This window comes from Bacillus marasmi, assembly GCF_902168435.1.
Classification (GTDB): Bacteria; Bacillota; Bacilli; order Bacillales; family Cytobacillaceae; genus Bacillus_BU; species Bacillus_BU marasmi.
The window spans coordinates 1-45,148 of sequence record NZ_LR656187.1 but is presented as its reverse complement, the minus strand read 5'-3'; the positions used below and the strand labels follow the sequence as shown (position 1 = coordinate 45,148).

General features: G+C 40.1%; 38 protein-coding genes, 3 rRNA genes and 1 riboswitch. Of the genes, 6 read left to right on the top strand and 35 right to left on the bottom strand.

Annotation, left to right across the window (positions count from 1 at the left end; genetic code table 11):
- Positions 1-206 precede the first annotated feature (206 nt).
- Positions 207-743, bottom strand: coding sequence for an acyl-CoA thioesterase (locus FXW34_RS21375; RefSeq protein ID WP_147536060.1), 537 nt, complete (start codon positions 741-743; stop codon positions 207-209).
- A gap of 171 nt (positions 744-914) precedes the next feature.
- Here FXW34_RS21375 and FXW34_RS21370 point away from each other — a divergent pair, with 171 nt between their 5' ends.
- Positions 915-1,301: a YuzC family spore coat inner layer protein gene (locus FXW34_RS21370; protein WP_147536059.1), complete on the top strand. Its 387-nt coding sequence runs from the start codon at positions 915-917 to the stop codon at positions 1,299-1,301.
- Between the two features lie 71 nt (positions 1,302-1,372).
- On the opposite strand, the gene FXW34_RS21365 is transcribed toward FXW34_RS21370, so the two are convergent.
- Complete coding sequence (locus tag FXW34_RS21365; RefSeq protein ID WP_147536058.1) at positions 1,373-1,975, bottom strand: DUF1836 domain-containing protein; 603 nt, start codon at positions 1,973-1,975, stop codon at positions 1,373-1,375.
- 161 nt (positions 1,976-2,136) lie between these two features.
- On the opposite strand from FXW34_RS21365, the gene trhA reads away from it, so the two are divergent.
- Positions 2,137-2,784 (top strand): PAQR family membrane homeostasis protein TrhA, encoded by a 648-nt coding sequence (trhA, locus tag FXW34_RS21360; protein WP_147536057.1) that lies wholly within the window; start codon positions 2,137-2,139, stop codon positions 2,782-2,784.
- Positions 2,785-2,865: 81 nt separating this feature from the next.
- On the opposite strand, the gene FXW34_RS21355 is transcribed toward trhA, so the two are convergent.
- The 4 genes from FXW34_RS21355 to FXW34_RS21340 all read right to left on the bottom strand — a co-directional run bounded on the left by FXW34_RS21355 (position 2,866) and on the right by FXW34_RS21340 (position 7,083).
- Positions 2,866-3,096 (bottom strand): excisionase family DNA-binding protein, encoded by a 231-nt coding sequence (locus tag FXW34_RS21355; protein WP_147536056.1) that lies wholly within the window; start codon positions 3,094-3,096, stop codon positions 2,866-2,868.
- 2 nt (positions 3,097-3,098) lie between these two features.
- Positions 3,099-4,478 carry a 23S rRNA (uracil(1939)-C(5))-methyltransferase RlmD gene (gene rlmD, locus FXW34_RS21350; RefSeq protein WP_147536055.1) on the bottom strand — a complete coding sequence of 460 codons (1,380 nt, stop codon included), beginning with the start codon at positions 4,476-4,478 and terminating at the stop codon, positions 3,099-3,101.
- 17 nt (positions 4,479-4,495) lie between these two features.
- Positions 4,496-5,977, bottom strand: coding sequence for a nicotinate phosphoribosyltransferase (locus FXW34_RS21345; protein ID WP_147536054.1), 1,482 nt, complete (start codon positions 5,975-5,977; stop codon positions 4,496-4,498).
- Positions 5,978-6,141: 164 nt separating this feature from the next.
- Positions 6,142-7,083: a diacylglycerol kinase gene (locus tag FXW34_RS21340; RefSeq protein ID WP_147536053.1), complete on the bottom strand. Its 942-nt coding sequence runs from the start codon at positions 7,081-7,083 to the stop codon at positions 6,142-6,144.
- A gap of 418 nt (positions 7,084-7,501) precedes the next feature.
- On the opposite strand from FXW34_RS21340, the gene putP reads away from it, so the two are divergent.
- Positions 7,502-8,983, top strand: coding sequence for a sodium/proline symporter PutP (gene putP, locus FXW34_RS21335; RefSeq protein WP_147536052.1), 1,482 nt, complete (start codon positions 7,502-7,504; stop codon positions 8,981-8,983).
- A gap of 936 nt (positions 8,984-9,919) precedes the next feature.
- Here putP and gatB read toward each other — a convergent pair.
- The 13 genes from gatB to FXW34_RS21270 form a co-directional block, all read right to left on the bottom strand.
- Positions 9,920-11,347: an Asp-tRNA(Asn)/Glu-tRNA(Gln) amidotransferase subunit GatB gene (gene gatB / locus FXW34_RS21330; RefSeq protein WP_147536051.1), complete on the bottom strand. Its 1,428-nt coding sequence runs from the start codon at positions 11,345-11,347 to the stop codon at positions 9,920-9,922.
- A 13-nt stretch (positions 11,348-11,360) separates the two neighbouring features.
- Positions 11,361-12,818 (bottom strand): Asp-tRNA(Asn)/Glu-tRNA(Gln) amidotransferase subunit GatA, encoded by a 1,458-nt coding sequence (gene gatA / locus FXW34_RS21325; protein ID WP_147536050.1) that lies wholly within the window; start codon positions 12,816-12,818, stop codon positions 11,361-11,363.
- 13 nt (positions 12,819-12,831) lie between these two features.
- On the bottom strand, positions 12,832-13,122 hold the full coding sequence (gatC, locus tag FXW34_RS21320) for an Asp-tRNA(Asn)/Glu-tRNA(Gln) amidotransferase subunit GatC (protein WP_147536049.1): 291 nt from the start codon (positions 13,120-13,122) through the stop codon (positions 12,832-12,834).
- Between the two features lie 261 nt (positions 13,123-13,383).
- Positions 13,384-13,824, bottom strand: coding sequence for a YueI family protein (locus FXW34_RS21315; RefSeq protein WP_187119055.1), 441 nt, complete (start codon positions 13,822-13,824; stop codon positions 13,384-13,386).
- A 219-nt stretch (positions 13,825-14,043) separates the two neighbouring features.
- A complete protein-coding gene (aceA, locus tag FXW34_RS21310; RefSeq protein ID WP_147536048.1) occupies positions 14,044-15,327 on the bottom strand; it encodes an isocitrate lyase in 1,284 nt (427 codons plus the stop codon).
- A 471-nt stretch (positions 15,328-15,798) separates the two neighbouring features.
- Positions 15,799-17,346: an L-glutamate gamma-semialdehyde dehydrogenase gene (gene pruA / locus FXW34_RS21305; RefSeq protein ID WP_147536047.1), complete on the bottom strand. Its 1,548-nt coding sequence runs from the start codon at positions 17,344-17,346 to the stop codon at positions 15,799-15,801.
- Positions 17,347-17,944: 598 nt separating this feature from the next.
- The gene (locus tag FXW34_RS21300) at positions 17,945-19,117 is read right to left on the bottom strand and encodes a CamS family sex pheromone protein (RefSeq protein ID WP_147536046.1); all 1,173 of its coding nucleotides are present in this window, start codon (positions 19,115-19,117) and stop codon (positions 17,945-17,947) included.
- A 13-nt stretch (positions 19,118-19,130) separates the two neighbouring features.
- Positions 19,131-21,137: an NAD-dependent DNA ligase LigA gene (ligA, locus tag FXW34_RS21295; protein WP_147536045.1), complete on the bottom strand. Its 2,007-nt coding sequence runs from the start codon at positions 21,135-21,137 to the stop codon at positions 19,131-19,133.
- 15 nt (positions 21,138-21,152) lie between these two features.
- Positions 21,153-23,411 carry a DNA helicase PcrA gene (gene pcrA / locus FXW34_RS21290; protein WP_147536044.1) on the bottom strand — a complete coding sequence of 753 codons (2,259 nt, stop codon included), beginning with the start codon at positions 23,409-23,411 and terminating at the stop codon, positions 21,153-21,155.
- Positions 23,412-23,526: 115 nt separating this feature from the next.
- The gene (pcrB, locus tag FXW34_RS21285) at positions 23,527-24,213 is read right to left on the bottom strand and encodes a heptaprenylglyceryl phosphate synthase (protein ID WP_147536043.1); all 687 of its coding nucleotides are present in this window, start codon (positions 24,211-24,213) and stop codon (positions 23,527-23,529) included.
- Between the two features lie 233 nt (positions 24,214-24,446).
- Positions 24,447-24,761 carry a YerC/YecD family TrpR-related protein gene (locus tag FXW34_RS21280; protein WP_147536042.1) on the bottom strand — a complete coding sequence of 105 codons (315 nt, stop codon included), beginning with the start codon at positions 24,759-24,761 and terminating at the stop codon, positions 24,447-24,449.
- Positions 24,762-24,779: 18 nt separating this feature from the next.
- Positions 24,780-25,829, bottom strand: a complete 1,050-nt coding sequence (locus FXW34_RS21275; protein ID WP_246141244.1) for a DUF3048 domain-containing protein — start codon at positions 25,827-25,829, stop codon at positions 24,780-24,782.
- A 59-nt stretch (positions 25,830-25,888) separates the two neighbouring features.
- On the bottom strand, positions 25,889-27,628 hold the full coding sequence (locus FXW34_RS21270) for an adenine deaminase C-terminal domain-containing protein (protein ID WP_147536041.1): 1,740 nt from the start codon (positions 27,626-27,628) through the stop codon (positions 25,889-25,891).
- Between the two features lie 197 nt (positions 27,629-27,825).
- Between FXW34_RS21270 and FXW34_RS21265 the strand changes: the two genes are divergently transcribed.
- Positions 27,826-28,107, top strand: a complete 282-nt coding sequence (locus FXW34_RS21265) for a YgaP family membrane protein (protein ID WP_147536040.1) — start codon at positions 27,826-27,828, stop codon at positions 28,105-28,107.
- Positions 28,108-28,199: 92 nt separating this feature from the next.
- A complete protein-coding gene (locus tag FXW34_RS23650; protein WP_342780885.1) occupies positions 28,200-28,307 on the top strand; it encodes an EYxxD motif small membrane protein in 108 nt (35 codons plus the stop codon).
- Here the strand turns inward: FXW34_RS23650 and purD are convergent.
- From purD to FXW34_RS21200, 13 genes are all read right to left on the bottom strand, one after another.
- Positions 28,291-29,562, bottom strand: coding sequence for a phosphoribosylamine--glycine ligase (purD, locus tag FXW34_RS21260; RefSeq protein WP_147536039.1), 1,272 nt, complete (start codon positions 29,560-29,562; stop codon positions 28,291-28,293). The genes FXW34_RS23650 and purD overlap by 17 nt on opposite strands.
- Positions 29,563-29,747: 185 nt before the next feature.
- Positions 29,748-31,286, bottom strand: coding sequence for a bifunctional phosphoribosylaminoimidazolecarboxamide formyltransferase/IMP cyclohydrolase (gene purH / locus FXW34_RS21255; protein WP_147536038.1), 1,539 nt, complete (start codon positions 31,284-31,286; stop codon positions 29,748-29,750).
- Positions 31,279-31,869, bottom strand: a complete 591-nt coding sequence (purN, locus tag FXW34_RS21250) for a phosphoribosylglycinamide formyltransferase (RefSeq protein WP_147536037.1) — start codon at positions 31,867-31,869, stop codon at positions 31,279-31,281. Before purN ends, purH begins: the two co-directional genes overlap by 8 nt.
- 10 nt (positions 31,870-31,879) lie before the next feature.
- On the bottom strand, positions 31,880-32,905 hold the full coding sequence (gene purM, locus FXW34_RS21245; protein ID WP_147536036.1) for a phosphoribosylformylglycinamidine cyclo-ligase: 1,026 nt from the start codon (positions 32,903-32,905) through the stop codon (positions 31,880-31,882).
- A gap of 58 nt (positions 32,906-32,963) precedes the next feature.
- Positions 32,964-34,376, bottom strand: a complete 1,413-nt coding sequence (purF, locus tag FXW34_RS21240) for an amidophosphoribosyltransferase (RefSeq protein ID WP_147536035.1) — start codon at positions 34,374-34,376, stop codon at positions 32,964-32,966.
- A complete protein-coding gene (gene purL, locus FXW34_RS21235; protein WP_147536034.1) occupies positions 34,361-36,580 on the bottom strand; it encodes a phosphoribosylformylglycinamidine synthase subunit PurL in 2,220 nt (739 codons plus the stop codon). The genes purF and purL overlap by 16 nt, the downstream gene beginning before the upstream one ends.
- On the bottom strand, positions 36,564-37,247 hold the full coding sequence (gene purQ, locus FXW34_RS21230; RefSeq protein WP_147536033.1) for a phosphoribosylformylglycinamidine synthase subunit PurQ: 684 nt from the start codon (positions 37,245-37,247) through the stop codon (positions 36,564-36,566). The genes purL and purQ overlap by 17 nt, the downstream gene beginning before the upstream one ends.
- A complete protein-coding gene (gene purS / locus FXW34_RS21225) occupies positions 37,244-37,498 on the bottom strand; it encodes a phosphoribosylformylglycinamidine synthase subunit PurS (protein WP_147536032.1) in 255 nt (84 codons plus the stop codon). Before purS ends, purQ begins: the two co-directional genes overlap by 4 nt.
- Complete coding sequence (purC, locus tag FXW34_RS21220; RefSeq protein ID WP_147536031.1) at positions 37,491-38,204, bottom strand: phosphoribosylaminoimidazolesuccinocarboxamide synthase; 714 nt, start codon at positions 38,202-38,204, stop codon at positions 37,491-37,493. The genes purS and purC overlap by 8 nt, the downstream gene beginning before the upstream one ends.
- Positions 38,205-38,404: 200 nt before the next feature.
- Positions 38,405-39,703: an adenylosuccinate lyase gene (gene purB / locus FXW34_RS21215; RefSeq protein WP_147536030.1), complete on the bottom strand. Its 1,299-nt coding sequence runs from the start codon at positions 39,701-39,703 to the stop codon at positions 38,405-38,407.
- The gene (gene purK, locus FXW34_RS21210; RefSeq protein ID WP_147536061.1) at positions 39,696-40,853 is read right to left on the bottom strand and encodes a 5-(carboxyamino)imidazole ribonucleotide synthase; all 1,158 of its coding nucleotides are present in this window, start codon (positions 40,851-40,853) and stop codon (positions 39,696-39,698) included. The genes purB and purK overlap by 8 nt, the downstream gene beginning before the upstream one ends.
- Positions 40,846-41,352: a 5-(carboxyamino)imidazole ribonucleotide mutase gene (gene purE / locus FXW34_RS21205; protein WP_425457459.1), complete on the bottom strand. Its 507-nt coding sequence runs from the start codon at positions 41,350-41,352 to the stop codon at positions 40,846-40,848. The genes purK and purE overlap by 8 nt, the downstream gene beginning before the upstream one ends.
- 252 nt (positions 41,353-41,604) lie before the next feature.
- A riboswitch (purine riboswitch) is annotated at positions 41,605-41,706 on the bottom strand.
- A gap of 86 nt (positions 41,707-41,792) precedes the next feature.
- Positions 41,793-41,987 carry an NETI motif-containing protein gene (locus tag FXW34_RS21200; protein WP_147536028.1) on the bottom strand — a complete coding sequence of 65 codons (195 nt, stop codon included), beginning with the start codon at positions 41,985-41,987 and terminating at the stop codon, positions 41,793-41,795.
- Positions 41,988-42,193: 206 nt separating this feature from the next.
- Between FXW34_RS21200 and FXW34_RS21195 the strand changes: the two genes are divergently transcribed.
- Positions 42,194-43,204, top strand: coding sequence for a DUF1646 family protein (locus FXW34_RS21195; protein ID WP_147536027.1), 1,011 nt, complete (start codon positions 42,194-42,196; stop codon positions 43,202-43,204).
- Positions 43,205-44,246: 1,042 nt separating this feature from the next.
- Here FXW34_RS21195 and rrf (FXW34_RS21190) read toward each other — a convergent pair.
- The 3 genes from rrf (FXW34_RS21190) to FXW34_RS21180 all read right to left on the bottom strand — a co-directional run.
- Positions 44,247-44,363: ribosomal RNA gene (rrf, locus tag FXW34_RS21190) — 5S ribosomal RNA — on the bottom strand.
- A 467-nt stretch (positions 44,364-44,830) separates the two neighbouring features.
- A 5S ribosomal RNA gene (gene rrf, locus FXW34_RS21185) occupies positions 44,831-44,947 on the bottom strand.
- Positions 44,948-45,021: 74 nt separating this feature from the next.
- Positions 45,022-45,148 (bottom strand): 23S ribosomal RNA (locus FXW34_RS21180); the annotation flags it as partial.

The window sequence follows — 45,148 nt, the reverse complement described above, 5'->3', positions numbered from 1 at the left end:
TGCTCCTTTTGTAGAAGATGAGGGAACAAGTATGGTCTATCTCTTCTACAATAGGAGCCTTTTTATTTTTTAGAAATTAATTAAGTCACTTTTACATATTTTTCAAGTCGTGCAACGCTAGTGGGACTGTCCCCCACTGCTTTAGAGCAAAAAAGCACTGAGGTTTTCGCTGAATTGCGACCTCAGTGCTTTAGGGTTTATTTCATTTAATCCAATTTCATTTGATCATGTAATCGTTTAACAGTTAACTTGCTTGCAAATGCCTTACTTTGATTACGACGCTCTTTCCGCAATGCAATTCTTTGATGAGCAGTACTATGTAGCATAATTTCTTCCTCAGACTGCGGTACTACCTCTGGCACTTCCATCGGCTTACCGTTTTGATCAAGGGCAACAAAAGTTAAAAAAGAAGTTGCAGCAAGGCGACGTTCCCCAGTCTTCAAATCTTCAGCCACAACTTTTACGAATACCTCCATCGAGGATTTACCAACAGAAGTAACATACGAAGTTAGACAAACTGAATCCTGCGTACGAATTGGCATTAAAAAGTCAACTGAGTCTGTCGAAGCAGTAACCGTATCAGCCCGTGAATGACGTGCTGCAGAAATAGAAGCGACATCATCAATATAAAACATCAACTTACCACCATAAAGGGTATTGTGGTTATTCGTATCAATCGGAAATACTCTACTCGTTTTTATCACAAGTGACTCTTTACAAAACTTTTTATTTTTTTCTCCCATATTTCTCTCCCCTTCTATGTATCTAATCTATATTTAAATAATACTCTAACAATCTGCAATATCAAAATCAAACTTCAGCGATTCGGCCCCCTCGTAACCTCGGAACCAATATTTACTAATCTTCATATTGTATAAAAGCTGCGGCATTGATACGAAGGGAGATTTTTCACGATGTACGGATACTCATATTACTACTACCCCACAATCCCAGGCTATTATGGGTACTATCCACCCTATCCTCATTATCTTCGTACTTATCCACCTGTTGACACAAAAACGTTCTCAAGTTCAGTAAAAAACTTTCGAATATTAATGGGGCAAGGAAGCCGCTTATTAGATAAATTAGCGGAGGCCTCGTTTGAAACGAAAATGATGACAGCTGCACAGCAAGGAAAACAAGCCGAGGTTGACCAATTAATTAAATCAATTGGCTTATCTGTTCCAGTAAACACAGAATATACACCGACTGGTATAAAATTTATTCTCTCAACCCCTGTGCCACCCGGCGGCTTTAATAGCTGCTGTTCCCTCACCGTTTTCATGAAATGGGGCCAATAATTACCAACCAAACCCTATACCACACTAACGCATTAACGGAGTGGGGGACAGTCCCCCACTCCGTTAATGCGTTAAAGGGGCTGGTTGAGTTCGTCTACTAGTTTTTCGGCTGCACGTCGATACATATTGCTTATGTTAACTAGTGATGAGATGAGTAGAGTTTTTTCCAGCATCTCGTCTCTTTTCTCATCATCACCATCACCCTCAACATCAACTGCTTTTAGTCGACTTACTTCCTCTTTAACTTCAGTAAGCCTCGCCGGCAATGATTGTTTAAAATCCTCAACCGCATGGTTATAAAGATTAAGATAACTTTGGTAAAACGAATCAAGCTCCACATCACCGCTTTCAGCCTGTTCATTTATACCCTCGAGCGTCATCTTAATATCGTTAATTGATAGCGACCCTTTTAATTGATAGATTAAGCTGATCAGGATAATGTGTTCCTTCGAATATTTTTTATTTTTAATTGGGAAAAATAATTTTCCCTTGGCATAATTATTAATCATCGTTTTCGTTAATATTTTTTCATTACTATATCGCTTCGTATTTCCATATTTATTCTCGAAAAGCTGGATTACCTGATCCATATATAGATCAATATTTGGGATTTCGTCAATTTCAATATTTTGTCCAAGACCTAAATTTTCCACAATTTCGTTAAGGTTTTCCATAGTTCTTACCTCGAATCAATAGATTTCCTTTACATTATATCTCATTTATTGTCCAAACTAAATATTGACTACATTCCATATTAGTAATATTATATTAAGTAGTAATGAAAACCACGTGACAACACACGCATATTAAACAACCAATAAAAGGAGGAGTCGCTTTGCAAGCTTACATTCGCGAACCAATCAATGGTCTCACCCATTTAACAGGTGCGATATTATCGTTTGTGGCCTTGATTGCCTTAGTCATTAAAGCCGCAATGAAATCGGGGTCACCTCTAGCAATCACAGCAGTTACAATTTTTGGAGTTAGTATGATTCTGCTTTATGCAGCCTCTGCTACATACCATATGGTTATTGCTAAGGATAAAGTTATCGCTTTCCTCAGACGCCTAGATCACTCGATGATTTTCATTCTTATTGCCGGTACCTACACTCCCTTTTGCTTAATCACCCTTAAAGGCGTAACAGGCTGGGTATTATTTGGAATCGTTGCAGGAGTTGCCTTTTTCGGTGTGATTTTTAAAATGGTCTGGTTCCATTGCCCACGCTGGCTATCGACTGCCCTTTATTTAATCATGGGCTGGATGGTGATTTTCGTTATCTCACCACTAGCCGGAAATATAGAATCGATGGGACTTGCTTTATTAGTTATCGGCGGAATTATGTATACAATTGGTGGAATCATTTACGGAACTAAACCTAAATTCCTCCAATCAAAATATATGGGCTTTCACGAAATCTTCCACATCTTCATCATGCTCGGAAGCCTTGCCCATTTCCTTTCAATCTATCTATATGTAATTTAAAAGGAGCCACATTTGCGGCTCCTTTTTCCTCTTTTAAACTATGATAAAATCACAATATTCCTCGATTGGATCCAAGACCCATTAATCCTCATCCTTAATATCCAAATCCTCAGGAATCGGTTCATTCCAAAGTTCTTCCACCAATCGCTTATAATTTTCCAATTGTTTAAAATGAGTATGGAACTGCTCTTTATAAATTAAATACTGTTCACCATCAAACAGCGTCCGAATTTTCCGTTGCTGAATCAGCGCCTTTACTTTTTCCTCAGGCACATCTAAATATTCTGCTGTTTCTTTTACCGTTAAATACATCTCTACACTTCCTCGATAAAATCCAACTTTGCTACAGCCTCGCAGTGCATGGTCTGTGGGAACATATCTACAGGCTGCACCTCGATAGTTCGATAGCCGCCATCCTCCAAAATCCGTAAATCCCGCGCCAATGTCGCCGGATTACAGGAAACGTAAACAACCCGCTTCGGTTTCATTGCCAGAATCGTTTCCAACAGCGCTTGGTCACACCCCTTACGCGGCGGGTCGACAACCAAAACATCTGCACTTATTCCAGCTTCATACCAATCAGGAATAACCTTTTCTGCTGCACCAACAGCAAACTCCGTATTTACAATCCCATTTAACTTCGCATTTCGCCTTGCATCCTCAATCGCTTCTGGAACGATTTCAACACCGTAAACCTTACGGGCTTGTTTCGCTAAAAATAAAGAAATGGTCCCGATGCCACAATAAGCATCAATCACCGTTTCCTCTCCGCTAAGCTCGGCATACTCCAATGCTTTATCGTATAAAACCTTCGTCTGCTCCGGGTTAACCTGGTAAAAAGATCGCGGAGAAATGGCAAATTTAATATCCCCAATATAATCATGGATGACTTCCTGCCCCCAAAGCACGCGGGTCTCCTCACCCATTATCACATTCGTTTTATTAGGATTTACATTCAACACTAAAGAGGTCAATCCATCGACTTGCTTCACAATTTCTGCGACAAGCTTTTCTTGATTTGGCAATTCGCGTGTTTTGGTCACCAATACGACCATCACTTCACCAGTCACAAGGCCATATCGCACCATCACGTGGCGCAACATCCCTTTATGCGCGACCTCATTATAAGCACGAATTCCAAAACGGCCACAAATCTCCTTAACAAGCTGAACAACTTCATCATTTTTGGATTGCTGAATTAAACATGTTTCCATATTAATGATTTGGTGAGTCCGGCGCTGATAAAATCCACCAATTAATCCGCCCTCATGTTCGCCAATTGGCACTTGAGATTTATTGCGATAATGCCATGGCTCCTTCATCCCTAAAACTGGGTGAACCTTAACATTCCCTAGCTTCCCAATTCTCGTTAACACTTCGCGAACCTGTTTTTCCTTAGCAACCATTTGTCCTTCATAACTCAAATGCTGCAGCTGACAGCCCCCACATTCTTTATAAATAGCGCAAGGTGCTTCAACACGATATGGACTTTTTTCATAAAGCTCGATTAAGCGGCCAAATCCAAAGCCTTTCCCGACTTTCGTCACTTTGACCTTCGCTTTTTCCCCCGGAAGGGCATTGGCCACAAACAAAGGATAGCCATCGACCTTAGCCACCCCTGCACCTTCATGGGTTAAATCCTCAAATTCAACCTCAACAAAATCATTTTTTTGCACCGGTATTATTTTACTCATGCTTTTCTTCCTTCCATCTAAAGCGAATCCGAATCAGTCATCGCACTCACTTTTTCCCGTACCTCTTCAATATTCCGCATTTTATTATTCCAGCAATACTGACTTAAATCAACCGGATATTCCTCAGGATTCATCGTCCGTTTATATTCATCCCAAAGCATCGCTAAATTTTCCTGCAAATAGGCGCGAGCACTATCAAGACAAGGTACCTTATAAACAAGCTTACCATTAACATATATATCTTCATGTAAATCCTTCGCGGTAAAATTGGTAACGAACTTACTGATATACGTATGTGTAGGGTGAAACATTTTTAGGCGCGGTTGATCCTGTGGATTTCCCTCTGACTCTAACGTAATATAATCCCCTTCAGCATGATGATTCGTATTATTAATAATTCGATAAACCTTTTTAATTCCCGGCGTCGTAACTTTTTCCGGATTTGAGGAAACCTTAATCGTATCCTGCATTTCTCCGTGTACATCCTCGATGGCAACAATTTTATAAACAGCCCCGAGTGCTGCTTGATCAAACGCCGTAATGAGCTTTGTGCCAACCCCCCAGCTATCGATTTTTGCCCCTTGTGCCTTTAAGCTCATAATCGTGTATTCATCAAGATCGCTTGAAGCAAATATTTTGGTATCCGTGAAGCCAGCATCATCTAACTGCTTTCGTGCCTTCTTTGATAAAAACGCCAAGTCACCGCTATCGATACGAATCGCGGAAAAGTTGATAGATTCGCCCAGCTCTTTAGCCACCTTAATGGCATTCGGAACTCCAAGTCGCAACGTATCATATGTATCAACTAAGAACACACAATCCTTATGTGACTTCGCATATTTATGAAAAGCGATATACTCATCACGATAGGCTTGAACCATTGAGTGGGCATGTGTTCCAGCTACAGGGATTCCAAACAGCTTGCCCGCACGCACGTTGCTGGTAGCATCAAATCCGGCTAAATAGGCAGCTCTCGTGCCCCACAGCGCTGCATCCATTTCTTGAGCGCGCCTAGTTCCAAATTCAAGCGCGACCCCCTCGCCAATGACCTGTTTCATCCGTGATGCCTTCGTCGCAATTAACGTTTGATAATTAATGATGTTTAATAGCGCTGTTTCTAGTAGTTGCGCCTCAGCAAGCGGTGCCTCAACTCGAAGAATTGGTTCGTTTCCAAACACTAATTCTCCCTCTTGCATCGCTCGTATCGTTCCCGTAAACCGGAGCTTTTTTAAATAATCAAGAAAGTCTGACTGATAGCCACACTCCTCCTGCAAATATTCAATATCCTCATCAGAGAACCCAAAGTCTTCAATGTATGAAATGGCCCGCTCCAAGCCAGCAAAAACGGCATAACCATTGCCAAAAGGAAGCTTCCGAAAGTACAAATCAAAGACCGCCTTGCGATCATGTACACCATCTCGCCAATACGTTTCAACCATATTTATTTGATACAAATCGGTATGGAGTGTAAAGCTGTCATCCTGATATTTGCGTTTCATTACACATTTCCCCCTGAACATCTAAACTTTTCTTTTCTCAACAGTATTTCCCATTAACGGGAAAACTATCGGATTCAACGTATTTAGTCATTACTTCAATATTACATTTTTTATAAAAAAATAAAAATAAAAATAGAGCTCGCTCATAATTCGAGCGAACTCTTTTAACTATTTTGATTTGAACTTTCCCAACGATCCGGGCGATCCTCTGGACGTATTTTTTCAATTGGAACAAATACCTCTAAATGGCGGAATAAATTTTCAAATTCAGCAGGCAATAACCCACCAAATTCCCCGTCTAGATTCAATTGAACGATTTCGTCGGAATGAACCTTAATTCGATTTGCTTTCGTATAAATCACGTGTGGATCATTAATATGTTCTCCGCGAACCGCCAAAGTGGCAATTCGAATAAAATCCGCTAAGTTCGCTTTTTTCATGATGATTAACGTAAATAATCCATCATTAATCGAGGAATCTGGAGAGAGTTTTTCAAATCCTCCGACTGAATTGGTTAAACCTACAAGAAAGAGCATCACTTCTCCTTCAAAAAGCTTCCCATCATATTCAATACTTACCTTTGAAGCTTTAATAGATGGTAGCATTTCCATCCCTTTTAAGTAATAAGCGAGCTGTCCTAACATCGTTTTCAGCTTGCTTGGTACCTCGTATGTCAGCTCAGTAATTCTGCCGCCACCGGCAATGTTAATAAAATAACGATCGTTTATTCTTCCAATATCAACAGGGATGGTATCCCCTTTAACAATGATATCGGTTGCCTCTAAAATATCACGTGATATATGAAGGGCACGGGCAAAATCATTCGTCGTACCAACAGGTATAACGCCAAGCTTCGGTCGATACGGTTGCTCCGCCAAGCCATTTACCACTTCATTAATCGTCCCGTCTCCACCTGCGGCAACAACTAAATCATAGCGTCGCTCCACAGCCACACGTGCCGCGAACGTAGCATCACCAGCACCAGTTGTCGCATGGCAGGAAGTTTCATAACCGGCTTTTTCAAGTTTTTGCAATACTTCTGGTAAATGCTTTTTAAAGATTTCACGACCAGAAGTCGGATTATAAATAATCCTAGCTCGTTTCATATCCATCATCCTATTACCAATATTTCAATAAGTTATTTTCAGACTTTACCACCATTTAACATAATCTGTCTAACTGATTTCGTCAAGTGTTAACTAATCAAAGCACCACGAATCAGTTTATCATTGTTTTCAATCAATGTCCGTTTTTAGACATATTTTATTTGCTTTAATCGAAAGATTTTTTTCAGCTATTAAAAACTCCATCGAACCCTTTCCTTATCATTTTCTACTATATTAAACAGAAAAATTAGTTTTCCAATATAAAGAAAAATCATACAATTTATTACTATTCATTTAAACAACCTCATCATCCATTAAAAATTAAGCTTATTTTGCAATTGAATTGACTATTTTTCCAATGTTAAAATATTATTTAAAAATTATTTATTTTTTCAAAATGAAGAAAGGTGGGAAATTATTGTCTAATGCAGTAATTCAACTTATTTCAATCACCATCTACATGATAGGAATGCTGCTCATTGGCTGGTACGCTTATCATAGAACAAAGAATCTTACCGACTACATGCTGGGCGGGCGTTCCTTAGGTCCCGCGGTAACTGCATTAAGCGCAGGCGCCGCAGACATGAGTGGTTGGCTCTTAATGGGCTTGCCTGGAGGAATCTATGTAACCGGGTTAGCTGATGCATGGATTGCAGTTGGTCTAACCATTGGTGCTTATTTAAACTGGCTTCTTGTAGCTCCAAGACTTCGTTCCTATACCCAGGTTGCCAATGATTCCATTACGATTCCAGGCTATCTTGAAAACCGCTTCAAGGATCAATCTAGAATGCTTAGAATCGTTTCTGGTGTGGTTATCCTAATCTTTTTCACCTTCTATGTTTCATCTGGAATGGTTTCAGGTGCGGTATTTTTTGTAAACTCCTTTGATGTGAATTATCATACTGGTTTATTTATCGTCTCAGCCGTTGTTGTTCTTTATACACTCTACGGCGGATTTTTAGCGGTAAGCTGGACCGATTTTATCCAAGGTTTAATGATGGTCATTGCTCTCCTTCTAGTTCCTGGCTTAGCCATTTTACAAACAGGTGGTCCACAAGAGACAATTGAAACAATTAATAGCATTGACCCACACTTGCTCGACTGGTTTAAAGGGACTTCCGTCATCGGAATTATTTCAGCGATGGCGTGGGGACTCGGTTACTTTGGCCAACCCCATATTATCGTACGTTTCATGGCGATTACCTCGATTCGAGAAACGAAAAGTGCCCGGAGGATCGGGATGAGCTGGATGATTTTCTCTTTACTCGGCACGATTTTCATGGCGTTAATTGGGATTGCTTTTTTTGGTCAAAATCCGCAATATATATTGGAAAATCCTGAAGCAATCTTCATCGAGTTGGGGCAAATCCTCTTTCATCCGTTATTTTCAGGGTTTCTGCTCGCCGCCGTATTGGCAGCAATCATGAGCACGATTTCCTCACAATTAATCGTTACCTCAAGTGCACTAGTAGAGGACTTATACAAAGTTTTAATTCGTCAGGATGCCCCCGACCGCGCTTATATTTTCTGGGGCAGAGTCGCAGTTCTTTTTGTATCAATCATCGCTTGTATCCTAGCCTGGAATCAAAACAATTCCATTCTCAATTTGGTTGCTTACGCATGGGCCGGGTTTGGAGCAGCCTTCGGACCAGTTATCCTATTTAGCTTATATTGGAAAAAGATGACCAAATGGGGCGCCTTATTTGGAATGATTGTTGGAGCTTCATCGGTAATTATTTGGAAAAATATTGGCCTAGGTGAGGTTCTTTACGAGATTGTTCCTGGTTTTATTTTAAGCTCCATCGCGATTATTATTGTTAGTTTACTAACCTATAAGCCTAATGGAGAAATAGATAAAGATTTTGCGGCCACGACAGCTTTATTAACTAAAGAAAAATAACCTGAGGATTATGTGATACGTTAATGTTATATTCAACCTTGAGTTTGGGGACTTAGAGTCGGGCTTTATGTGCCCGGTTTTGTGTTTGTGTCTCGGATTTAGGCACGTAGACTGGCTTTACGTGACCATTTTTGTGCTTGTGCTCGGATTCGGGCACGTAGACTGGCTTTACGTGACCATTTTTGTGCTTGTGCCTCGGATTCGGGCACGTAGACTGGCTTTATGTGACCGTTTTTGTATTTCAACCTCGGATTCAGGCACATAGACTGGCTTTACGTGACCATTTTTGTGCTTGTGCCTCGGATTCGGGCACGTAGACTGGCTTTACGTGACCATTTTTGTGCTTGTGCCTCGGATTCGGGCACGTAGACTGGCTTTATGTGACCGTTTTTGTATTTCAACCTCGGATTCAGGCACGTAGACTGGCTTTACGTGACCATTTTTGTGCTTGTGCCTCGGATTCGGGCACGTAGACTGGCTTTATGTGACCGTTTTTGTATTTCAACCTCGGATTCGGGCACGTAGACTGGCTTTATGTGACCGTTTTTGTATTTCAACCTCGGATTCAGGCACATAGACTGGCTTTACGTGACCATTTTTGTGCTTGTGCCTCGGATTCGGGCACATAGACTGGCTTTACGTGACCATTTTTGTGCTTGTGCCTCGGATTCGGGCACGTAGACTGGCTTTACGTGACCGATTTGACATTTCAACCTCGGATTCAGGCACATAGACTGGCTTTACGTGACCGATTTGACATTTCAACCTCGGATTCGGACACGTAGACAAGCTTTACATGACCGTTTTGACATTTCAAACTAGGTTTTGGGCACGTAGACAAGCTTACATTAAATGTATGTTTGCGGTCATAACAACGTAAAAAGGACTATCCAAAAAGTATAAATCACTTTTCGGATAGTCCTTGCATGCAAAATCTTAACGTTTATTAATTTCTTCTACTAATAGTTTATTCACCAATTGCGGATTGGCTTGTCCTTTTGTTGCCTTCATGATTTGACCAACTAGGAAGCCAACTGCTTTTTGCTTACCATCTTTAAAATCGGCAATGGATTGCGGATTGTTATCGAGTGCTTCACCGATAATTTTTAATAAAGCACCCTCGTCAGAAATCTGCACTAAACCTTTTGCTTTAACGATTTCCTCTGCATTTCCACCGTTTTCAATCAATTCCTTAAATACGGTTTTCGCGATTTTTGAAGAAATCGTGCCATCAACAATTAGCTTGATTAAGCCTGAAAGACCTTCAGGAGTTAATGCAACCTCATCAAGCTCCTTACTTTCAGCCTTCAAGTATGCTGACACTTCACCCATCATCCAGTTAGATGCTTGCTTAGCATCGGCACCTGCTGCAACCGTTGCATCAAAGAAATCGGACATTTCCTTTGTTACAGTTAATACTGCAGCATCGTATTCCGGCAAGCCCAATTCTTCTGTATAACGCTTAATGCGTGCATCTGGAAGCTCAGGAATTTCGGCACGGATACGAGCTTTCCATGCTTCATCAATATAAATATCTGGAAGGTCTGGTTCAGGGAAATAACGATAATCGTCAGATCCTTCTTTCACACGCATCAGTAAAGTAGCCCCAGTCGCTTCATCAAAACGACGTGTTTCCTGTTCGATTACGCCACCTGCTGAAACGACTTCACGTTGACGAATTTCTTCGTATTCTAAGCCTTTGCGAACGAAGTTAAACGAGTTCAAGTTTTTCAACTCGGTTTTAGTACCGAACTCTTCTTGTCCTACTGGGCGAATCGAAATATTGGCATCGCAACGCAGTGAGCCTTCTTCCATTTTACAATCTGAAACACCAGTATATTGAATAATTGATTTTAATTTTTCAAGATATGCATACGCTTCATTTGGAGTACGGATATCCGGCTCTGATACGATTTCAATTAGCGGTGTACCTTGGCGGTTGTAGTCACATAGTGAATAGCCTTTGCCATGGTTTAATTTGCCCGCATCTTCTTCTAAATGAATCCGAGTAATTCCGATTCGTTTCTTGTAGCCATCAACTTCAATATCAATATAGCCATGTTCACCAATTGGCTTATCAAATTGTGAAATTTGGTACGCCTTTGGATTGTCAGGATAGAAATAGTTTTTACGGTCAAATTTTGTTTCAGTAGCGATTTGGCAGTTTAGCGCCATGCAAGCCTTCATTCCGTAGTCAACGACTTTACGGTTCAACACTGGCAATACTCCAGGATAACCTAAATCGATTACGCTTGTATTCATATTCGGTCCAGCACCGAAGTGGTTCGGACTAGCGGAAAAGATCTTTGAATCTGTTTTTAATTCAACGTGGACTTCGAGTCCAATCACTGTTTCAAATTCCATTCTTTCTCACCCCTTACAATTCAGGTTTTTGTTTATGAAAATCGGTCGCTTGCTCGTATGCATGAGCGACGCGGTATACGGATGCTTCATCATAATGTTTACCGATGATTTGCAAGCCCAAAGGTAGACCATTTGAGAATCCACAAGGCACAGAAATGCCTGGGACACCGGCAAGGTTCACTGGGATTGTTAAAATATCATTTGCGTACATCGTTAATGGGTCTGCCGTTTTCTCACCTAATTTAAAGGCTGGAGTTGGCGTAGTTGGTCCAACAATTACATCGTACTTTTCAAATACTTTTTCAAAATCTTGCTTAATTAGCGTTCTAACTTTTTGTGCTTTCTTATAATAAGCATCATAATAACCAGAGCTTAACGCAAATGTTCCAAGCATAATCCGGCGTTTTACTTCATCTCCAAAGCCTTCTGCGCGGGTTTTCTTGTACATATCAATTAAATTTTCAGCGTTTGGTGTACGATAACCGTAACGAACGCCATCAAAACGAGATAGGTTAGCGCTTGCTTCAGATGATGATAATAAATAATAAGTTGCTAAAGCATATTTAGAATGTGGTAGGGAAACTTCTTCCCAAGTCGCCCCAAGGCCTTCAAGCACTTTTAAAGCTGCTAAAACTGATTCGCGGACCTCTTCCTGCACGCCCTCACCAAGATACTCCTTCGGTACAGCGATTTTCAGTCCTTTAATATCACCAGTTAATGCCCCAACAAAGTTTGGCACTGGTAGGTTTGCTGAGGTTGAGTCCATTGAATCATGTCCAGAAATCGCTTGAAGTAAATAAGCATTATCTTCAACCGTTCTAGTCACAGGTCCGATTTGGTCCAATGATGATGCGAACGCAACTAAACCGAAGCGGGATACACGACCGTAAGTTGGTTTTAATCCAACAACACCGCAATACGCTGCTGGTTGACGGATTGAACCTCCTGTGTCAGATCCTAATGAGAATAACACTTCACCAGCTGCTACAGAGGCAGCCGAACCACCCGAAGATCCACCAGGTACAGTTTCAAGATTCCATGGATTTTTAGTTTGCTGATAGCCAGAGTTTTCCGTAGAGGAACCCATTGCAAATTCATCCATGTTTAATTTTCCGATTGTAACCGTTTCAGCAGCATGAAGCTTTTGCATAACAGTCGCATCGTAAATCGGGTCGAAATTCTCTAAAATTTTACTAGCACAAGTTGTGCGAAGGTTTTTTGTGACAATGTTATCCTTAATCCCGATTGGCATCCCAAATAACAAGCCCTTTGCTTCGTCCGTACCAAGCTTGCTATCTAAAGTCTTGGCGATTTCCCGTGCGTTTTCTTCATTTAATGTTAAGAATGCTTGAACCTTATCTTCCACTTCATTAATACGTTTGAAAGATTGATCCACTAAATCAGAAACAGATAATTCTTTTCTATGTAATAATTGATGTAAATCTGCAATTGATTGATCAAATAAACTCATTGTTTTCCCCTCCTTACTCGATAATAGCCGGCACCCTAATTTGTCCATCTTGGGTCTGTGGTGCGTTTTTCAGTACTTCTTCTCGTGGAAGTCCTGGTTGTGGAATATCTTCGCGTAACACATTTTTAAGCTCTAAAACGTGAGATGTTGGTTCCACATTTTCCGTATCAAGCTCGTTTAATTGTTCAGCAAACGTAATAATCGCATCAAGCTGCTTCGTAAATTTAACAGCCTCTTCTTCAGTAATCGCAAGTCTCGCTAAGTGAGCGACATGCTTCACTTGATCTTCTGAAATTCTTGTCATTTTGGTCACCTCCAAATTTATTCGAACAGTTTCACAATAATAAGATAATATCAAACTTTTTCGCATTAAAGCAACAATGTTTCCAGTCTCGCCAAATTAATCCAATGCCTATTTTACCATGAAAATCATGATTAGACTCTTCCTGATTAAGGGCTAGCCGCTGATGCTAGACAATTTAGTGAAATCAGCACTATTCTTTTACTCATTCAAAAAATAAAAACAGACACTTGCTGATTTAACAAGTGTCTTTGGTGAAGATGTTTAATTAAATAAGTTTTTAAAGGATGAGAAGAATCCTTCTTTTTCTTCTTGCTGTTGGATTTGGATTGGCGTTTTTGTTTTGATATAAATATTTTCTTTATCAATGGCAGTCTCGGCAGCAATTACTAAACCAATGTCGGAATTGTATTCTTTATTGGTTACAATCGTGAATTCCAAATCATTCTTTTTTGCAATTGAAATATATTTGCTGAGGTAGCTATAATCCAAATGTCCATTTAAAAATAGATGGGCTGCATACTTATCTTTCATTAGTTCCTCAACTTGAGGGAATACTTCATTTTTCTTTACCTGCTCCGTAGTTAACGCAACAATTACACGCTCACGAAGAGTAGTTAAAAACTTTTGCCTTTCTTCTGGTTTTGTTTCCGGTACTCCATGAACTCCTTGCAACAAATACTCATCCACTTTAGAACGCTCCAAAACAGCACCCTCCTCTCACTAAACTACTACTATTTATGTATCATTCCAAAAAACGTGAAAAAAACACTTTAGTGCAGTGGGGGACAGTCCCCCACTGCACTAAAGTGCTAAAGCAAAAAAATCCCTCTCTTCCATTACAGAAGAGAGGGCAATATAGGAGAAATATAGGAGTAAAAATCACAAGGTAAAAACTAGATTAACAATTAAGCATTAAGCGAATTACTTAGATGCTTGGAATTGCTCTTCTTCAGTTGAGCCTTTAAGAGCTGTAGTTGAAGAAGTACCACCAGATACGATCATTGAAACGCTATCGAAGTAGCCTGTTCCAACTTCACGTTGGTGACGAGTAGCTGTGTAACCGTCTTTTTCAGCCGCGAACTCAGCTTGTTGAAGCTCAGAGTATGCAGCCATACCACGATCTTTGTAACCAAGAGCAAGATTGAACATGCTGTGGTTAAGAGCATGGAAACCTGCAAGTGTAACGAATTGGAATTTGTAACCCATTTTGCCAAGTTCGATTTGGAATTTAGCAATTGTTTCATCGTCAAGCTTAGCTTTCCAGTTAAATGATGGAGAGCAGTTGTAAGCAAGCAATTTGCCAGGGAATTTCGCATGGATTGCTTCAGCAAATTGACGAGCTTCTTCAAGGTTTGGTTCAGAAGTTTCGCACCAGATCATATCAGCATATGGAGCGTAAGCTAAACCACGAGCGATTGCTTGGTCGATACCAGCTTTAGTACGGTGGAAACCTTCTGGAGTACGATCGCCTTCGATAAATGGTGCATCGTATGGATCAACGTCGCTAGTGATAAGGTCAGCAGCGTTTGCATCAGTACGAGCGATTAATACAGTTGGAGTTCCCATTACGTCAGCAGCAAGACGTGCAGCGATTAAGTTTTTAACTGCAGTTTGAGTTGGAAGTAATACTTTACCGCCTAAGTGACCACATTTTTTCTCAGAAGAAAGTTGGTCTTCGAAGTGAACGCCTGACGCACCAGCTTCGATCATGCCTTTCATTAATTCGAATACGTTTAATTGACCACCGAAACCAGCTTCAGCATCTGCAACGATTGGAGCGAACCAGTCGATTGAGTTGTCGCCTTCGCCATGAGTGATTTGGTCAGCACGTTGTAATGCTTGGTTGATACGCTTAACAACAGCAGGAACACTGTTTGCTGGGTATAAGCTTTGGTCAGGGTACATTTGACCAGCAAGGTTAGCGTCAGCAGCTACTTGCCATCCGCTTAGGTAGATTGCTTTAAGACCAGCTTTAACTTGTTGAACCGCTTGGTTACCAGTTAATGCACCTAGTGCGTTTACGAAATCTTCTTCGTTTACAAGCTTCCAAAGTTTTTCAGAACCACGGCGAGCTAGAGTGTACTCGATGTCGATTGAACCGCGTAGTTTTAGTACTTCCTCTGCAGAATAAGGACGTGTAATCCCTTTCCAACGTGCATCCATTTCCCAGCTTTCTTGAAGTTGCTTTACTCTTTCGTTTGTCATGAAATACTTCCTCCTTTGTTTTTAAATACCCCTTTGTTTGTAATACCTAGTAAGTTATTAATCTTAAGATTTCATATGCGAATAATATGAAATCTAACAAGACTTAGTTAGAGCGAGTTTGTCGAAAGCTGCAATGCCAATTTTCCTTGGCTGAGCAATCGCTCAATTCTCTCCCAAATAATACAGATCACTGATTGTCCACTAGCGAAAACACTTATTTATCAATGTTTTGTTTGATACTGTTACAAATGTTATAACACAGTGAATCTTTGATCTGTTTGTATTATATAACAGGATTTTTGAAAATGGAACCTATTTTTTTAGATTTTTCAGAATTGTTTTTCGACAAATAATCTTAATTTTTCGACAAGTAATTTTCAGTCATTTATTTTCTGCTTCACCCCATAAATTCACGCTCTTATACAAACAAAGACCTCATCTCATGTCGAGATAAGGTCTTTAAAATCTTCGTTAAAATTGTTCCGAAGTTGTTTTTGCCTGCATATGAAGCAATAAATAATCCGGTCCACCCGCTTTTGAATCCGTGCCTGACATATTAAAACCGCCAAAAGGCTGGTAGCCAACAATCGCACCTGTACATCCTCTGTTAAAGTACAGATTACCGACATGAAAATCCTCACGCGCCTTTTCCATATGATAGCGATTTTTTGTTACTACGGCTCCGGTTAAACCGTATTCCGTATTATTTGCCATTTCAATTGCTTCATCAAACGTTTTCGCTTTTGAAAAACCAACTACAGGCCCAAATATCTCCTCTTGCATGATTCTTGCCTTCGGATCTAAGTCAGCAAAAACAGTCGGTTGAATAAAGTAACCTTTTGAACTATCGCCTGTTCCTCCCGCTACTAATCTACCTTCCTGCTTACCTATTTCTATATATTCCATAATTTTCTGATAAGCATTTTCATCAATCACTGGTCCCATGAAGGTTGTTATCGATGCTGGGTCAGCAACAGTAAGCCCTTTCGTCAACTCGATAACACGCTCTAATACTTGATCATAAACATCTTCAACCACGATTACCCTTGAACAAGCAGAACATTTCTGACCGGCAAAACCAAACGAGCTTGCAACAATTGACTGCGCTGCGAGTTCTAAATCAGCTTCACTGTCGACGACCATTGTATCCTTTCCACCCATTTCCGCAATGACTCGCTTCAGCCAAATTTGTCCATCATTTACTTTCGAGGCTCGTTCATAAATGCGAATACCAACTTCACGCGACCCAGTAAAACTTATAAACCGAGTGTCTTTATGATCGACTAAATAATCGCCCACTTCAGCTCCACTACCTGGAACAAAGTTCAATACACCTGCTGGAAGTCCCGCTTCCTCCATAATCTCAACAAATTTAGCCGCGACAATTGGTGTCGCAGAGGCTGGTTTCAAAAGCACCGTGTTACCAGCAACAATCGCTGCCACCGCAGTTCCAGCCATAATAGCTAATGGAAAATTCCACGGAGAAATAATTATGCCGACCCCTAAGGGAATATAGTCATAACGATTAAACTCATTCGGTCGGCTCTGGACTGGCACACCATCCTTATGCAGTAGCATTTGCCGACCATAATATTCAAGGAAATCAATCGCTTCCGCAGCATCAGCGTCTGCTTCCCGCCATGGTTTTCCTGCTTCCTTTGTTAGAAGTGCTGAAAATTCAGCTTTACGACGACGTAAAATGGCTGCTGCTTTAAACAATACATCAGCTCGCATTTCAGGCTTTGTTTTCCGCCAAGTTTTAAATGCTTCAACTGCTGCCTGCATTGCCCGTTCTGCAAGTTCACGATTTGCCTTAGATACCCTGCCAATAACCTCCTGCTTGTTTGCAGGATTCAACGATATGATTTTTGCCTCAGTCGCAATTTTTTCGCCACCAATGACTAAATCGTAATCGCATCCTAAATAACTATTAACCGTTTGTAAACCTTTAAGATACTCTTTTTGGTTTTCCTCTTCGGTAAAATCTGTAAAAGGCTCGTGCTTGTAGGGTTGTACCATTTTATCGCCTCCTATAGCTGATTTCTCCCCTATTTTATCATTACTCAAAAAGTCGCTCAAATATTGCTATAATTTTTTATATTTTAAAATAATAATATGAGGAAACGCTAATTTGCGGACATAGGAGCCGCTATTTGGACAAAAGACAGTGCCTTTGTGGTCGAAGCGGACAATAAATCCGCTATTTGCCCAAATTGCAGACTAGATTGCATGATTTCCACTAAATAAGGTATCGGGTGTCCGCTAAATTCTTAAATCAAGGCATTTGACTACAAATAAGGTACTCTGTGTCCGCTAAATCACTGGCATCATTCCGATAGCGGACATAGGAGCCGCTATTTGGACAAAAACCAGTCCCTTTGTGGTCGAATCGGACAATGAATCCGCTATTTGCCCATAATGCAGACTAGATTGCATGATTTTCACTAAATAAGGTGCCGGGTGTCCGCTAACCTTCTAAACGAAGCCTTCTGACTGCAAATAAGGCACTCTGTGTCCGCTTAGTGCCGGCAGACATTCTTCGCAAAAGCAACCACAACCCCAACCACAAAAAAGGCAAACTCCGTAAAGTTTGCCCTAACTTATATATTTTTCAAAACTACTGATATATGTGCACAATAGGATCATTTTTATCAGCCTTGCGAATAATTAAAGCCTCCGGACCATTGACTGATGAAATCGAAACCTGAACAGACACATAATTTGGGAAATGCTCCATTACTAAGCCGGTCACATATTGCGTGAAACCAACACCTTCTGCTTTTCCGTAAAATTGAATTGGAATATTGATAGACAATTCATGAAGCTGGTTCCCAACATAAAACGCCTTGCCGATTACCCCATTAAAATTAGGGAAGTACTCCTCAACATCCTGCTTGAAGTTTTGGAAAAACGTTACATCATCACGATGATCTTTCGTTGCAGACTCAGATGGGAACAAATAATACTTTTCATCAATTGCCTCCCAACCTCCAAGCGTATTACTACCTTTAGGTACATTTGCATATGCAAAGAAATTCCCTGGAACAACTGAAGATTTGTCTGCTTGCTCAAACAACGCAATCGTTACAGGAACATCTTCCAATCCCTCAACACCACGAATTCGCTTAGCTACCTCTGATGCAATTTCCTTACCTTTACGCTCAAGTTCCTCATGTGGAATTTTACGTTCAAACACATCACCAAATTGGACGGTTCGGTAATAATACACAGAATTTAACGCTAAACCTAGGACAACTCCATCAAGATGAACATTTCCATTGTCATCTTTAGTTAAATAGTCATGCTCTAAAATATGGGCTAAATATATCGGACTCTTTTCATTGCGCGTTTTTAAGTCGCCAACCCCATCATCAAGTGGATTCAAGCCGATATTCTCAGTATCCTTAAGTCCTTCAGCAGCTAATTGCTCTGGTGTAAACTGCCGATTTAACCATAAGCTTACCGTCTTCTTTTTCAAGTATTGACCTTCCTGGAAAAAATACTTATCTGGACTAAAATTTTTCAATGCTACGCGCATTAAGCCTGTCTCAAACTCATTAATATCATAACGAGTATTTAAGTTATTAACGACTAATCCACGTGCTTCCCCTGGTTTAAATGGTAAAATGGTTCGATAATACTGGTCAGAAATTTGGTATTTTGGAATAATCGCTTTCTCTTTTGAATCATTTTTGTTATTTTGAACTACTTCGTCATCCTTTTTAAAATTAGGAGCGCAAGCAGTCAACAACAGAACCAAAGACAAAGCAATCATTACTAGTCTTTTCATGTGTTTCCCTCTCTTACTTGGTTAATTCTTCAATCATTCTCTCCTCGTTCCATATTTCAATGCCCAAATCCTGAGCCTTCTTCAGTTTTGAGCCAGCATCTTCTCCAGCAATCACAAGGTCAGTCTTTTTACTAACACTACCTGCCACATTGCCGCCGAGTGCTTCAATTCTTTCCTTCGCTTCATTTCTGTTTAACTGCTCGAGTTTACCTGTTAGCACGATCGTTTTTCCGGCAAAGAAAGAATCAGAAGCTTCCATTGCGACAAGCTTTGGACCTTTATATTCCATGTTGACGGAAACAGTCTTTAATTCCTGAAGTAGCTCCTGAACCTCTTCCTTACTAAAATAAGTTACAACTGAATCAGCCATCTTTTCGCCAATTTCATTAATTGCCGTCAATTCCTCGACAGTTGCAACCGCTAAACGGTCCATATTTTCGAAATACTGTGCCAATGTTTTTGCTGCTTTAGCACCGACATGACGGATTCCCAAACCAAACAATAGCTTTTCTAATGAGTTCTCCTTAGATGCTTCAATTGCACTGAGCAATTTTTGAATCGACTTTTCACCCATGCGCTCTAATCCAATTAATTGCTCGCGCTGCAATTTGTAAATGTCAGCAACATCAACGATCAGCTTTTCCGCAAATAATTGACTGATGACCTTTTCCCCTAAGCCTTCGATATTCATCGCTCCGCGGGATACAAAATGAATCAGTCCTTCACGAATTTGCGCCGGACATTTAGGATTTATACAACGAAGTGCAACCTCATCTTCAAATCGTACCAGTTCACTCTCACATTCGGGACAATGTGTTGGCATTTTAAATTCCTGTTCTTCACCTGTACGGCGCTCCACCAAAACATTAACTACTTCTGGAATAATGTCACCCGCTTTTTTGACAACTACTTGATCCCCTAAGCGGATGTCCTTTTCACGAATCAAATCCTCATTGTGCAAGGAGGCCCTACTAACAGTAGTCCCTGCAACCTTAACCGGTTCCAAAATTGCAGTCGGGGTGATGACGCCGGTTCTGCCCACATTTAGCTCAATATCCTTTAATGTAGTGACAACCTCTTCGGCCGGGAATTTGTATGCGATTGCCCAACGAGGACTTTTAGCTGTAGTTCCTAAACGATCCTGTTGCGTGAGTGAATCAACCTTAATAACAATACCATCTATTTCATAAGGCAAGTTTGGCCGTTTTTCGCCCCAGCTTTCTACAAAATCAATCACACTGTCAATATTAGGGCATTTAGTACGTTCTTTATTCGTTTTAAACCCTAGTGTATCCAACCAATTTAAGCCTTCGCTATGTGATGTGACGGTATCCCGTTCAACACCAGCAATACCATACAAAAATACATCCAAATTACGCGATGCGGCGATTTTCGGATCAAGCTGTCGCAATGAGCCAGCTGCTGCATTTCTAGGATTAGCAAATGCTTCCTCGCCTTTCTCAGCCTTAACCTTGTTCAGCGCTTCAAAGGAGCGTTTTGGCATAAATGCTTCACCGCGCACCTCGAGGCTAACTGGCTCCTTAAGCCTGAGCGGAATTGAGCCAATCGTTTTCAAATTTGCAGTGATATCCTCGCCAATCGAGCCGTCACCACGCGTTGCCCCTTGAACAAAGATCCCATCCTGATATCGAAGCGAAACAGCTAAACCATCTATTTTCAATTCACATACATACGAAAAATCATCACCAACAATTTGGCGAATACGACGATCGAAATCCCGCAAGTCCTGTGCATTAAAGGCATTACCAAGACTAAGCATTGGCGTACGATGTTCAACCTTTTCAAAGCCTTCTAATACTCCGCCACCTACGCGCTGGGAAGGCGAATCAGCCGTCTTTAACTCTGGGAACTGTCCTTCAATATCAATTAATTCCTTCATCAAACGGTCATACTCTGCATCTGGTACTGTTGGCGTATCCAGAACGTAATACTCGTAATTATATTGGTTTAATAATGAATGCAGCTCGCTAATTCGATTTTTTTGTGTTTGAAGGTCCATATATGCAACCCTTTCTTATGCTTTTTTAATCGGTGCAAATTTGGCAAGCAATCTTTTAATTCCTACTGGCTTCGGAAAAGCAATATCCAATTCTAACCCGTCACCTTCACCCTTGACACTCACAACAGTACCAGTTCCCCATTTACCGTGCTCTGCTTTATCACCTACACGCCAAGATAATTCATCTCCACCTGTAGCTGTCGCATTAACAGTTGGACGCATCACGATTTTTTTCTGTGGCTGCTGTTTCGTAAATGACTGGAATGAGGATGAACTACTACTACTATTACCACGACCACCACTAAAGCCTGCTGATTTTCGCGCTGGCTCCATTCCTTCAATTAAATCATCCGGAATTTCCTTAATAAATCGAGATGGTGGGTTCATATTTGTTCTACCAAACAAAGTCCGCATTTGCGCATTAGTGATAAACAATTGCTCCTCTGCCCGAGTAATCCCTACGTACGCAAGGCGACGCTCCTCCTCCATCTCCGCCTCCTCAAACAGCGAGCGGCTATGTGGAAATACCCCTTCCTCTAAGCCCATCAGAAACACCACTGGGAATTCCAATCCTTTGGCAGAATGCAAGGTCATTAACACAACAGTATCAGTCTTTTTTTGTCCTTCCTCATCAAGGCTATCAATATCTGCTACTAATGCGAGATCAGTCAAGAACGCAACTAAGCTTCTGTCCTCATTTTCTTCTTCAAAGTTTTTTGTTACAGATAGTAACTCGTCTAAGTTTTCTAGTCTGCTTTGTGCTTCCAACGATTTTTCAGCGATTAGCATTTCACGATAACCAGATTTGTCTAATATCTCCTCAACTAGTTCAGTTACTGATAAAAACTCCTGCATTTGTGAGTAGCCTTTAATTAAATCACGAAACTCCGCTGCAGCTTTTGTAACCTTTGGGCTTAATCCAATTAGTTCAACCGAATCAAGTGCCGCAAACATGGAGATATCATGCATCTGCGCAAAATTGGCTATCTTATCCAGTGAGCTTGAACCAATTCCCCGCTTCGGAACATTGATTACCCGCGCAAAAGAAATTTCGTCATCCGGATTAGCCACTAATTTTAAATAAGAAATAATATCTTTAATTTCTTTCCGCTCATAGAACTTAATCCCGCCGACGATTGAGTAATCAATATTCGATTTTAATAAAACTTCCTCAATTACACGAGACTGTGCATTGGTACGATATAAAATCGCTATTTCAGAGCGTTTATACTTGCCGCTATCGACGAGTTCCTTAATTTTCCCTGCAACGAATTGGCCTTCACCTTGCTCGCTATCGGCACGGAAATACGAAATTTTATTTCCTTCTGCATTTTGCGTCCAAAGATTCTTCGGCTTTCGATTCAAGTTATTTTTAATTACTTCATTCGCTGCCAGTAGAATTCGTTGAGTCGAACGGTAATTTTGCTCTAAAAGAATAACCTGTGCATTCGGATAATCTTTTTCAAACGATAAAATATTGGCAATATCCGCCCCGCGCCAGCGATAAATGGATTGGTCTGAATCGCCGACAACACATAGATTCTTAAAACGTGCAGCAAGTAACTTTACAAGCATATATTGCGCTCTGTTCGTATCTTGGTACTCATCAACATGAATATATTGAAATTTACGTTGATAAAACTCAAGCACTTCCGGTACGCGCTGAAATAGTTGAATCGTCTGCATAATTAAATCATCGAAATCTAATGAACTATTTTTCCGTAATCGCTTTTGATATTCCTTATAAACATCGCTTACAACCTGTTCAAAATAGCCTCCAGCATTTTTCTCATAGGTTTCAGGGTCTATCAGTTCATTCTTTGCTGAGCTGATTGAGCCTAATAAAGCCCGCGGATCGTATTTTTTCGGATCAAGATTTTTTTCCTTTAAGATCGCCTTAATTACCGACTGCTGGTCGCTTGTATCTAGAATCGTAAAATTGCGGCTAAAACCAATTCTATCAATATCTCGTCGCAGAATTCTCACGCACATCGAGTGGAAGGTTGAAATCCAAACCTCTTCAGCAGCCCCACCCATTAAGTTTCCAATCCGCTCTTTCATTTCCTTAGCCGCTTTATTAGTAAAGGTAATCGCTAATATATTATAAGGATTTACCCTTTTCTCCACGATTAAATAGGCGATTCGATGCGTTAGCACCCTCGTCTTTCCACTACCTGCCCCAGCCATGATTAGCAGCGGGCCATCTGTTGCTTTGACAGCTTTTTTCTGTTCTGGGTTCATCCCGTTTAACAGTCGATCAGTCAAATATTGCATCTATTTCACCACTCATATTGTTATTTAGTATCTAAACAGCATTAATCAATCGTTTGATTAATATTGTTCTTACCCAAGATTGAAACTAGTTTGTTAAAATCAATCAAACGTTTGATTAACCTTTAACTGCTGTCACTGTTGCCAGTGCTTGTTTAATATCCTTATAAACTATATTGCCAACAACAATAACGTCCGCGTGCTGGGACATTTCCTTAGCCTGCTCTGCTGACGTAATTCCGCCACCATAAAAAAAGGTCGCCCGCTCTAAATGCGGCTTCACTTCCTTCAGCCATTCCGGATTTCCATAAGCCCCACTATATTCCATATAAAAAATCGGCAAATTAAACATCTTATCAGCTAGCATCGCATAAGCAATAACATCATCTAAATCAAGCGCAGTATTTGCATTTGTTAACTTAGCAGCTTTACACTCTTCGTTTAAAATACAATACCCTTCCACCATTATTTCATCCCAATTTAGCAATTCACCAAATTCCTTTAATGCATGGTGGTGAAGACCTGTGACCCATTCTGTGTCACCGCTATTTAATACTGTTGGGATAAAATATAAATCAAATCCTGGCGAAATTGCATCAATGTTAGATACCTCTAACCCGCAAGGTACAGGATAACGACGGACGCGAACTAGCAAATCTAGAACTTTATCGAGCGTCACGCCATCAGTGCCCCCTACTATTACCGCATCGGTTCCCGATTCACAGATTTTTTCCAGCGCCTCATCAGAAATCTCTTTATCAGGATCGAGTTTAAACACATGACGCCACTCGCGTACATCGTACATTCCTTCTAGCCTCCATTCTCATTTCCATTTCACCATTATATCATTTTGTTCATTTGATTTAAAAAATAATTCAAAAGCAGAAGCGGCTTGCCCAGGAGCGACAGGCACAAGACGAGCCCTGCAGGAAATCCTGATTTCCGGAAGGGATTGGCTTGTGACCCCGAGCTCCTAGCCGCTGGCGCTAGACGACAAAAAAATACCAAAGTATTTTCACTTTGGCATCCTTCTATTTATTATTCTTGGCTTTTTTCTACTTCAGGCTCTTTAACCCGGTCTAAGGCCATTTCATATGCTTCATTTCCATAATTCAAACAACGTTTTACACGTGAAATTGTTGCCGTACTTGCACCTGTTTCAGTTTCAATCTTATGGTAAGTATTACCCTCACGTAGCATTCTTGCAACTTCTAGACGTTGTGCCAAAGATTGAATTTCATTTACAGTACATAAATCATCAAAGAAACGATAGCACTCTTCAATATTTTCAAGGGCCAAGATCGCTTTAAATAATTGATCAAGTTCTCTTCCTCTTAATTTATCAATTTGCATCTTCTAATACTCCTTTTATCATTCTGATTCATTTGCTTCAAACTTCACAGAACCTGAAAGTCCAGGACTTGAAGGGATTACATTAATCCACGTTTTACCAGGAACTAAACCAATAACAGTACCGTTAAGTGCTGGGACAATTTTGCCATCCTGACTTTTCCATTCAACTTCCCTAATAATACCTTTTTGCAACAGATAAGCTTTACCACCTGAGCTTAAATCGATTTTACGACGACCTGCATCATCAATCGTTTGGTGTGCAGTTTCTACAACTAAGATATTATCCAATAGCACTGGATCATCCGTATCGTGATTAACGGTTTGAGCTCCCGCTGAAGATCGTTTATATTTTCCAATTTGTTGATCGTACTCATAAGTTGCTGTAAAAGTAGCATTATTATAATAAGCAACCGTGACTTTATCTGCTTTTTGACCCTCAAGTTTCTCCACTTCATCCCTTGTTAGGAATGTCAATGGTTCAGGAGCCTTCTCCATTGAATAGCCTTCTTTATTTGCTCCTTCAATAATTTTTTCATAAGTTATATACGAATTATGTGGAGCAACTCGATCAGATGACCTTTTAAAAAGCGAGCCATCATACTGCATGCCATTTAAATGATCGATATAACCGCTTTCAAGCATTTTTCTTGCCTCTTCACTGTAACCGTGGGCAATATATATGCTGTCATAGGCCTTAGCCAATTTAATATAATATTCTCGGGCACTTCGGACAGGTCCAATTCGCTCCGGCTTTTCACTTTGGAATATCGCCAGAAACCTTGTGACGCTTCCTTCTGCCAGCAGCTCATATACAATATCGGCTTGATCTAAACCTGATTGCTGCCTTGCATCAGGATGATTATTAACCATCACCGCCACTGCTCGTCCACCGATATCTTCCTTCGTTGCCACTCCAGTTAACGGATAATGATTCGCTATGGTTACTGTTTCCTTATGATTGTTTTGGACTTCCTTACCTTTATGCTCTGTTACGGTATCTTTGGTTTGGCTACATCCTGATAATAAAAGGAGAAAAGCCATTGCCAAAGTGAGATATCTCTTTAGCAACTTACTCACCTCAATCCGGTTATGGTCCCATCCTCTTAGTACTTTATTACTTTTATATTTTAACGCATTATAGTCGGAAAGAGTATCATTTTATTCATTACATCATACATGCCTTGCTGGGTTACTCTAATATACGGCAAATGAGTCGCAGATAAAAACAACATTGAGTAAATTGGATCCTCAAACTGATAACCGCATCCCTTTAAATAAGTAAACAGCTTATTTTCTTCAACAATCAACTCTTCAACCTTTTTCTCAGACATGATACCCTTTAACTGCAAAGGAATCTCTTGAGTAATTACACCCTTTTCACAGCAGACTATACCACCACCGATTTCCTTCATGCGATTAAAGGCTGTAAACATATCTTGCTTATTTTTCCCAATTAATATAATATCACCAGTATTTGAAAATGAGCTGACCAAACCTGATAAGCGATTAGCGAACCCTTTTATCAAAGTGTTGATTCTCCACTTTCCTTTCCGGTCAATAAGCATAAAAAAGCATTCATCATGATCCGGTGACAGTTCATCCAATGAGCAATCAATATAAATTGAATAAGGCTTTGTAATGACTGAATTCTCCATTTTAATTCCAAATGGCATTGAGAACTGCATATCATCTGAGGTTAGCTCCCATTCAATGTTGAGAGGTTTTAATCCATGATTTTCCCAGTGAACTTGATAAGAAGGGCTTACAGCTTTCCCATCTCGTTTAATCCATTGACCCTTTGCCAAAACAGATACTGGGGTTGGATTTTTCTCATCTGTTAAAAAGTTTAGATTGGCAATTCGCCCTGTTGCAATATTTCCAAGCACATGGTCAATACCGTAATAACGGGCCACATTAACCGTAGCCATATTATAGGCATCAATAACCGGAACTTCGTGAGCAATAGCAATTCGAATCATTTCATCAATAATTCCTTTTTCATAAAAACTTGCAGAGGCGCCATCCGTTGTTAAAATAAAGCGGTCATAAAAATCAATTCCCCGCTCATGAATCTCCGTAAATAATTTAGGCAGGTCAGGTCGAATCGATGAATGACGTAGCGAGACCATATAGCCTTGCATCAATCTTCGATACACATCTTCCCCCGTCATTGCTTCATGATCGCAATCCGTCCCTAATAACATCATCTTAGCTAAAGTTTTCTCAGAAGCACCAGGGAAATGGCCTTCTATTTTTTTACGTCCACGTTTCGTTTCCTGTATCCAATGCAAAAGTAGATCATCGCCATCCAACAGCTTTGGCCACCCGGTAAGTTCTCCACCCTGCAGGACACTATCTTGCTCTAGCCAATTCTTGATATTTGCTTGAGAAAAGACGCGATTTTCATTTAAAATCTCGGTTTGAGCATCAAATCGACACCACCAATACATCGATGCGGGAATTTCCTTCATTTCTTTTATAAAAGAAATAGCATCCTTTGTGGCTAAATTAACAGCTAGCATTAAATTATCGTTGATTAAGGTCGTTGTTCCAAACTGGCAGGCATATTCCGCTAATGCGTGGGGATTATATAATAAGAAAGGATGAGCATGAGGTTCTATATAACCTGGAACGATTAAATAACCATTACAATCAACAATTTCACAGTTAGATTGCATTTCAGGTAATTGATCACCAACATATACAATTCGATCCTCATATATCCAAATATTTGCCTTCATCCATTTCTTGAAAACCTGATTAAGGTAAGTAGCGTTTTTTAGCAATATAGTGGGTGCGCATTTTCCATCCAATACGGAAACATGCTCACGTAATTGTTTATTTTTCCATCGATAACGTTGTTCCATAGTACCGTTCCCTCCCTAAAACGTGGGATATCCAAAAACAATGAAAGTGCAAGCGGCTTGTGAAGTGAGCCCCCGACGCTTGCGCTAGAGTTTGTGAAAACCCTTTCATTGTTATTATACTAACATATTTCGCAATTTAACGCACTAAAGAATGTGGAAATAAATTGTTAAATTTCAACTAAGGATGTGACAAACACATGACGATAAAACCTAATATTGGAATACTGAACGCATTAATTAGAATTAGCCTCGGCTTTACACTTCTAGCTTGGACCACCGCTAAGCTGGTAAAACGACCATGGCGCGACTCGTATTTAATTGTAGCATTTGTCGCTGCAATGAAGATTGGTGAGGGAATTGTTCGTTATTGCCCACTTACAGCCCTGTTCGAAAACTGGGGAGACACCCAAGAAAATCAAAATTCACAACAAAGCAATGAAATCGATACAGAGACAATTCTTCCATACAATCCGACTTAATAACTTGTACGCAATTCACAATCACAGCAAAAATAAAAAAGGCTGCTACAACCAAATTGGTTATGGCAGCCTTTAAATGAAGGAGAGATATCATGTTTTATGAATACATCACAGATATGTCTTTTGTTATTATTACCCTTATTGGAAGCATTATCGCCTTATACTACGTATATGGACGAAAGGCTAATAAAGGGCGCTAGCAATTGCTCTCGCACCAATATCCTTGCGGTAAAATACACCTTCACGAGTAAGCTTTTCTAATTCCTTATAAACATTTTGTTGGGCGAGTTTTAAATCTTTTCCCTTAGCACCTGCTAGGAGGACTCGTCCACCATTTGTAACAAAACGTCCTTCTTCATCTAACTTCGTTCCTGCATGGAACAAATAAACTTCATCACTCATATCAGTAAGCCCGTTAAGAACTGCACCCTTCTTGTAATCACCAGGATAACCTTCTGATGCTACAACGACACCAATACAATAGTTATCATCCCACTCAAGTTCAGGTGTTTTACCATCTAGTAATGTTAATAGCACTTCAACTAGGTCTGATTTTAATCTTGGTAAAATGACCTGTGTTTCAGGATCACCAAATCGTGCATTAAATTCAATAACCTTTGGACCTTTATCTGTTAAAATCAAGCCTGCATACAGAATTCCAGTAAAGCTTCTGCCTTCTTCTATCATTGCTTGAGCAGTTGGGTGAAGAATGGTTTCAATTGCTGTCTGTACAGCATCAGCACCAATTTGCGGTACCGGCGAATAAGCACCCATACCACCTGTATTAGGACCTTGGTCACCATCATAAGCGCGTTTGTGGTCCTGAGCAATTTCAAGCGGGACGACAATATCGCCGTTCACTAATGCCATAAGCGAGAATTCCTCACCAGCTAAAAACTCCTCCACTACAACCGTTGCTGAAGCGTCACCGAATTTTTCATCCAATAGCATGTCTTTTAACGCTGCAAGTGCTTCATCCATTGTCATTGCAACGACTACACCTTTACCAGCAGCAAGACCGTCAGCTTTAATAACGATTGGAGCTCCAAGCTTTTCCACATATTGCTTTGCAGCCTCATATTCGCTGAAAACAGCATATTCTGCAGTAGGAATATTGTATTTATGCATTAAATCCTTTGCAAAGGATTTACTACCTTCAATTAATGCAGCAACCTGTCGAGGTCCGAACACCTTTAAGCCTGCTTCTTCAAATTTATCAACTACGCCTTCAAGTAGCGGATTTTCAGGTCCAACAAAAGTTAAGCCAACTCCGTTTTCCTGAGCGAATTTAACTAATGCATCTTGATTGCTTTCTTCAATCGCAACAAGCTCTGCAACGTCCGTCATTCCAGCATTACCAGGAGCAACAAACACTTTTTCCACCAATGAGCTTTCTTTCATTTTTCTGCAAATCGCATGTTCTCTGCCACCACGGCCGATGACTAAAACGTTCATGTTTTCTGCCTCCTCTTAATGTTTGGCTACCGTTGATTTCCGTTCCGGGCACGAACGGTTCGCGGGCGGTGCGGCAAGCCTCCTCGGCGCTAAAGCGCCTGTGGGGTCTCCCCATTGCCCTTTAATCCCGCAGGAGTCTCCGTGCCCTCCTCTCCAATCAACTAAATGGAAAAATCACATTCATTTTAATGTTTAAAGTGACGTACGCCAGTGAATACCATTGCAATTCCGTATTCATCTGCTTTATTAATAGAATCCTGGTCACGAATGGATCCACCAGTTTGAATAATCGCTGTAATTCCTGCTTTAGCTGCTGCTTCAACGGTATCATCCATTGGGAAGAATGCATCAGAAGCTAGTCCTGCACCTTTTGCTGCTTCGCCTGCTTGCTCAAGCGCAATTTTAGCGGAGCCAACACGATTCATTTGTCCTGCACCAATTCCAAGCGTTTTTTCACTATTTGCAACAACAATTGCATTTGATTTAACATGCTTTACTACTTTCCAACCTAGCTTTAAAGCTTCCCATTCTTCTTCAGTTGGTTGGCGTTTAGTTGGAACTGTAATGTTTGCATCATCTAATGTATAACGATCTTGGTCTTGAACTAATAATCCACCCTCAACTGATGTTAACACGCGTTCTGGTTTTTGTTTTTCACCAAACGGAATAGTTAATAAGCGAAGATTTTTCTTGCCAATTAAGACTTGAATTGCTTCTTCAGAGAACGAAGGAGCGATAATTATTTCTAAGAAGATTTCATAAAGCTTTTCAGCAGTCGCTTTATCAACTTCACGATTCAAAGCAACAATTCCACCAAAAATTGATACTGGATCTGCTTCATACGCTTTTGTATAAGCATCAAAAATATTAGCTCCTGTACCAACTCCACATGGATTCATGTGCTTCACAGCTACTGCTGCTGGCTCAGAGAATTCCTTAACAATTTGTAGAGCTGCATTCGCATCATTAATATTGTTGTAAGACAATTCTTTACCATGTAACTGCTCAGCATTTGCGATTGAGAAATTAGATCCAAGTGGCTTACGGTAGAAGGCAGCTTCTTGGTGAGGATTTTCTCCGTAACGAAGCGATTGCTTTAATTCATAAGTAACCGTTAGTTTTTCAGGATTTTCTTCCCCAGACAATCCAGTCATATATTCAGCAATCATTGCATCATAGCTAGCTGTATGACGGAATACTTTCGCGGCTAATTTACGACGAGTAGCCGGTTGAACAACACCTGTCATATTTAACTCAGTTAATACTCGTGGATAATCCTCTGGATCAACAATAACTGTTACATACTGATGGTTTTTTGCAGATGCTCGTAGCATTGTTGGACCACCGATATCAATGTTTTCAATCGCATCATCAACCGTTACATCCGGCTTGGCAATTGTTTGTTGGAACGGATATAAGTTTACGATAACAAGCTCAATTGGGTTAATGCCGTGAGCTTCCATTTGTTGTTGATGATCTTCGTTATCGAATTTAGCTAATAAACCACCATGAATCAATGGGTTTAATGTTTTTACACGACCTTCTAAAATTTCCGGAAAGCCTGTTACATCGTTAACACCGATTACAGGAACTCCCGCTTCTTGAAGTGCTTTTTTAGTTCCACCTGTTGAAATAAGCTCATAGCCTAAATCACTTAAACCTTTTGCAAATTCCGTAATCCCCTGCTTATCAGATACGCTAATAAGCGCGCGCTTTTTAGCCATTTTTTACTTCCTCCCTCGATTTGGACACTAGCATCTGTATCACCGCTGGATACAACTGGTGCTCCACTCTATGTATCTTTTCTTGTAATGTTTCAATTGTTTCATTCTCAGTAAGATCGACTGTTTCTTGTGCAATAATCGGACCGGAATCCATTCCTGCATCAACATAATGTACCGTTACACCGCTTACCTTCACCTTTGCACGAAGTGCCTGACCCATTGCATCCTTCCCAGGAAAAGCTGGCAATAGCGACGGATGAATATTGATAATTCGCCCTTCATACGCCGACAGTAGAGTTGGACCAATTAGTCTCATATAGCCTGCCAATACGACTAAATCAATCTTGTACTCTGCTAACTTTGCTAAAATTTCCGTTTCATATGCCTGCTTATCAGAAAAATCCTTAGCAGTAAACGCAAAGTACTCAATTCCTGCCGCTTTTGCCCGTTCAACTGCGTAAGCATTTGGTTTATCACACACGAGAAGATTAATTGATGCAGTTAAGGACCCGTCTTGAACTGCATCGATAATAGCTTGAAAATTGCTTCCATTCCCGGATGCAAAGACAGCAATGTTTTTCATCCGTATCCCCCTAAATAATCGAAATGCCTTCAGTTTCGGTCATTTCACCAATGATAGTGGCAGTTTCCCCACATGAATTAAAATGCGCAACCACTTCATCAACTTGATCTTTATCAACAATGACTACCATACCGATGCCCATATTAAAAATGTTGAACATTTCTTCATGTTTAATTTCACCGTGCTTTTCTAGTAATGAGAATATAGGAGGAATTTTCCAGCTGCCTTCTTTAATTTCTGCACCTAAACCGCTCGGGAAGGTTCTTGGAATATTCTCAAGGAATCCGCCACCAGTAATATGAGCCATCCCTTTAATTTCAAATTTTTTCAAAGCTGATAGAATCGATTTTACATAGATTCTTGTCGGCTTCAGCAGCTCTTCCCCCAAAGTGCATCCAAGCTCTTCAATGTTTTCATCCAAGCTTAATTTTGCTTTTTCTAAGAACACTTTACGTACAAGCGAATAACCGTTACTATGAATACCGTTTGACGCTAATCCAATTAATACGTCCCCCGCTTTAATATCCTTACCTGTAATCAGGTTTGATTTTTCACAAGCACCAACAGCAAATCCGGCAATATCATATTCCTCAACATCGTACATGCCTGGCATTTCCGCTGTTTCTCCACCGATCAACGCACAACCTGCTTGTTCACAGCCATCAGCTACACCTTTGACAATCATTTCAATTTTTGCAGGTTCCGCTTGGCCACAACCGATATAATCAAGGAAATAAAGAGGCTCTGCTCCCTGAACAACAATGTCATTCACACACATTGCCACTGCATCGATTCCGATTGTATCGTGACGGTCTGCCATAAACGCTAGCATAAGCTTTGTGCCAACTCCATCAGTACCAGATACTAATACTGGCTCCTTCAGGTTTAACGCTGATAAATCAAACATCGCACCAAAGCCGCCAAGACCGCCCATGACTCCTAATCTAGCTGTCTTTGCAACATGCTGCTTCATTCTTTCAACCGCTTCATATCCTGCTTCGATATTGACTCCGGCTTCTTTATAAGCATTTGCCATTTTCATAATTCCCCTTTTTAGTCTTATTAAAGGAAAAGCGACATACTAAATATGCCGCTTATTTTTGATAGTAATATTGCAGTGTATCTGGATAAAGCTCGGTTGGATATTCTCCAGTAAAGCATGCTAAACAATGGCCACAGTTCTTATCCTTATCAACTCGGCCAATCGCCTCGAGCATTCCTTCAATACTAATAAATGTTAATGAATCCGCCCCGATTAGTTCCCGGATTTCTTCAACAGTGTTAGAAGAAGCAATTAATTCCTCTTTCGTTGAAGTATCAATACCGTAGAAGCATGGATTCTGAATAGGTGGTGAACTGATAACAACATGTACTTCAGTCGCACCAGCGTCCTTAAGCATTGTTACGATTCTTCGGCTCGTTGTACCGCGCACAATCGAGTCGTCCACCATAATTACCCGTTTCCCTTCAACTACGCCACGAACAGCGGAAAGCTTCATTTTGACGCCTTGCTCCCGCAATGATTGTGATGGCTGAATAAAGGTCCGGCCAACATAGCGATTTTTTACTAAGCCCATTTCATAAGGAATGCCTGCTGCCTCAGCATAGCCAATTGCTGCTGATATACTTGAATCTGGAACACCAGTTACAACATCCGCTTCAATTTTTGCTTCAACAGCCAATTTTTTCCCCATATTCTTACGAGCAGTATGAACATTAATGCCATGAATATCACTATCTGGTCTTGAAAAATAAATATATTCCATCGCACAGATAGCACTTGGTTTGTTATCAGAGAAGAACTCGCTCGAAATACCCTCATCATTAATAATTAATAATTCGCCAGGTAATACATCACGAACAAACTCAGCTCCAACTACGTCAAATGCACATGTTTCAGAAGCAACAATATATGCATCACCTAGTTTCCCAAGTGAAAGTGGACGTAAACCATGTGGATCAAGTGCCACCATCATTTCTGATTCGGTTAAAATCAAGTAAGCAAATGCCCCCTCGATTTGCTTTAACGCATTTCTAACTTGATCCTTCATATGCCGTTCGCCACTGCGACGAATTAAATGGGCTAATACCTCAGTATCAGAGCTTGTTTGAAAAATACTCCCTTGCTGCTCAAGGATCGATTTAATCAATCTGGCATTAACCAAGTTACCATTATGTGCAAGAGCAATGCTTCCAGATTGTGAATGGAAAAGCAGTGGCTGCACGTTTTCGTAGCCGCTGCCGCCAGCAGTCGCATAACGAACGTGACCAATAGCGGCTTTTCCTTTTAATTCTGACATCACTTCAGAAGTGAACACTTCTGTGACAAGACCTTCACCTTTGACGATTTCTAGTTTTTCACCGTCAGTGGTTACAATTCCCGTTCCCTCTTGTCCGCGGTGCTGAAGTGCATGAAGGCCGTAATAAGTAATGCTTGCAGCGTCACTATGTCCCCAAACGCCGAAAACTCCGCACTCTTCATTTAAGCCTCTTAACTCAGCAAGCATGGAATAGCTCCTTTCCAAGCCTTCTCTAAATTCTCAACTTGTTCGTTAATTAGTTTATTTCCGTCAACAGCAATCGATAAAACTGGCTGTGCTGTTACTTCACCAATAAGAGTTGCACCCACTAATTTTTCGAATTCTTGTTGATTTTCCTTTTTGACAGTTAATAAGAAGCGTGATTGTGATTCTGCGAATAATGCTGACACAGGGTTACCTGATAAATTAATTTCAGCACCAAGTCCATTTGAGCCAATCGCACTCTCAGCTACTGCTACAGCCAAACCACCTTCAGCCAAGTCATGAGCTGACTCAACTAAACCAGCACGAATCGCTGCTAAAACTTTTTGTTGATAGTCTTTTTCCACTGCTAAATCAATGCTAGGAGATTGACCATAGATTTTTCCGTTAAGCATTTTTTGTAGTTCACTACCGCCAAATTCATCTTTAGTTTCCCCTAAAAGATAAACTAAATCACCAGCAGCCTTGAAGTTTTGAGTAGTAATATGTTTTACGTCAGAAATAAGACCAACCATACCAATTACAGGCGTTGGATAAATCGCATTTCCGTTCGTTTCATTATACATAGATACATTTCCACCAATTACCGGTGTAGATAACACACGGCAAGCTTCTGAAATACCGTCAGCAGATTTCTCGATTTGCCAGAAAATCTCAGGCTTTTCTGGATTACCAAAGTTTAAGTTATCGGTTACTGCTAGTGGTTCTGCCCCTGAGCAGACAATATTGCGGGCAGCTTCAGCCACAGCAATTTTCCCACCAGTTTCTGGATCCAAATATAGATAACGTGAGTTACAGTCAGTAGTCATCGCTAAAGCTTTTTCTGTTCCTCTGATTCGAAGAACAGCAGCATCAGAACCAGGTGCTACAACTGTATTTGTTCGAACCATATAATCATATTGATCATAAACCCACTCTTTTGAAGCAATCGTAGGCTGTTGTAATAATTGAGTTAAAGTTTCAGTATAGTTTTCAACTGTAGGTACTTCATTTTCCATTGCTTGGAAATCACGGAAATACTGTGGCTCTGCAGATGGCATTTGATAAACCGGAGCATCCTCAGCCAATGCATCAACTGGAACGTTGGCAACCACTTCACCTTTATGAATTAAACGATACATTTTGTCATCCGTTACGACACCAACAGCAACTGCTTCAAGATCATATTTAGAGAAGATATCAACGATCTCCTGCTCACGGCCTTTTTGGACAACAATTAGCATTCTCTCCTGTGATTCAGAAAGCATCATTTCATATGGAGTCATACCCGTTTCACGCTGTGGTACAAAATCAAGATTCAATTCCATACCTGATCCAGCTTTACTTGCCATCTCAGAACTTGAGCTAGTCAATCCTGCTGCACCCATATCTTGAATCCCAACAAGCGCGTCACATTGGATCAATTCTAAACAAGCTTCTAAAAGAAGTTTTTCCATAAATGGGTCACCGACTTGAACTGCTGGACGATCCTCACTAGAAGCATCATGTAACTCCTCAGATGCAAACGTTGCACCATGGATTCCGTCACGGCCTGTTTTCGCACCAACATACATAACGGTGTTTCCAACTCCGTGTGCTTGACCTTTCTTAATATCTTTATGATCAATTAAACCGACACACATAGCGTTTACTAATGGATTTCCATCATAAGAAGGGTCAAATTGCACTTCTCCACCAACCGTTGGTATTCCCATACAGTTCCCGTAGCCAGCAATACCTGCGACAACTTCTTTAAACAAATAACGTACGCGTGCAGAATCAGAAAGCTCTCCGAATCGTAAAGAATTCAGCATCGCAATTGGTCTTGCACCCATCGAGAACACATCACGGATGATACCACCTACACCGGTAGCAGCACCTTGATACGGTTCAATTGCAGATGGATGGTTATGGCTTTCAATTTTAAAAACAACTGCTTGATTGTCGCCAATATCAACAATCCCAGCACCTTCACCAGGTCCTTGAAGCACTTTTTCACCAGTGATTGGAAATCTTTTCAAGATTGGCTTAGAAGTTTTATAGCTACAATGCTCTGACCACATAACCGAAAATAACCCGGTTTCGGTATAGTTAGGCGTGCGGCCGAGGATTTTTTCCACATTAGCAAATTCCGCATCAGACATACCCATTTCCGCATAAATTCTCTCAGACTTAATTTGCTCGGGAGTTGGTTCAAGCTTTAACGACATATGATTCCCTCCATTGTTTTACGATCGATTTGAAAAGTTTAAGACCGTCCGCGCCTCCAAGAAGCTCATCGACCGCTCTTTCCGGGTGTGGCATCAATCCTAATACATTTCCGCGCTCATTGATGACACCAGCGATATTTTCAAGACTACCATTTGGATTGTCTACATAAGTAAATACAATTTGGTTATTATCCTTCATTTGCTTTAATGTAACTTCATCCACATAGTAATTTCCTTCACCATGTGCAATCGGAACCGAAATAACTTCACCAGCTTCATACTCATTTGTAAATAATGTGTTATTATTTTCAACCTTCAAATCAACTGGACGGCAAATGAACTTTAAGCTCTCATTTCGACGTAATGCTCCAGGTAAAAGACCAGCTTCTAATAGAATTTGGAATCCGTTACAAACACCTAATACTGGCTTCCCAGCCTCAGCTGCCTTTTTAATCTCATTCATGATATTACTGAAACGAGCAATGGCTCCACAACGCAAGTAGTCTCCATATGAAAAGCCACCAGGAAGTAAGATCGCATCAAATCGATCTAAACTCTTCTCTGCATGCCAAACATACTCTACATCGGAACCTAGTTCATCCTTAATTGCAGCATACATGTCAACATCACAGTTCGAACCAGGAAATACGATTACCGCAAACTTCATTGGTTGACACTCTCCTCTATTTCATAGCGGAAATCCTCAATTACTGGATTAGCTAACAGCTTTTCACAGGCTTCTTTCACAACCTCTTCAACATCACGGCCAGTTGGATCAACATATAACTCCATAAATTTACCAATACGAACATCTTTAATTTCGCTATAGCCTAAAGAATGTAGCGCGTGATTCACTGCTTTCCCTTGTGGATCTAATACACTTTCTCTTAATGTTACATAAACCTTTACCTTAACCATGCTGAGGGCCTCCTAATCTAGCCAAAATATTTTCATAAGCATCTGTAAGACTTCCTAAATCGCGACGGAATACATCTTTATCAAATTTTTCATTTGTTTTAGCATCCCATAACCGACATGTATCAGGCGAAATTTCATCCGCTAACATAATATGACCTGAAGTATCTTTTCCAAATTCAAGCTTAAAATCAATTAAACGAATTCCCAATCCGTCAAATAAGCTCACTAAAACATCATTAATCTTTAATGCTTTTTCCTTTAATAGGTTTAGCTCTTCCACTGTGGCAATTTTTAATTCAAGAATGTGATCAACCGTTACAAGCGGATCCCCTAAGTCATCATCTTTATAATAGAACTCCACTAATGGCTGGTTTAATGCTTGACCTTCTTCATAACCCAATCTCTTCGCAAGACTACCTGCTGCCACGTTACGCGTTACAACCTCAAGTGGTACAATACTTACTTTTTTGACAAGCTGCTCTGTTTCTGAAAGCTGTTTAATAAAATGAGTTTCAATTCCATGTTCATGAAGCTTTTGAAAAAGCAAACTAGTAATTGCGTTATTCAAACGGCCTTTACCGCTGATTTCCGCCTTTTTTTCACCATTAAAAGCAGTGGCAGAATTCTTGTACTCAACCAACACAACATTTTCATCTTCAGTTGAATAAATTTTCTTTGCTTTTCCTTCATATAGAAGCTCTTTCATCTATTTCGGGCAGACTTGCAACATTAAAGATTAAGCAAGTACCTACCCTTCTCTCCTTTCGGCTCACCAAAAAATGGTTTCATTACGAATATTGGGATTTTTTGAATGTTCAGTCACGCTTAGCTGTAAAAAGGCAAAGGTTGTGCCTTTACCTCTTTATTTAGATTTATTACAACCTTGCCAAAAGGCGAGATTCATACTTATTGTGATAATCCTACACGCTCAAAAATTGTATCTACATGCTGCAAGTGGTAGCTGTAATCAAAGCAATCTGCAATTTCTTCCGGTGACAAATGTGCAGTGATTTTCTCATCTGCTTCAATTAAGCTGCGGAATGGAACCTGTAATTCCCAAGCCTTCATCGCATTAGGCTGAACTGTATCGTATGCCTCTTCACGAACCAAGCCCTTATCTATTAAAGCAAGTAATACACGTTGTGAATAAATTAAACCAAGTGTACGCTCCATATTGCGTTTCATATTTTCTGGGAATACAGTTAAATTCTTAACGATATTCGCAAAACGATTAAGCATATAATTTAAGGCAATCGTTGCATCAGGGATAATGACTCGTTCTGCTGAAGAATGAGAAATATCGCGCTCATGCCATAATGCTACGTTTTCGTAAGCAGTCATCATATATCCGCGAATAACGCGAGCCATACCAGTCATATTTTCTGAGCCAATTGGGTTACGCTTATGTGGCATAGCCGAAGACCCTTTTTGACCTTTTGCAAAAAATTCTTCAACCTCACGAGTTTCACTTTTTTGAAGTCCGCGAACCTCTGTTGCGAATTTTTCAACTGAAGTAGCGATCAACGCTAATGTTGACATATAGTGTGCATGACGATCACGTTGTAGCGTTTGAGTTGAATTAGGTGCAGCTTTCAAGCCTAATTTTTCACAAACATATTTTTCTACAAATGGGTCGATATTGGCATATGTACCTACTGCTCCAGAAATCTTCCCATATTCAATTCCTGCGGCAGCTGCTTTAAAGCGCTCTAAATTCCGTTTCATTTCTTCATACCATAGTGCAAGCTTCAATCCAAACGTCGTTGGCTCTGCATGAACTCCATGAGTACGTCCCATCATAACTGTATACTTATGCTCAATCGCTTTATTCTTAATAACCTCAATAAAGTTTTCAATGTCTTTTAACAAAATCTCATTTGCTTGTCTAATCAAATAAGAAAGTGCAGTGTCAACAACATCTGTTGAAGTCAAACCGTAGTGAACCCATTTACGCTCTTCACCTAAAGTTTCTGAAACTGCCCGCGTAAACGCAACAACATCATGACGAGTATCCTGTTCAATTTCATTAATACGATTAATATCGAACGACGCATTTTCGCGAAGTTTTTTTACATCTTCCTTTGGAATGTCACCAAGCTCAGACCATGCTTCACACGCTAAAATCTCTACTTCTAGCCAAGCTTTAAACTTATTTTCCTCTGTCCAAATCGCACCCATTTCAGGTCTTGTATAACGATCAATCATGTTTTATCCTCCGATCAAAAATGACACTATCCCAAATTTGACTATCATCTGCTTCTAAAATTGCCTCTTCAACGGTATCACGCAATAATGTGACATGGCCCATTTTTCGACCAATTTTAGCCACTTTCTTTCCATAAAGATGTATTTTCCAATTGGACAGTGTTGAAATGTTTTCTAATAATCCCGCTTGATGTTCTCCTAAAACATTAATCATCACCGCTGGTTTTAACAGCTGTGTGCTCCCTAAGCGCCAGTTGCAAATCGCACGAATGTGCTGTTCGAACTGTGACGTCTCACAGGCATCAATAGTATAATGCCCTGAGTTATGTGGCCTTGGTGCCAATTCGTTAATAAAAATCGTGTCATCAGCCATCACAAACATTTCGACAGCGAGAGTTCCCACCATTCCCAACGATTCGACAAGTTGAAGCGCTGCTTTTAAAGCATTGTCACGTGCAAGCTCACTTATCCTTGCAGGAACAATGGTTTGATGTAATATATTTTGAATATGGATATTCTCGGCTACTGGGAAAATCGCTGTCTCTCCGCGAACATTACGCGAAACAATCACCGATACTTCCTTCGTAAACGGCATCCATTTTTCAAGGACACATGGGCCATGCTCAAGCAATGAATCGGCCTCATCGATATCCGTCGCACTCTTAATCACTAGCTGTCCTTTGCCATCATAACCGCCTCGCGACGTTTTAAGCACAGCAGGATAGCCAAGCACCTCTATGTTATCATAAATTTCTGCTTTAGTCTGAATCACCGAGTACGGTGCAACCTCAATACCAGCTGCCTGAATTGCTGCCTTTTCTGCAATTCGGTCCTTTGTAATCTCTAAAAGCTCTGTTCCCTGAGGCACATACGCCCGATTACTTACCGACTTGAGTGCTTCCGCATCAATGTTCTCAAACTCATACGTAATCACATCACTAATATCGGCTAACTTCTCAATAGCTTTTACATCCTCATAGGCTCCAACAACCTTATAATCAGCAACCTGACCACAAGGTGAATCCTCATCAGGATCTAATACCGCAATCCGATACCCCTGAGCTTTGGCAGCTATAGCCATCATTCTTCCTAGCTGTCCGCCACCAATAATTCCAATCGTCTGTCCCGGTAAAATCACCATATTAGACAAGCTCCTCACTGCTTTCAATCGCCGCAAGCTTTGCTTCCTGCCTTACTTTCTCAAGTTTATCTGCTAATTCAGCATCATTTATCGCCAAAATTTGCGCTGCCATCAAGCCTGCATTCGTTGCACCACTCGTGCCAATCGCCACCGTTGCAACCGGGACGCCCCCTGGCATTTGCACAATAGATAACAACGAATCAAGTCCTTTTAATGCTCTGGATTGAACTGGTACTCCAATGACCGGCAACGTCGTCTTCGCCGCCACCATTCCTGGTAAATGCGCCGCACCACCAGCACCAGCAATAATCACTTGAATTCCTCTTTCTCTTGCAGTTTCCGCATATTCAAACATCAAATCAGGAGTGCGGTGAGCCGATACAACTTGCTTCTCATAAGGAACCCTCAAGCGTTCCAAACTCTGACAAGCATGCTTCATCGTCTCCCAGTCAGACTTACTCCCCATAATCACGCCAACCTTCGCTTCCACTAAATCCCTCCTCCACATTCTTGAAAGAATTTCCCCTTATTACTTTTAGAAAAATAAAGCAAATATCAAAATCATGAAGTCTTATCATGCTTCAGTCAAACAGCAAACCCCTTGGTCTAATCCTACTTAGCCGGGTTTTGCCTATTAAACAAAAAAAACCCTGAACAGAATCGTTTCCCTTGATAAAAATTAAGAGAAAGCAGTCTGTCCGGGCTTAAGATGCATAGTTAAATATCACCCCAAAAAGAAGTGACAATCATCCACTTCTTTACGGCTACCACTTTCCCTCATAGTCCAATTATTTACGGTAATCGGGTAGAAACTTATGGGCCATATTCCCATTATTATACGAGGGGATGTCAACACATATAATGTTACAATTATCATACCAACAATGGTGTTTTTCGTCAATAAATATATCGAACGTTTACTGTTGGCAAGTTGTTAATGTTCGTGTTTTACTCCGTCTGCTTCGCCTCAAAGACAATATATCGTCCGACAGGCTCATAAGAGACGGAATCCCCTTGTTTTACCTCTTTAAATATTGGTTTTTCGATACGTCTAGTTGGTGTATAACCTTCAGCTTTTATCCGGTTTAAACACGCTTCAATAGACTCATTCTCTTGAACCTCGAACTGTTTCTTCTTACCCATATGTAATATTTTCCTCTCAAAAATTGAAATCACAATTCAATTCTAACCCATTTCATTTGTACATATAGAATAGATACAAACAAGTTTATTCTAAATCACAATTGTTTAAATCGACAATATTTTTTCAAAATAATGATTTTTCGATTTAATGAAAACAGATATAATATTGTTTATGATAAAAAACTATTAGAAAAAGGATTTGAAAAATGATTGGATTAGTGATTATTTTATTATTAGTATTATTATTACCCTTCTCCGTAAAAAAGGTAGAAGAAAATTTGGAGATTTTTTTATTTATCATGGGAATTGCGGCAGCATCGTTTAGTGGGATGTTGCATGGTCCATTAATTCACAAAGCTCTTATTGATCCCATAAACATTACTCTTGCGGTATTAATAGCCGGATTAGTAACTAAATGGGCTCAGACTCCATTAGAGAAATCAATATTAGCATTAAGCAATGTGTTATCTCCTAGAATTTTTCTTGCTGTAACCGTAATCATTCTTGGACTTGCCTCCAGCATCATTACGGCCATTATTGCCGCGATTGTACTAGTTATTGTTATCAATGTACTTCCCCTTGACCGGAAGTCTGAAATTCGCTTTACTGTGCTAGCCTGTTTTTCGATTGGACTTGGCGCCGCCCTTACTCCGATTGGCGAACCGCTCTCAACGATTACCGTAAGCAAGCTGGACGAAGACTTCTTTTATTTAATGAATTTAATTGGCTGGGAAGTTGTCCCTGCCGTTGTACTTTTTGGTCTACTGACAATTCTATTTGTAAAGCCTCATAAAAGTTCGCACGGTTTAGAATCAGCAACGAAAACGGAAAGCTATAAAGAAATTTTGATACGTTCTGCAAAAATTTATTTGTTTGTTATGGGATTAACCTTTCTTGGACATGGTTTCGAACCTTTAATTAATGAATACATTCTCGGACTTCATCCGATGCTACTATATTGGATTAATATGATTTCTGCGGTTTTAGATAATGCAACTCTAGCTGCAGCTGAAATTAGTCCGGCAATGGATTCTAAAACGATTCAGGCAATTTTACTCGGCCTTCTAATCAGCGGAGGTATGCTTATTCCAGGTAATATCCCAAATATCATTGCCGCTAGTAAATTAAATATTACCAGTAAGGAATGGGCTCAATTCGGAGTTCCAATTGGTCTAATCACCATGGCAGTCTATTTTGTTGTTTTGTTTTTATTTTGATTCTGTTTTAATATGTGGATGTAACTTGTAACTTTCTTATACTATTTGAGTGAATGTGAACCGAGGAGAAGAGATTTCCTTGGTTCTTTTTTATATAGCTGGTTTGGATGTGATTTTTAGTGGGGAAAGAGGGGGAGTTGGGGCGGAATCAAGGGTGCTTAGTGTTAAGTTGCTGGATCGCTTCGGATTTGTGCATAAGTGGGGTTCTCTGTGTATATTCAAAACAAATCGATCATATACACATATTTTTGTGCATATTATTTTTCCACCTCATCAAAGTCGTGCATATATTTGAAAAGTTGTATCATATATTTCAAAAGTCGTGCATATATTTTTTGAATTGTATCATATCAACAATTTGGCGTGCATATCACCCTATTTCTGTGCAAATAACTCAAGTTAAAATTACCGATTTCATAAAATTACATACATAAATCGATCCAAATTGAATAAATCTATCAAATTCCTGATGCATTAAATATAATTGCTTACAAATTGATTCAAAAACCCAAATTTATTAGTTAATTTTAATTAAAAAGCTTACCAGTCTTTCGAAAACACAAAAAAGCTGGGACAGAACTAAATCATCCGCTTTTAAAACTGAATGATTTTTATTGAAGAATATATTAAAGTTCAATGTTGATTTTTATGAGGTATGAAAATTTAATAAGAGGAGAATTTCCCGTTATTGTATGTCAGGGGGGCTAATTGAGCTGAAATAAGAGGAAAATTTCCGCTTAACTACTTCAAAAAAGACAAAATCCAGTGATTTTTATGAAATAAGCGGAAAAACTCCTTTTATTCTTAGCAAAAAACCCTTATTTCTCAAAATAAGCGGAATTCTTCCTCTTATTTTCAAACACAGGGAAATCAACATTCGGGATAACACACATCAATGTAAATGTTATCAACAGTAATTTCAGGGTAATGCCGATTGTAAAAGGAATGAAAAAAACGAACTATTACGAAATTCTAAGTTAGAATTTTTCACGATAGTTCGTTTTTTGGTTTAGTTGAAATACTTATGTCCCAGCCTCTATTTGCCCGGCAACGTCCTACTTTCACAGGGGGAGAGCCCCCAACTACCATCGGCGCTGAGAAGCTTAACTTCCGTGTTCGGTATGGGAACGGGTGTGACCTTCTTGCTATCGCCACCAAGCCTACGGCATTGAATCTGCATCTCTGCTGGCTTGCGACGAGCTGAACATAGGCATCATCGAGTAAGCTATGGAGCAGGAGCAGACTTTGCATGGGTTATTTTATAATTTGATTTGTGATAGTTATGAGTGTGTTTTTATTTAATATGTAATCTTTCATATAGGCTCTTTTCTAAAAGACTGTTGCTTTTTGGATTAAGATGGTTGGAAACAAAAATTAGCGGACATTCAATCCTTTATTTGTTCTAAAAATAGTTTTTTTGAGGTAAAAGCGGACATTGAATCCTCTATTTGCCCAAATCACCGTCTAATTTTCGAGATTTTAGCGAAATAAGGTATCTAATGTCCGCAAAACTTTTAAACGAAGGATTTTTACTGCAAATAAGGTACTCTGTGTCCGCTCGAATTAGCAGAATAATTAGGAGCCTTCATAAAAAAAAACAGCTAAATGATTAGCTGTTTTCTTTTTGCCCGGCAGCGTCCTACTCTCACAGGGGGAGAGCCCCCAACTACCATCGGCGCTGAGAAGCTTAACTTCCGTGTTCGGTATGGGAACGGGTGTGACCTTCTCGCTATCGCCACCAGACTATTTTGTTAGAGAACTTCGTTCTCTCAAAACTAGATAATGAAGAAGAAATATAATTAAGAATTCACCTAAACTTGGTTAAGTCCTCGATCGATTAGTATCAGTCAGCTCCACATGTCGCCACGCTTCCACCTCTGACCTATCAACCTGATCATCTTTCAGGGATCTTACTAGCTTACGCTATGGGAAATCTCATCTTGA

Coding starts and splice junctions, on each gene's coding strand:
- FXW34_RS21375 (WP_147536060.1), bottom strand. CDS start 743: ATGGGAGAAAAAAATAAAAAGTTTTGTAAAGAGTCACTTGTGATAAAA.
- FXW34_RS21370 (WP_147536059.1), top strand. CDS start 915: ATGTACGGATACTCATATTACTACTACCCCACAATCCCAGGCTATTAT.
- FXW34_RS21365 (WP_147536058.1), bottom strand. CDS start 1,975: ATGGAAAACCTTAACGAAATTGTGGAAAATTTAGGTCTTGGACAAAAT.
- FXW34_RS21355 (WP_147536056.1), bottom strand. CDS start 3,096: ATGTATTTAACGGTAAAAGAAACAGCAGAATATTTAGATGTGCCTGAG.
- rlmD (WP_147536055.1), bottom strand. CDS start 4,478: ATGAGTAAAATAATACCGGTGCAAAAAAATGATTTTGTTGAGGTTGAA.
- FXW34_RS21345 (WP_147536054.1), bottom strand. CDS start 5,977: ATGAAACGCAAATATCAGGATGACAGCTTTACACTCCATACCGATTTG.
- FXW34_RS21340 (WP_147536053.1), bottom strand. CDS start 7,083: ATGAAACGAGCTAGGATTATTTATAATCCGACTTCTGGTCGTGAAATC.
- gatB (WP_147536051.1), bottom strand. CDS start 11,347: ATGGAATTTGAAACAGTGATTGGACTCGAAGTCCACGTTGAATTAAAA.
- gatA (WP_147536050.1), bottom strand. CDS start 12,818: ATGAGTTTATTTGATCAATCAATTGCAGATTTACATCAATTATTACAT.
- gatC (WP_147536049.1), bottom strand. CDS start 13,122: ATGACAAGAATTTCAGAAGATCAAGTGAAGCATGTCGCTCACTTAGCG.
- aceA (WP_147536048.1), bottom strand. CDS start 15,327: ATGACAAACGAAAGAGTAAAGCAACTTCAAGAAAGCTGGGAAATGGAT.
- pruA (WP_147536047.1), bottom strand. CDS start 17,346: ATGGTACAACCCTACAAGCACGAGCCTTTTACAGATTTTACCGAAGAG.
- FXW34_RS21300 (WP_147536046.1), bottom strand. CDS start 19,117: ATGAAAAGACTAGTAATGATTGCTTTGTCTTTGGTTCTGTTGTTGACT.
- ligA (WP_147536045.1), bottom strand. CDS start 21,137: ATGGACCTTCAAACACAAAAAAATCGAATTAGCGAGCTGCATTCATTA.
- pcrA (WP_147536044.1), bottom strand. CDS start 23,411: ATGCAATATTTGACTGATCGACTGTTAAACGGGATGAACCCAGAACAG.
- pcrB (WP_147536043.1), bottom strand. CDS start 24,213: ATGTACGATGTACGCGAGTGGCGTCATGTGTTTAAACTCGATCCTGAT.
- FXW34_RS21280 (WP_147536042.1), bottom strand. CDS start 24,761: ATGCAAATTGATAAATTAAGAGGAAGAGAACTTGATCAATTATTTAAA.
- FXW34_RS21270 (WP_147536041.1), bottom strand. CDS start 27,628: ATGGAACAACGTTATCGATGGAAAAATAAACAATTACGTGAGCATGTT.
- FXW34_RS21265 (WP_147536040.1), top strand. CDS start 27,826: ATGACGATAAAACCTAATATTGGAATACTGAACGCATTAATTAGAATT.
- FXW34_RS23650 (WP_342780885.1), top strand. CDS start 28,200: ATGTTTTATGAATACATCACAGATATGTCTTTTGTTATTATTACCCTT.
- purD (WP_147536039.1), bottom strand. CDS start 29,562: ATGAACGTTTTAGTCATCGGCCGTGGTGGCAGAGAACATGCGATTTGC.
- purH (WP_147536038.1), bottom strand. CDS start 31,286: ATGGCTAAAAAGCGCGCGCTTATTAGCGTATCTGATAAGCAGGGGATT.
- purN (WP_147536037.1), bottom strand. CDS start 31,869: ATGAAAAACATTGCTGTCTTTGCATCCGGGAATGGAAGCAATTTTCAA.
- purM (WP_147536036.1), bottom strand. CDS start 32,905: ATGGCAAATGCTTATAAAGAAGCCGGAGTCAATATCGAAGCAGGATAT.
- purF (WP_147536035.1), bottom strand. CDS start 34,376: ATGCTTGCTGAGTTAAGAGGCTTAAATGAAGAGTGCGGAGTTTTCGGC.
- purL (WP_147536034.1), bottom strand. CDS start 36,580: ATGTCGTTAAAGCTTGAACCAACTCCCGAGCAAATTAAGTCTGAGAGA.
- purQ (WP_147536033.1), bottom strand. CDS start 37,247: ATGAAGTTTGCGGTAATCGTATTTCCTGGTTCGAACTGTGATGTTGAC.
- purS (WP_147536032.1), bottom strand. CDS start 37,498: ATGGTTAAGGTAAAGGTTTATGTAACATTAAGAGAAAGTGTATTAGAT.
- purC (WP_147536031.1), bottom strand. CDS start 38,204: ATGAAAGAGCTTCTATATGAAGGAAAAGCAAAGAAAATTTATTCAACT.
- purB (WP_147536030.1), bottom strand. CDS start 39,703: ATGATTGATCGTTATACAAGACCTGAAATGGGTGCGATTTGGACAGAG.
- purE (WP_425457459.1), bottom strand. CDS start 41,352: ATGTGGAGGAGGGATTTAGTGGAAGCGAAGGTTGGCGTGATTATGGGG.
- FXW34_RS21200 (WP_147536028.1), bottom strand. CDS start 41,987: ATGGGTAAGAAGAAACAGTTCGAGGTTCAAGAGAATGAGTCTATTGAA.
- FXW34_RS21195 (WP_147536027.1), top strand. CDS start 42,194: ATGATTGGATTAGTGATTATTTTATTATTAGTATTATTATTACCCTTC.